The organism is Streptomyces wuyuanensis, from assembly GCF_900103455.1.
GTDB lineage: Bacteria > Actinomycetota > Actinomycetes > Streptomycetales > Streptomycetaceae > Streptomyces > Streptomyces wuyuanensis.
The window spans coordinates 110814-166594 of the sequence record NZ_FNHI01000008.1; the positions used below are offsets into that span (position 1 = coordinate 110814).

At 72.1% G+C, this 55781-nt stretch carries 52 protein-coding genes and 1 pseudogene (2 of these 53 cut by a window edge); 21 read left to right on the forward strand and 32 right to left on the reverse strand.

What is annotated here, in order from left to right; genetic code table 11:
• From BLT82_RS13915 to BLT82_RS13925, 3 genes are all read right to left on the reverse strand, one after another.
• Window positions 1-37 carry the 5' portion of a 6-phosphofructokinase gene (locus tag BLT82_RS13915; RefSeq protein ID WP_093654485.1) on the reverse strand. The gene continues 989 nt to the left of window position 1, outside the view, so the window shows 37 of its 1026 coding nt (coding positions 1-37); it begins with the start codon at window positions 35-37; its stop codon lies off the left edge, out of view.
• Between the two features lie 169 nt (window positions 38-206).
• Complete coding sequence (locus tag BLT82_RS13920) at window positions 207-935, reverse strand: type 1 glutamine amidotransferase (protein WP_093654487.1); 729 nt, start codon at window positions 933-935, stop codon at window positions 207-209.
• 27 nt (window positions 936-962) lie between these two features.
• Complete coding sequence (locus tag BLT82_RS13925; RefSeq protein WP_093654489.1) at window positions 963-2210, reverse strand: Mur ligase family protein; 1248 nt, start codon at window positions 2208-2210, stop codon at window positions 963-965.
• Window positions 2211-2336: 126 nt separating this feature from the next.
• Here BLT82_RS13925 and def point away from each other — a divergent pair, with 126 nt between their 5' ends.
• Window positions 2337-2879, forward strand: a complete 543-nt coding sequence (def, locus tag BLT82_RS13930) for a peptide deformylase (RefSeq protein ID WP_093654491.1) — start codon at window positions 2337-2339, stop codon at window positions 2877-2879.
• A 50-nt stretch (window positions 2880-2929) separates the two neighbouring features.
• Here the strand turns inward: def and BLT82_RS13935 are convergent, their stop codons facing one another.
• Window positions 2930-3580 (reverse strand): TetR/AcrR family transcriptional regulator, encoded by a 651-nt coding sequence (locus BLT82_RS13935; protein ID WP_093654493.1) that lies wholly within the window; start codon window positions 3578-3580, stop codon window positions 2930-2932.
• A gap of 160 nt (window positions 3581-3740) precedes the next feature.
• On the opposite strand from BLT82_RS13935, the gene BLT82_RS13940 reads away from it, so the two are divergent.
• Entirely contained in the window at window positions 3741-4970 is a 1230-nt protein-coding gene (locus BLT82_RS13940; RefSeq protein ID WP_093654496.1) for an acyl-CoA dehydrogenase family protein, read from the forward strand.
• Between the two features lie 70 nt (window positions 4971-5040).
• Here BLT82_RS13940 and BLT82_RS13945 read toward each other — a convergent pair whose 3' ends face one another.
• Window positions 5041-5529: a glutathione peroxidase gene (locus BLT82_RS13945; RefSeq protein ID WP_093654498.1), complete on the reverse strand. Its 489-nt coding sequence runs from the start codon at window positions 5527-5529 to the stop codon at window positions 5041-5043.
• 92 nt (window positions 5530-5621) lie between these two features.
• Between BLT82_RS13945 and BLT82_RS13950 the strand changes: the two genes are divergently transcribed.
• Window positions 5622-6029, forward strand: coding sequence for an LppU/SCO3897 family protein (locus BLT82_RS13950; RefSeq protein WP_093654501.1), 408 nt, complete (start codon window positions 5622-5624; stop codon window positions 6027-6029).
• Window positions 6030-6080: 51 nt separating this feature from the next.
• Here the strand turns inward: BLT82_RS13950 and BLT82_RS13955 are convergent, their stop codons facing one another.
• Together BLT82_RS13955 and BLT82_RS13960 are read right to left on the reverse strand one after the other, a co-directional pair.
• Window positions 6081-6998 carry an acyl-CoA thioesterase gene (locus tag BLT82_RS13955; RefSeq protein WP_093654503.1) on the reverse strand — a complete coding sequence of 306 codons (918 nt, stop codon included), beginning with the start codon at window positions 6996-6998 and terminating at the stop codon, window positions 6081-6083.
• A 14-nt stretch (window positions 6999-7012) separates the two neighbouring features.
• Window positions 7013-9526: a DEAD/DEAH box helicase gene (locus BLT82_RS13960; protein ID WP_093654505.1), complete on the reverse strand. Its 2514-nt coding sequence runs from the start codon at window positions 9524-9526 to the stop codon at window positions 7013-7015.
• Between the two features lie 121 nt (window positions 9527-9647).
• Here BLT82_RS13960 and BLT82_RS13965 point away from each other — a divergent pair, with 121 nt between their 5' ends.
• Window positions 9648-10439 (forward strand): metal-dependent hydrolase, encoded by a 792-nt coding sequence (locus BLT82_RS13965; RefSeq protein WP_093654507.1) that lies wholly within the window; start codon window positions 9648-9650, stop codon window positions 10437-10439.
• Between the two features lie 181 nt (window positions 10440-10620).
• Window positions 10621-11274: a TMEM175 family protein gene (locus tag BLT82_RS13970; protein ID WP_244291959.1), complete on the forward strand. Its 654-nt coding sequence runs from the start codon at window positions 10621-10623 to the stop codon at window positions 11272-11274.
• 28 nt (window positions 11275-11302) lie between these two features.
• Here BLT82_RS13970 and BLT82_RS13975 read toward each other — a convergent pair whose 3' ends face one another.
• The 3 genes from BLT82_RS13975 to BLT82_RS13985 form a co-directional block, all read right to left on the reverse strand.
• Window positions 11303-13084 carry an ABC transporter ATP-binding protein gene (locus tag BLT82_RS13975; RefSeq protein ID WP_093654510.1) on the reverse strand — a complete coding sequence of 594 codons (1782 nt, stop codon included), beginning with the start codon at window positions 13082-13084 and terminating at the stop codon, window positions 11303-11305.
• Entirely contained in the window at window positions 13081-14943 is a 1863-nt protein-coding gene (locus tag BLT82_RS13980) for an ABC transporter ATP-binding protein (RefSeq protein ID WP_093654512.1), read from the reverse strand. Before BLT82_RS13980 ends, BLT82_RS13975 begins: the two co-directional genes overlap by 4 nt.
• A gap of 455 nt (window positions 14944-15398) precedes the next feature.
• On the reverse strand, window positions 15399-16847 hold the full coding sequence (locus BLT82_RS13985; protein ID WP_093654514.1) for a Gfo/Idh/MocA family protein: 1449 nt from the start codon (window positions 16845-16847) through the stop codon (window positions 15399-15401).
• Between the two features lie 187 nt (window positions 16848-17034).
• Here BLT82_RS13985 and BLT82_RS13990 point away from each other — a divergent pair, with 187 nt between their 5' ends.
• Window positions 17035-17493, forward strand: coding sequence for a GNAT family N-acetyltransferase (locus BLT82_RS13990; RefSeq protein WP_093654516.1), 459 nt, complete (start codon window positions 17035-17037; stop codon window positions 17491-17493).
• A gap of 90 nt (window positions 17494-17583) precedes the next feature.
• Here the strand turns inward: BLT82_RS13990 and BLT82_RS13995 are convergent, their stop codons facing one another.
• Window positions 17584-18039, reverse strand: a complete 456-nt coding sequence (locus BLT82_RS13995) for a MarR family winged helix-turn-helix transcriptional regulator (RefSeq protein ID WP_093654518.1) — start codon at window positions 18037-18039, stop codon at window positions 17584-17586.
• A 95-nt stretch (window positions 18040-18134) separates the two neighbouring features.
• Between BLT82_RS13995 and BLT82_RS14000 the strand changes: the two genes are divergently transcribed.
• Both BLT82_RS14000 and mltG read left to right on the forward strand, forming a co-directional pair.
• On the forward strand, window positions 18135-19955 hold the full coding sequence (locus BLT82_RS14000) for an ABC transporter ATP-binding protein (RefSeq protein ID WP_093654520.1): 1821 nt from the start codon (window positions 18135-18137) through the stop codon (window positions 19953-19955).
• Between the two features lie 129 nt (window positions 19956-20084).
• Window positions 20085-20963, forward strand: a complete 879-nt coding sequence (gene mltG, locus BLT82_RS14005; protein WP_093654522.1) for an endolytic transglycosylase MltG — start codon at window positions 20085-20087, stop codon at window positions 20961-20963.
• 355 nt (window positions 20964-21318) lie between these two features.
• On the opposite strand, the gene BLT82_RS14010 is transcribed toward mltG, so the two are convergent.
• A complete protein-coding gene (locus tag BLT82_RS14010; protein ID WP_244291971.1) occupies window positions 21319-22461 on the reverse strand; it encodes an NAD(P)-binding domain-containing protein in 1143 nt (380 codons plus the stop codon).
• A pseudogene (locus BLT82_RS14015) lies at window positions 22456-23561 on the reverse strand (aldehyde dehydrogenase family protein); the annotation flags it as partial. The pseudogene BLT82_RS14015 and the gene BLT82_RS14010, both read right to left, overlap by 6 nt.
• 286 nt (window positions 23562-23847) lie before the next feature.
• Here BLT82_RS14015 and BLT82_RS14020 point away from each other — a divergent pair.
• Window positions 23848-24270 carry a YjbQ family protein gene (locus BLT82_RS14020; protein ID WP_093654524.1) on the forward strand — a complete coding sequence of 141 codons (423 nt, stop codon included), beginning with the start codon at window positions 23848-23850 and terminating at the stop codon, window positions 24268-24270.
• A 638-nt stretch (window positions 24271-24908) separates the two neighbouring features.
• Window positions 24909-26207 (forward strand): hypothetical protein, encoded by a 1299-nt coding sequence (locus tag BLT82_RS14030; protein WP_093654526.1) that lies wholly within the window; start codon window positions 24909-24911, stop codon window positions 26205-26207.
• Window positions 26208-26410: 203 nt separating this feature from the next.
• Here the strand turns inward: BLT82_RS14030 and BLT82_RS14035 are convergent, their stop codons facing one another.
• Both BLT82_RS14035 and BLT82_RS14040 read right to left on the reverse strand, forming a co-directional pair.
• Window positions 26411-27103 (reverse strand): HAD family hydrolase, encoded by a 693-nt coding sequence (locus BLT82_RS14035; protein ID WP_093654528.1) that lies wholly within the window; start codon window positions 27101-27103, stop codon window positions 26411-26413.
• A gap of 35 nt (window positions 27104-27138) precedes the next feature.
• Window positions 27139-27621: an Lrp/AsnC family transcriptional regulator gene (locus tag BLT82_RS14040; RefSeq protein WP_093654759.1), complete on the reverse strand. Its 483-nt coding sequence runs from the start codon at window positions 27619-27621 to the stop codon at window positions 27139-27141.
• Window positions 27622-27778: 157 nt separating this feature from the next.
• Between BLT82_RS14040 and BLT82_RS14045 the strand changes: the two genes are divergently transcribed.
• Entirely contained in the window at window positions 27779-30064 is a 2286-nt protein-coding gene (locus tag BLT82_RS14045) for an ATP-binding cassette domain-containing protein (RefSeq protein WP_093654530.1), read from the forward strand.
• A 136-nt stretch (window positions 30065-30200) separates the two neighbouring features.
• Here the strand turns inward: BLT82_RS14045 and BLT82_RS14050 are convergent, their stop codons facing one another.
• Together BLT82_RS14050 and BLT82_RS14055 are read right to left on the reverse strand one after the other, a co-directional pair.
• Complete coding sequence (locus BLT82_RS14050) at window positions 30201-30569, reverse strand: low affinity iron permease family protein (RefSeq protein WP_093654532.1); 369 nt, start codon at window positions 30567-30569, stop codon at window positions 30201-30203.
• Complete coding sequence (locus tag BLT82_RS14055; protein WP_093654761.1) at window positions 30566-31324, reverse strand: UdgX family uracil-DNA binding protein; 759 nt, start codon at window positions 31322-31324, stop codon at window positions 30566-30568. The genes BLT82_RS14050 and BLT82_RS14055 overlap by 4 nt, the downstream gene beginning before the upstream one ends.
• Window positions 31325-31928: 604 nt before the next feature.
• Here BLT82_RS14055 and BLT82_RS14060 point away from each other — a divergent pair.
• The 3 genes from BLT82_RS14060 (at window position 31929) to BLT82_RS14070 (ending at window position 36259) form a co-directional block, all read left to right on the forward strand.
• Window positions 31929-33446 carry an FUSC family protein gene (locus BLT82_RS14060; RefSeq protein WP_093654534.1) on the forward strand — a complete coding sequence of 506 codons (1518 nt, stop codon included), beginning with the start codon at window positions 31929-31931 and terminating at the stop codon, window positions 33444-33446.
• 511 nt (window positions 33447-33957) lie between these two features.
• Window positions 33958-35121, forward strand: coding sequence for a nitric oxide synthase oxygenase (locus tag BLT82_RS14065; RefSeq protein ID WP_093654536.1), 1164 nt, complete (start codon window positions 33958-33960; stop codon window positions 35119-35121).
• Between the two features lie 82 nt (window positions 35122-35203).
• On the forward strand, window positions 35204-36259 hold the full coding sequence (locus tag BLT82_RS14070; RefSeq protein ID WP_093654538.1) for a lactonase family protein: 1056 nt from the start codon (window positions 35204-35206) through the stop codon (window positions 36257-36259).
• 338 nt (window positions 36260-36597) lie between these two features.
• On the opposite strand, the gene BLT82_RS14075 is transcribed toward BLT82_RS14070, so the two are convergent.
• The 6 genes from BLT82_RS14075 to BLT82_RS14100 form a co-directional block, all read right to left on the reverse strand.
• Window positions 36598-37518 carry a sirohydrochlorin chelatase gene (locus BLT82_RS14075; protein WP_093654540.1) on the reverse strand — a complete coding sequence of 307 codons (921 nt, stop codon included), beginning with the start codon at window positions 37516-37518 and terminating at the stop codon, window positions 36598-36600.
• 88 nt (window positions 37519-37606) lie between these two features.
• Window positions 37607-38623 carry an N-acetylglucosamine kinase gene (locus BLT82_RS14080; RefSeq protein ID WP_093654542.1) on the reverse strand — a complete coding sequence of 339 codons (1017 nt, stop codon included), beginning with the start codon at window positions 38621-38623 and terminating at the stop codon, window positions 37607-37609.
• On the reverse strand, window positions 38620-39297 hold the full coding sequence (locus BLT82_RS14085; protein ID WP_093654763.1) for a uracil-DNA glycosylase: 678 nt from the start codon (window positions 39295-39297) through the stop codon (window positions 38620-38622). Before BLT82_RS14085 ends, BLT82_RS14080 begins: the two co-directional genes overlap by 4 nt.
• Before the next feature lie 34 nt (window positions 39298-39331).
• Window positions 39332-40420, reverse strand: coding sequence for a WD40/YVTN/BNR-like repeat-containing protein (locus BLT82_RS14090; protein WP_093654544.1), 1089 nt, complete (start codon window positions 40418-40420; stop codon window positions 39332-39334).
• Window positions 40421-40622: 202 nt separating this feature from the next.
• Window positions 40623-41702, reverse strand: a complete 1080-nt coding sequence (locus BLT82_RS14095; protein ID WP_093654546.1) for an NADH:flavin oxidoreductase/NADH oxidase — start codon at window positions 41700-41702, stop codon at window positions 40623-40625.
• Between the two features lie 126 nt (window positions 41703-41828).
• Complete coding sequence (locus BLT82_RS14100; protein ID WP_093654548.1) at window positions 41829-42332, reverse strand: MarR family winged helix-turn-helix transcriptional regulator; 504 nt, start codon at window positions 42330-42332, stop codon at window positions 41829-41831.
• A gap of 118 nt (window positions 42333-42450) precedes the next feature.
• Between BLT82_RS14100 and BLT82_RS14105 the strand changes: the two genes are divergently transcribed.
• Together BLT82_RS14105 and BLT82_RS14110 are read left to right on the forward strand one after the other, a co-directional pair.
• A complete protein-coding gene (locus BLT82_RS14105; RefSeq protein ID WP_093654765.1) occupies window positions 42451-42864 on the forward strand; it encodes an organic hydroperoxide resistance protein in 414 nt (137 codons plus the stop codon).
• A 117-nt stretch (window positions 42865-42981) separates the two neighbouring features.
• Window positions 42982-43362, forward strand: a complete 381-nt coding sequence (locus BLT82_RS14110) for an ArsR/SmtB family transcription factor (protein ID WP_208867892.1) — start codon at window positions 42982-42984, stop codon at window positions 43360-43362.
• A gap of 172 nt (window positions 43363-43534) precedes the next feature.
• Here BLT82_RS14110 and BLT82_RS14115 read toward each other — a convergent pair whose 3' ends face one another.
• Together BLT82_RS14115 and BLT82_RS14120 are read right to left on the reverse strand one after the other, a co-directional pair.
• Window positions 43535-44905, reverse strand: coding sequence for an FAD-dependent oxidoreductase (locus BLT82_RS14115; RefSeq protein WP_093654552.1), 1371 nt, complete (start codon window positions 44903-44905; stop codon window positions 43535-43537).
• A gap of 61 nt (window positions 44906-44966) precedes the next feature.
• Entirely contained in the window at window positions 44967-45596 is a 630-nt protein-coding gene (locus BLT82_RS14120; protein WP_093654554.1) for a DUF305 domain-containing protein, read from the reverse strand.
• A gap of 101 nt (window positions 45597-45697) precedes the next feature.
• On the opposite strand from BLT82_RS14120, the gene BLT82_RS14125 reads away from it, so the two are divergent.
• Complete coding sequence (locus tag BLT82_RS14125) at window positions 45698-47209, forward strand: LVIVD repeat-containing protein (RefSeq protein ID WP_093654556.1); 1512 nt, start codon at window positions 45698-45700, stop codon at window positions 47207-47209.
• Window positions 47210-47286: 77 nt separating this feature from the next.
• Here BLT82_RS14125 and BLT82_RS14130 read toward each other — a convergent pair whose 3' ends face one another.
• The 6 genes from BLT82_RS14130 to BLT82_RS14155 all read right to left on the reverse strand — a co-directional run bounded on the left by BLT82_RS14130 (window position 47287) and on the right by BLT82_RS14155 (window position 51790).
• On the reverse strand, window positions 47287-47943 hold the full coding sequence (locus tag BLT82_RS14130; RefSeq protein ID WP_093654558.1) for a TetR/AcrR family transcriptional regulator: 657 nt from the start codon (window positions 47941-47943) through the stop codon (window positions 47287-47289).
• A gap of 251 nt (window positions 47944-48194) precedes the next feature.
• Window positions 48195-48893 carry an HAD family hydrolase gene (locus BLT82_RS14135; protein ID WP_093654560.1) on the reverse strand — a complete coding sequence of 233 codons (699 nt, stop codon included), beginning with the start codon at window positions 48891-48893 and terminating at the stop codon, window positions 48195-48197.
• An 18-nt stretch (window positions 48894-48911) separates the two neighbouring features.
• A complete protein-coding gene (locus BLT82_RS14140; protein WP_093654562.1) occupies window positions 48912-49613 on the reverse strand; it encodes a phosphatase PAP2 family protein in 702 nt (233 codons plus the stop codon).
• A 33-nt stretch (window positions 49614-49646) separates the two neighbouring features.
• Window positions 49647-50582, reverse strand: a complete 936-nt coding sequence (locus tag BLT82_RS14145) for a M56 family metallopeptidase (RefSeq protein ID WP_093654564.1) — start codon at window positions 50580-50582, stop codon at window positions 49647-49649.
• A gap of 84 nt (window positions 50583-50666) precedes the next feature.
• Window positions 50667-51236 carry a DUF5134 domain-containing protein gene (locus tag BLT82_RS14150; RefSeq protein WP_093654566.1) on the reverse strand — a complete coding sequence of 190 codons (570 nt, stop codon included), beginning with the start codon at window positions 51234-51236 and terminating at the stop codon, window positions 50667-50669.
• Window positions 51237-51403: 167 nt separating this feature from the next.
• On the reverse strand, window positions 51404-51790 hold the full coding sequence (locus BLT82_RS14155) for a VOC family protein (RefSeq protein WP_093654568.1): 387 nt from the start codon (window positions 51788-51790) through the stop codon (window positions 51404-51406).
• 116 nt (window positions 51791-51906) lie between these two features.
• Between BLT82_RS14155 and BLT82_RS14160 the strand changes: the two genes are divergently transcribed.
• Window positions 51907-52461 (forward strand): GNAT family N-acetyltransferase, encoded by a 555-nt coding sequence (locus BLT82_RS14160; protein ID WP_093654570.1) that lies wholly within the window; start codon window positions 51907-51909, stop codon window positions 52459-52461.
• Between the two features lie 21 nt (window positions 52462-52482).
• On the opposite strand, the gene BLT82_RS14165 is transcribed toward BLT82_RS14160, so the two are convergent.
• On the reverse strand, window positions 52483-53166 hold the full coding sequence (locus tag BLT82_RS14165; protein ID WP_093654572.1) for a glycerophosphodiester phosphodiesterase: 684 nt from the start codon (window positions 53164-53166) through the stop codon (window positions 52483-52485).
• 417 nt (window positions 53167-53583) lie between these two features.
• Here BLT82_RS14165 and BLT82_RS14170 point away from each other — a divergent pair, with 417 nt between their 5' ends.
• The 3 genes in view from BLT82_RS14170 to BLT82_RS14180 are tightly spaced (at most 26 nt apart) and all read left to right on the forward strand, a layout consistent with a single transcriptional unit that may run on beyond the window.
• Entirely contained in the window at window positions 53584-54978 is a 1395-nt protein-coding gene (locus BLT82_RS14170) for a DUF6421 family protein (protein WP_093654574.1), read from the forward strand.
• A gap of 26 nt (window positions 54979-55004) precedes the next feature.
• On the forward strand, window positions 55005-55760 hold the full coding sequence (locus tag BLT82_RS14175; RefSeq protein WP_093654576.1) for an SDR family NAD(P)-dependent oxidoreductase: 756 nt from the start codon (window positions 55005-55007) through the stop codon (window positions 55758-55760).
• Window positions 55757-55781 carry the 5' portion of a threonine aldolase family protein gene (locus tag BLT82_RS14180; RefSeq protein WP_093654578.1) on the forward strand. The gene runs 1046 nt beyond the window's last position, so 25 of the gene's 1071 nt are visible here — the first part of the coding sequence; its start codon is at window positions 55757-55759; the stop codon falls past the right edge of the window. The genes BLT82_RS14175 and BLT82_RS14180 overlap by 4 nt, the downstream gene beginning before the upstream one ends.

Here is a 55781-nt window from a genome sequence, read left to right on the forward strand (position 1 = left end):
GGCAATCGCCGCCGGAGGTGAGGACGCCAATGCGCATAGCCCGAGAACCTTTACAACGTGGGCCGACTCCCGGACCACGTCGTCCGGTTGGATCCCTGCCACCCTACCGGCGCAGGGTGGCGGGAGCCGAACCGGTCGTCCGCACAGTGGACACTGTAGGTTCGTACGATCCGGGCTGCCGTACGAACGGCGTGCTCAGCGGCCCGTCAGGCGGGCTGGGTGGCGGCTGCGATGCGCTCCGCGCGCAGCGCCTCGTACCACCGGTCGTCGGTGGGCGGCAGCGCGTTCACGTCGAGTGCCAGCTTCAGCAGCAGGTCCGCGATCTGCGGATTGCGGGCCATGACGGGTCCGTGCATGTACGTGCCGAAGACGGTGTCGTTGTACGCGCCCTCGGTGCCGTCGCCGGTGCCGTTGCCCTTGCCGAAAACGGTCCGGGCGAACGGACGGGCGGTCGGGCCGAGGTGGGTGATGCCCTGGTGGTTCTCGAAGCCCGTGAGCTGGGGCAGGCCCAGCCGCGGGTCGATGTCCGCCAGTACGTCCCCGACGCAGCGCTCGCCCTCGCCGCGGGTCGAGACCACGTCGAGCAGGCCGAGGCCCGGCTCGCGCTCTCCCAGGTCGTTGATGAACTCGTGGCCCAGGATCTGGTAGCCGGCGCAGACGGAGAAGATGATCGCGCCGTTGGCGGCGGCCCGGGAGAGCCCGCCGTCGCGCCGCAGCCGCTCGGCCGCCAGGCGCTGCGGCCGGTCCTCGCCGCCGCCGATGAGATAGATGTCGCCGGACGTCGGCACCGGCTGGTCGCTGCGGACGTCGACGCGGGTGACACCCAAACCGCGCTGGCGCGCGCGGCGCTCCACGACCAGGGCGTTGCCCTGGTCACCGTACGTGCTGAGCAGGTCCGGGTAGACCCACACCAGGCGCAGGCTGCTGTCGCTCATGCTCGTAATCCTCTGCGGTCAGTGGGGTCAGTTGCCGACGCGGCGGCGGACGTCCTGGAAGGCGGTGTAGTTGGCGATCAGCTCGATCCGCCCGGGCGGGGAGAGCCGCACGGCCTCGTCCACGTCCTCGGCGACACGGAAGTCCAGCCCCGCGACCTCCAGCCGCACGGCGAGGTCCAGCTTGCGGTCGCCGATCACGACGATGGGGTGGCCGGCGAGCCGGGTGTAGTCGACGTCCCACAGCCAGGAGGTGTCCGTGCCGTCGGCGCCGCGTGCGTTGACGGACAGGATCACCGGGGTGGGCGGCGGGTCGATCAGGGAGAACGTCTCCAGCCAGCCGGCCGGGTTCTTCGCCAGCAGCAGCCGCAGATCACGGCCCTGGAAGGACACGACGTCGTACCGGCCGGCCACGGCCTGCACCTGGTACATGCGCTCCAGGGCAACCTGCGGCGGCACGCCGAAGACCGCGGCGACCGCGGCGGAGGTGGCGGCGTTGGCCTTGTTGGCGCGGCCCGGCAGCTGGAGGTGGATCGGCCAGGCGGACCCGTGCGGGTCGAGGACGTGGTCACCGCTGAGGGCCCAGCTCACGGCCGGCCGGCGGAACCCGCACTCGCCGCAGAACCAGTCGTCACCGGGCCGCTGCATCACACCGCCGCAGGCGGGGCAGGACCAGGCGTCGTCCTTCCACTCCTGGCCGGCGGCGACCCAGACGACGTTGGGGGAGGAGGACGCGGCCCAGACGATCAGGGGGTCGTCGGCGTTGGCGACGACGACGGCCTTGGTACCGGACAGGCCCTCGCGCCACTTCTCGGCCAGCATCCGGGTCTCGGCCGCGCGGTCCAGCTGGTCGCGGGAGAGGTTCAGCAGGGCGATGGCCTTGGGGGTGGTGTCGCGGGCGACCCCGGCGAGGTACTTCTCGTCGACCTCGATGACGCCGTAGCGGGCGTCCGAGCCGCCGGCCAGCGCGGAGGTGATGCCGGCCGGCATGTTCGCGCCCAGGGCGTTCGACACGACCGGGCCGGCCGCGCGCAGGGCCTCGGCGATCAGCCGGGTGGTGGTGGTCTTGCCGTTCGTCGCCGACACCAGGATCACGTCCAGGTGCTGCGCCAGCCTGCTCAGCAGATCGGGGTCGAGTTTGAGGGCAACCCGGCCGCCGATCACCGATCCGCTGCCGCGTCCCGCTGCGCGCGACACCGCCGCTGCGGCCTTTCCGGCCGTCACGGCGAGCTTGGCACGCGGCGACAGCGACTCTGCGTTGCCAGGGTGTCCTGCCATCGTCCTTGATCCTCCTTGCGTCGGTCGGGGCTCAGCCTATCGACCTCCGGACGGCGGCCCGAACTGCGGCTCCGTCACGAAACCCGGAGGTCACCGGCGCGAGGTGCGGAACGTACCCTTACGGCCATGCGAAACCGTCCGATCCCCGGCAGTTCCGGCCTGGTACGGGCCATGAGCCTGTTCGGCGATCCGGTGCTCCACGCGCCCTGCGAGCCCGTCACCGACTTCGGCCCGTCCCTGACACGGCTGATCGAGGACATGTACGCCACCATGTACGCCGCGAAGGGGGTGGGTCTCGCCGCCAACCAGATCGGTGTGCCGCTGCGGGTCTTCGTGTACGACTGCCCCGACGACGAGGACGTCCGCCGGCTCGGGCACGTGGTCAACCCGCGGCTCGTCCTCGCCGACGGCATCGAGATGCGCGGCCCGGAGGGCTGTCTGTCCCTGCCGGGCATCGAGGCGGGCACACCGCGGTACGACCACGCGGTGGTCGAGGGTGTGACGAGCGACGGCGACCCGGTGCGGGTGGACGGGACGGGCTTCTTCGCCCGGTGCCTGCAGCACGAGTGCGACCACCTGGAGGGCGGCGTCTACCTGGACCGGCTCACCGGCCTGCGCCGCGCCCGCGCCCTGCGCGCGGTCCGCCGGGCGCCGTGGGGCCGGCGGTAGCGAGCGCTGCCGGGCGGTGCGGCCGGGGCGGAACCCGCCGGCCCGTCGGGTCAGAAGCCCGGACTGCCCGGGCGGTCCTCGGCGACGGAGAGGCCGCCCCACAGCAGGTCCGCGAGACTGCGCACCAACTGCGCCCGGGAGCAGGGGCGTTCGCCGAGCCACCAGTCGCCCGCGCCGTGCATCATGCCGACGATGCCATGGGCCCAGATCCTGGCCAGCTCGCCCCCGCCGGGGCCGAGGTCGACGCGCTCGGCGATCACCTTGCCCAGCTCCTCGCCGAGTCTGCGCAGCAGCGGCGCGGTGTGCCGGCCGACGTCGAAGCCCTGCTCCGACTGGTGGGAGTCCTCCGCGGGGTGCATCAGGAACCGGTAGACCTGGGGCCGGGCCTCGATCGCCGCCAGATAGGTGTCGAGGGTGTGCTCGACGCGCTCCCGCCGGTCGGAGCTGGCGTCGATCGCCGCGCGCAGAGCGGCCAGCAGGCCGTCGGTGTGACGCTTGGCGAGCGCTCGGTAGAGCCCGCTCTTGTCGCCGAAGTGCCGGTAGAGGATCGGCTTGGTGATCCCGGCCTCGGCGGCGATCGCGTTCATGGATGCCTGCGGGCCGTCCCGGAGTACCACGCGGTCGGCGGCTTCGAGCAGCTCGCGACGCCGCTGGTCGGCCGACCGCTGCTGGTCGCCCTGGTGAGTGGTGGTGGTCTCCATGGTCTCTCCCCGCCCGTGCTGAATCCTGAGGCCTGCGAAACGTAACACTCCGCAGGGCCCGCCCGCCGACCGCACCGATGGCGGTTGACAGCCTCTACGCACCGGTAACAGACTGCGGTTACCGGTAGTAACATGCGTGCGGAGCACATCAGGAGGGGACATGACCGAGTTCGCGCTCGATCTCAACGACGACCAGAAGCAGGTCCGCGACTGGCTGCACGGCTTCGCCAAGGACGTGATCCGCCCGGCCGCCGCGGAGTGGGACGAGCGTGAGGAGACCCCCTGGCCGGTCATCCAGGAGGCCGCCAAGGTCGGCATCTACTCGCTCGACTTCTACGCCCAGCAGTTCTTCGACCCCACCGGGCTCGGCATCCCGATGGCCATGGAGGAGCTCTTCTGGGGCGATGCCGGTATCGCCCTCTCCATCGTCGGCACGGGCCTCGCCGCCGTCGGCGTCCTCGCCAACGGCACCGAGGAGCAGATCGGCACCTGGATCCCGCAGATGTACGGCGACGTCGACGACGTGAAGGTCGCCGCGTTCTGCTCCTCCGAGCCCGACGCCGGCTCCGACGTCGGCGCGATGCGGACCCGAGCCGTCTACGACGAGGCCAAGGGCGAGTGGGTGCTCAACGGCACCAAGACCTGGGCGACCAACGGCGGAATAGCCAACGTCCACGTCGTCGTCGCCGTCGTCGACCCCGACCTCGGCACCAAGGGCCACGCCTCCTTCATCGTGCCGCCGAACACCCCCGGCCTCTCCCAGGGGCAGAAGTTCAAGAAGCACGGCATCCGCGCCTCGCACACCGCCGAGGTGGTGCTGGAGAACGTCCGCGTCCCCGGTTCCTGCCTGCTCGGCGGCAAGGAGAAGCTGGACGAGCGGCTCGCCCGCACCCGGGAGCGGGCCCGGGCGGGCGGCGGGGAGCGCGTGAAGAACGCCGCCATGGCCACGTTCGAGGCCTCCCGCCCGGCCGTCGGCGCGATGGCGGTCGGCACCGCACGGGCCGCCTACGACTACGCCCTCGAATACGCCAAGGAGCGCACGCAGTTCGGCCGCCCGATCATCGACAACCAGGGTGTCGCCTTCCAGTTGGCGGACATGCGCACCCAGATCGACGCCGCCCGGCTGCTGGTGTGGCGCGCCTCCTGGATGGCGGTGAGCGGCAAGCCGTTCACCGCGGCCGAGGGCTCGATGTCCAAGCTCTTCGCCAGCGAAGTGGCCAAGAAGGTGACCGCCCAGGCCGTCCAGATCCTCGGCGGCAACGGCTTCACCCGTGAGTACCCCGTCGAGCGCATGCACCGCGACGCCGCCATCTACACGATCTTCGAGGGCACGAGCGAGATCCAGCGCCTGGTGATCGCCCGAACCCTCTCCGGCATGCCCATCCGCTGACGCGCGGGCTCCCACGCGCCGATGGGGCGCCGCCCGGTCACCGGGTGGCGCCCCATCGCCGTACGGGGCGTCAGGCCGCGAGCTGCGCCTCGATCGCGGTGACGACCTCCGCTGCCTCCGGCTCCACCCGCGGCCGGAAGCGGGCCACCACGTCGCCCTGCGGCGACACCAGGAACTTCTCGAAGTTCCACTGCACGTCGCCGGCCTCCCCTTCGGCATCCGCGAAACGGGTCAACTCGGTGTAGAGCGGGTGCCGCTCCTCGCCGTTCACGTCCGTCTTCTCCAGCAGCGGGAACGTCACACCGTACGTCGCCGAGCAGAACGTGGCGATCTCCTCGGCGCTGCCCGGTTCCTGGCCCAGGAACTGGTTGCACGGCACCCCGAGCACCGTGAAACCGCGGTCCGCGTACGTCTTCTGCAGCCGCTCCAGCCCGGCGTACTGGGGCGTGAGACCGCAGCGGGACGCCACGTTCACCACGAGCACGGCCTTTCCGCGATGGTCGGCCAGGGACGTCTCCTCGCCGGACAGAGTGCGCAGAGGGATGTCATAAACGGACATCAAGGACTCCTTCCTACCTCATCTTTATGTGTTTCTTATTCTTCGTGTAGCGTGCGCGCGTTCGATCTCCAGCTACCCGAGGAAGACCGCAGATGAGCGCATCCACGCCCTCCGCCGCCCCGCAGGAACCGCAGTTCCCGGAGGGCCAGCCCATACCCGGCGCCGCACCCGCGCCCGCACCCGCCAAGAAGAGCAAGCTCAAGAAGTTCTTCGGCGTGGTCGCGCTCATTGTCGTCGCCGTCGTGGTGAAGCTCGGCATCGGCTACGTCTTCGACTCTCCGGTCCGTGCCGAGGCGGGCGACTGCGTCAAGGTCACCGGCGAGGAGAACAACCCGGAGGTCGAGACCAAGGGCTGCGACGACAAGGACGCCAACTACAAGGTGGTCAAGGTCGTCGAGAACACCTTCGACGTCAACGCCTGCACCGTCGGCGAGGCCGCCCTCGCCCAGAAGTGGGACGCCGACAAGTTCGTCCTCTGCCTGGACCCCTTGAAGAAGTGACCCGCACGGGGAAGCGACCCCGTACGGGCCGGTGAGGCCGGCAGGGTGCGCTCAGCCGCCCAGCCGGCGGAACAACCCCTCCTGCACGACCGAGACGAGCAGCCGGCCCTCCCGGTCGTAGATCCGGCCGCGCGCCAGTCCCCGGCCGCCCGTGGCGACCGGGGACTCCTGGTCGTAGAGGAACCATTCGTCCGCGCGGAACGGCCGGTGGAACCACATCGCGTGGTCCAGCGAGGCCATGTCGAAGCCACGCGGGCCCCAGAGCGGCTCGACCGGGATGCGCACGGCGTCCAGCAAGGTCATGTCCGAGGCGTACGTCAGCGCGCACGTGTGCACCAGCGGGTCGTCCCCCAGCGGCCCGACCGCCCGCATCCACACCGCGCTGCGCGGATCGGCCTCCTTGACCTCCTCCTCGGTCCAGCGCAGCCGGTCGACGTAGCGGATGTCGAAGGGCTGGCGCCGCGCCATCCGCTCCAGCGCCTCCGGCAGCGCGCCCAGGTGCTCGCGGATCTCCTCGCTGACGTTCGGCAGGGTCTCGGGCGGTGGGAAGTCCAGCCGCGGCGGCAGCTGGTGCTCGAAACCGGCCTCCTCGGGCTGGTGGAAGGACGCGGTCAGATTGAAGATCGTCCGTCCCCGCTGGATCGCCGTGACCCTGCGGGTCGTGAACGACCGGCCGTCCCGGACGCGTTCCACCTGGTAGACGATCGGGATGCCCGGAATGCCCGGGCGCAGGAAGTAGGCGTGCAGCGAGTGGACCGGGCGGGCGCCGTCCGTCGTCCTGCCCGCCGCGACCAGAGCCTGGCCCGCGACCTGGCCCCCGAAGACCCGCTGCAGCGACTCGTTCGGGCTCGGCCCGCGGAAGATGTCGACCTCGATCCGCTCCAGGTCGAGCAGGTCGACGAGCCGTTCGACGGGTCCGGCCGTGGCGCCGGCGGTCTCCTCGGGGCCGTTCCCGGCGAGGTGGGTCATGTCTGCTCCCGTCATCACAGGCGGCCGACGGACGTGACGCGCACGACGGCCCGGCCCTCCTCGTCGGAGGCCGCCAGGTCGACCTCGGCGCTGATGCCCCAGTCGTGGTCGTCGTTCGGGTCGGCGAACGTCTGCCGGACCCGCCAGAGACCGTGACCCGGGTCCTCCTCGATGGCCAGCAGCTTCGGCCCGCGCGCGTCCGGACCGGTGCCGAGGTCGTCGTACTCGTCCCAGTACCCGTCCATCGCCTCGCCCCAGGCGTCCTCGTCCCAGCCCGACTCCGCGTCCAGCCGGCCCAGTTCGTCGACGCGGTCGAGCGCGGCCAGCTCCACCCGGCGGAACATCGCGTTGCGGACCAGCACCCGGAAGGCACGGGCGTTCGCCGTGACCGGCTTGACGTGGTCGGCCTTCTCCTGGGCCTCCTCCGCGGTCTCCACCTCGGGATTGGCCAGCTGCTCCCACTCGTCGAGGAGGCTGGAGTCGACCTGGCGGACCATCTCGCCGAGCCAGGCGATCAGATCCTGCAGGTCCTCGGTCTTCAGATCGTCCGGGACGGTGTGGTCCAGCGCCTTGTAGGCGCTCGCGAGATAGCGCAGCACGATGCCCTCGGTGCGGGCCAGCTCGTAGAAGGAGGTGAACTCCGTGAAGGACAGCGCCCGTTCGTACATGTCCCGGATGACCGACTTCGGCGAGACCGGGTGGTCACCGACCCACGGGTGCGACTTCCGGTAGGTGTCGTACGCGTGCCACAGCAGCTCCTCCAGCGGCTTCGGGTACGAGATCTCCTGGAGCCGCTCCATCCGCTCCTCGTACTCGACGCCGTCCGCCTTCATCACGGCGACCGCCTCGCCCCGCGCCTTGTTCTCCTGGGCGCCCAGGATCTGCCGCGGGTCGTCGAGCGTCGACTCGACGACGGACACCATGTCCAGCGCGTACGACGGCGATTCGGGGTCCAGCAGGTCGAACGCCGCGAGCGCGAACGTGGACAGCGCCTGGTTGAGCGCGAAGTCCTGCTGGAAGTCCACGGTCAGGCGGACGATACGGCCCTGGGCGTCGGGGGTGTCGAGGCGCTCGACGATCCCTCCGTCGAGGAGCGAGCGGTAGATGGCGATGGCCCGGCGGATGTGCCGGAGCTGCTGCTTGCGCGGCTCGTGGTTGTCCTCGAGCAGCTTGCGCATCGCCACGAAGGCGTTGCCCGGGCGGGCGATCACCGACAGCAGCATGGCGTGGGTGACCTTGAACCGGGAGGTGAGCGGCTCGGGGTCGGAGGCGATCAGTTTCTCGAAGGAGTTCTGCGTCCAGCCGACGAAGCCCTCGGGGGCCTTCTTGCGGACGACCTTGCGCTTCTTCTTCGGGTCGTCGCCCGCCTTGGCGAGGGCCTTCTCGTTCTCGACGACGTGGTCGGGCGCCTGGGCGACGACGAAGCCGGCGGTGTCGAAGCCCGCCCGGCCCGCACGGCCCGCGATCTGGTGGAACTCCCGGGAGCGGAGCGTACGCACCCGGCTGCCGTCGTACTTGGTGAGGGCGGTGAACAGCACCGTGCGGATGGGGACGTTGACGCCCACGCCCAGGGTGTCCGTACCGCAGATCACCTTCAGCAGGCCGGCCTGCGCCAGCTTCTCCACCAGGCGGCGGTACTTGGGCAGCATGCCCGCGTGGTGGACGCCGATGCCGTGGCGGACGTAGCGGGAGAGGTTCCGCCCGAACTTGGTGGTGAAGCGGAAGTTGCCGATCAACTCGGCGATGCGGTCCTTCTCCTCGCGCGTGCACATGTTGATGCTCATCAGCGACTGCGCCCGCTCGACCGCCTGCGCCTGCGTGAAGTGCACGATGTACACCGGCGCCTGCTTGGTCTCCAGGAGCTCGGTCAGCGTCTCGGTGATGGGGGTCGTGCGGTACTCGTAGGAGAGCGGGACGGGGCGGGTCGCCGAGCGCACGACGGCGGTCTCACGGCCGGTGCGGCGGGTGAGGTCCTCCTCGAACATCGACACGTCGCCGAGCGTCGCCGACATCAGCACGAACTGGGCCTGCGGGAGTTCGAGGAGAGGGATCTGCCAGGCCCAGCCGCGGTCCGGCTCCGCGTAGAAGTGGAACTCGTCCATCACGACCTGGCCGATGTCGGCCTCCTTGCCGTCCCGCAGCGCGATCGACGCCAGCACCTCGGCGGTGCAGCAGATGACCGGGGCGTCCGCGTTCACGGACGCGTCGCCGGTGAGCATGCCGACGTTCTCCGTGCCGAAGAGCTTGCAGAGGTCGAAGAACTTCTCCGACACCAGGGCCTTGATCGGCGCCGTGTAGAACGTGACCTCGTCGCGGGCGAGGGCCGCGAAGTGCGCACCTGCCGCGACCAGGCTCTTCCCGGAGCCCGTCGGTGTGGAGAGGATCACGTTGGCCCCGGAGACCACCTCGATCAGCGCCTCCTCCTGGGCCGGGTAGAGGGAGATGCCCCGGCCCTCGGCCCAGGTGGCGAAGGCTTCGAAGAGGGCATCGGGGTCGGCGTCCGGCGGCAGCTGATCGATAAGGGTCACCCCACCATCTTGCCTGGCCCCCGGCCGTGATCGGGAACCGGCCGCCGGGAGGAAGATCGCTGCCGGTAGCCTGTCCCCTCAACTGGGCACGAGCACAACAGCAGATGGGGCGGGAACGAGCATGATGGGACCGGCGCACTCCCTGTCCGGGGCGGCGGCCTGGCTGGGGGTCGGGGCGGCGGCGGCCGCGCTGGATCATCCGATGCCGTGGCCCGTCCTCGTCGTCGGCGCGCTGATCTGCGCGGGCGCGGCACTCGCGCCGGACCTCGACCACAAGGCGGCGACGATCTCCCGCGCCTTCGGGCCGTTCTCACGCGGCCTGTGCGAAGTGGTCGACAAGCTCTCGTACGCGGTCTACAAGGCGACGAAGAAGCCGGGGGACAAGCGCAGGACAGGCGGTCACCGCACGCTCACCCACACCTGGCTCTGGGCCGTGCTGATCGGCGGCGGCACCTCGGCGCTGGCGATGACCGGAGGGCGCTGGGCGGTCCTCGCGATCCTCTTCGTGCATCTGGTGCTCGCCGTCGAGGGACTGCTGTGGCGGGCCGCGCGGGTGTCCAGCGACGTGCTGGTGTGGCTGCTGGGCGCGACCAGCGCCTGGATCCTCGCCGGCGTCCTGGACAAGCCGGGCAGCGGAGCGGACTGGCTCTTCACCGGACCGGGTCAGGAGTACCTGTGGCTGGGGCTGCCCGTCGTCCTCGGCGCCCTCGTGCACGACGTCGGCGACGCCCTGACGGTCTCGGGCTGCCCTATCCTGTGGCCCATACCGGTCGGCAACAAGCGCTGGTACGCGCTCGGGCCGCCCAGGGCGATGCGCTTCCGGGCCGGCAGCTGGGTGGAGCTGAAGGTCCTGATGCCGGCGTTCATGCTGCTCGGGGGCGTGGGCGGCGCGGCGGCACTGAACTTCATCTGACGCGGTCGCCGGGCCGCGCGGGCCCGGCACGGTCAGCCGATGCCCCGGCACGGCAGGGGCGCCGACGCCTCTCGAACGGACGTGCGCCCCCTCCTCGGGCTCCCTGCGGCGCGGTCCCGGCGTCCGGCGTTCGGCCCAGCAGCGGGTGCCGCCCGCGGTGACCGCCGGTAGCGTCCCCGCCGTGAGCACACCGACGAGCGAGGGGGAGGACGAGAGCCCCGGCGCGATCATCGGGCCCGATCGGCTGCTCGCCTTCGGAGACGCGGTCTTCGCCATCGCGATCACCCTGCTCGCCCTCGACATCACCGTGCCGGGCGACCTGGAGAACGGCGACCTGGGCCGGGCGCTCCACCGGGCTCTCTCCGACATCGGCGCGTACCTGCTGAGCTTCGTCGTCATCGGGGTGCTGTGGCTGAGCCAGCACGCCCTGTTCCACCGCGTCGCCCGACTCGACTCCTGCCTGCTGTACCTCTATCTCGCGCTGCTCGCCGTGATCGCCGCACTGCCCTTCCCGACGCGGCTGATCAGCGAGTACGCGGACACCGCGGCGGCGACCGCCGTGTACGCCGGCTCCATCGCCGCCGCCTCGGCCCTGATCACCGCCATGACGCTGCGGCTGGTGGTCCGGCCGGAACTGGCCACACCGGGCGCGGCGCCCCGCCGGCTGCGCCTCGCCGTGTACGAGGGCCTGGTCATGGTGGCCGTCTTCGCGGCCTCCGTGCCCCTGGCCTTCGTCTCCCCGAGGGCCGCCCAGTACTGGTGGCTGGCCGCCGTCCCGGCGCGCGCCTGGCTCTCCCGGCGGATCCGGACGGCCCCGCCCGCGGGCCGACCGTAACCGCCGACCGCCGGGCCGGGACGCCGGCTCACCCGTGCCAGGACCGCCACAGCGCCGCGTACGCCCCGTCCGCCGCCACCAGGTCGTCGTGGCTGCCCAGCTCGCTGATCCGGCCGTTCTCGACGACCGCGATCACGTCCGCGTCGTGCGCGGTGTGCAGACGGTGCGCGATGGCCACGACCGTACGGCCGTCCAGGACCCTGGCAAGTGAGCGCTCCAGACGGCGGGCCGCCCGGGGATCCAGCAGCGATGTCGCCTCGTCCAGCACCAGCGTGTGAGGGTCCGCGAGGACGAGACGGGCGAGGGCGATCTGCTGGGCCTGGGCCGGGGTCAGCGCCAGGCCGCCCGAGCCCACCTCCGTGTCGAGCCCGTCGTCCAGGGCCCGCGCCCAGGCGTCCGCGTCGACCGCCCCGAGCGCGGCCCACAGCTCCGCGTCCTCCGCGGCAGACCGGGCCAGCCGGAGGTTGTCGCGCAGCGAGCCGACGAAGACGTGGTGCTCCTGGTTGACCAGCGCCACGTGCTCCCTGACCCGCTCAGCCGGCATCCGGGAGAGCTCGGCGGTGCCGAGCGTCACCCGGCCGGTGCGCGGGGCGTAGATCCCCGCGAGCAGCCGGCCCAGCGTCGACTTGCCCGCGCCCGACGGGCCGACCAGCGCGAGCCGGGTGCCGGGAGGCACATCCATCGACACGCGGTGGAGCACGTCCACGCCCTCGCGATAGCCGAAGCGCACCTCCTCCGCGCGGACCGTGCGGCCCTCGGGCCGCTCCCCGCCGTCCCCCGCGCCGGGCTCGATCTCCCGCACCCCCACGAGCCGGGCCAGCGAGACCTGCGCGACCTGGAGCTCGTCGTACCAACGCAGGATCAGGTTCACCGGGTCGACCATCATCTGGGCGATCAGCGCACTCGTCGTCAGCTGGCCGATGCCGATCCAGCCCTTCAGGACGAACACGCCCCCGACCATCAGCACCGACCCGAGCACGGTCACATGGGTGAGGTTGACGACCGGGAACAGCACCGAACGCAGCCACAGGGTGTACCGCTCCCAGGCGGTCCACTCCTTGATCCGCCGGTCCGACAGGGCCACCCGCCGGGCCGCGAGGCGGTGGGCCTCCACGGTCCGCCCGGCGTCGACCGTCTCCGCCAGCACGGCGGCCACGGCCGCGTACCCCGCGGCCTCGGAGCGGTAGGCGGCGGGCGCCCGCCGGAAGTACCAGCGGCAGCCGATCACCAGCACCGGCACCGCCACCAGCACGGCCGGCGCCAGCGGCGGAGCGGTCGCGGTGAGCCCGGCGAGCAGCAGCACCACCCAGAACACACCGATCGTCAGTTCCGGCACGGCCTCGCGCATCGCGTTCGCCAGCCGGTCGATGTCCGTGGTGATCCGGGAGAGCAGATCACCCGTGCCGGCCCGTTCCAGCACTCCCGGCGGCAGCCGCACCGACCGTACGAGGAAGTCCTCCCGCAGATCAGCCAGCATCCGCTCGCCGAGCATCGCGCCGCGCAGCCGCACCAGCCGTACGAACACGGCCTGGACCAGGAGCGCCACGGCGAACAGGGCGGCCGTGCGGCCGAGGTGGAGCTCGCGCTCGCCGTTCGCCAGCCTCTCGACGAGTGAGCCGAGCAGCCACGGGCCGGCCATGGAGGCCACGACCGCCACCGTGTTGACGCCGATGAGCACTCCGAAGGCCCGGCGGTGCCGGCCCATCAGCTCCCGAACGTAGGCACGCACGGTCGCCGAGGTGCCCACGGGCAGGGTGGCCGCCGTCCTGGGGGCCGCCGGATCGTACTCCGGCGGCGCCACGCCGATCATGCCGTCTCCTCGATGTCGATGTCGATGCCGGTACCGACGCCCGCGGTCCGTGCCGCCTCCGCGGCGCCGGGACCGCCGTCCTCCCCCTTCCGGGCGACGTGCCCGTTCGGAGCCGCACTCCCGTCCTCCGGCTCACGGGTCACCACCGCCCGGTACCGCGGTTCGTCGCGCAGCAGGTCGCGGTGCGTTCCCACGGCCTCCACCGCCCCCTCGTGGACCAGGACGACCCGGTCGGCCCGGTCGAGCAGCAGAGGCGAGGACGTGAACACCACGGTCGTCCGGCCCTCCCGCAGCGTCCGTACGCCGTTCGCGATCCGTGCCTCCGTGTGCGAGTCCACGGCGGAGGTCGGCTCGTCGAGCACCAGCACGTCCGGGTCCGCCACCAGCGACCGGGCCAGCGCCAGCCGTTGGCGCTGCCCGCCGGAGAGCGACCGGCCGCGTTCGGTGATGGGCGCCGTCGCCGGGTCCTCGTCCAGGGACGCCTGGGCGAGCGCGCCGAGGACGTCGCCGCACTCGGCCGCGGCCAGTGCCGCCTCCGCCGACACCGCGCGGGAGGCCGGCACGTTCAGCAGTTCGGCGAGCGTGCCGGACAGCAGTACCGGGTCCTTGTCCTGCACCAGGACCTTCGTCCTGGCCGTCTCCAGCGGGAGTTCGTCGAGCGCCACGCCGCCGAGCAGCACGGACGGCAGCCCCTCCGGTTCGGGCGGATGGCCGCCCAGGCGTTCGGCGAGCCGCCCCGCCGCGTCCGGATCGCCGCACACCACGGCGGTCAGCCGGCCGTCCGGGGCGAGCAGCCCGGTGGCCGGGTCGTAGAGATCGCCCGCGGCGGGGACCGTGCCCGCGACCCCGGGGGCGCCGCCGGTCGCCCGCTCCAGGGCCAGCACCCGCGCCGCCCGCCGCGCCGATGGGCGGGAGAAGGAGTACGCCATCGCGATCTCCTCGAAGTGCCGCAGCGGGTAGGTCAGCAGCATCACCGCGCTGTAGACGGTGACGAGTTCACCGACGTCGATCCGGCCGTCGCCGACCAGCCCGATGCCGTACCAGACCACGGCGATCAGCAGCAGGCCCGGCAGCAGCACCTGGAGCGCCGTGATCAGCGACCACATCCGGGCGCTGCGGACCGCGGCGCGGCGCACCTCCTGCGAGGCGCGGCGGTAGCGGTCGAGGAACAGGTCCTCGCCCCCGATGCCGCGCAGCACGCGCAGGCCCGCGACGGTGTCGGAGGCGAGTTCGGTGGCTCTGCCCGCCTTCTCGCGCTGGACGTCGGCCAGCCGGGTCGCGCGGGGCAGCAGCGGCAGCACACCGAGCGCCATGACCGGGACGCCCAGGGCGACGAGGACGCCGAGCGCGGGCTGGTAGAACAACAGCGCCACGCAGACGAGGACGATCGTGAGGGCAGCGGCGAGAAACCGCGAGACGGCCTCCACGAACCAGCCGATCTTCTCGACGTCGCTCGTGGAGACCGCGACGACCTCGCCGGCGGCGACCCGCCGGGTGAGCGTGGAGCCGAGCTCGGCGGTTCTGCGCGCGAGCAGTTGCTGGGTGCGCGCCGCCGCGGTGATCCAGTTGGTGACGGCCGTGCGGTGCAGCATGGTGTCGCCCGCGGCGATGCACACGCCCGCCAGCGCGATCAGCCCGCCCGCGAACGCGAGAGCGGTGCCGGAGCGCTCCACGACGGACTGGACGGCGATGCCCACGCCGTAGGGGAGGGCCATCACGGAGGAGAAGTGCAGCAGTCCCCAGACCAGTGACGCGAACTGGCCGCCGAGCTGACGCCGCCCGAGCCAGACGAGAAATCTGAGACCCGACCTGACATCAGGTGTGCCGGGATCGGGGAAGGGGAGATCGCGAATCTGCATGACATCCCAGATCGTTCGGAATGAGCGGCTCGGACGTGCAAGGTTCACTCTCCGCGGTCGCACGGGGCAACCGATTTTCGGGGCGACACCGGCAATCCGGCCAAGATCGCCCGAAGCCTCCCGCTTCCGGGCGCATCTCCGGGGTACGTCCGCCGACGAGGCGGGCGGAGTGCGGCGCGGCGCTCGTGCCCGGGCGGCCCACCGTCGTTGCGCATGCGGGACGGTTCTGGAGCCGGCCGCATCGTGGGGGAGTGCCGGCCGGAAGGATGGCGGGCTCCGGATGTTCCGGATGCCGTCCGCGCCTTCGTCGGTTTCTGCGGACGGGCAGGGAGCTGCGCGGCGGGCGCGGCGGGCCGGGAGAAGCGCGCCCAAGGCAGTACCGGGCGGGGAGCCGGGCCGGCGTGACCCGCCGCGGGACCCGGGCGGTGCGGCCGGGTCCCACGGCACGCGGCCGGCTAACCGGGCCGTTCCGAGTCCACCCCGGAGCGGGCCTTGCGCCACTCGCCCCGGGTGAAGTCCGGGAACTCCTGCGGGGCACCGTTCGCCTTCACCGACAGATGGCTCAGCGGAACCGGAGCCGTCCACGTCGCCGCGTCGTACACGTCGAAGTCGGGCGCCAGACCCAGCAGCATGCACTGCATCAGCCGGAACACCATGATGTAGTCCATGCCTCCGTGGCCGCCGGGCGGGTTGCTGTGCTCCTTCCAGAGCCAGTGGTCCCAGTCGGCGTAGGAGGCGAAGTCCCCCCACTGGTGGTTCTTGTGGTCGGGCTCCACATAGATCCGTGCCGGGTAGTCCTCGAACACCCCCTTGGTGCCGCCCAGGCTGTTGATCCGGCTGTAGGGATGCGGCGTCGAGACGTCGTGCTCGAGCCGTATCACCCGTCCCTTCGCCGTTCGCACCATGCTGATGGTGCGGTCGCTCTCGATGTACGTCTCCTTCCAGCTGGCGTCGCCCGGAGGCACGTGCGCCTCCCGGTACTCGGCGAGCCCCAGCGCGGGAGTGCCGAAGCTGCTGATGCTGACGGGCCGGTCGCCCCGGTTGACGTCCATGTAGTTGGCCACCGGGCCGAAGCCGTGGTTGGGGTAGAGGTCCCCGCGCAACCGGGTGTGCCACAGCCGCCGCCAGGGACCCTCGTAGTACGTCGGCGAGAACATCAGCTCCCGCAGATCGTGGTTGTAGGCGCCGGCTCCGTGCAGCAGCTCCCCGAACAGCCCGGCGTGCGCCATCCGCAGCACCCGCATCTCGTTCCGCCCGTAACAGCAGTTCTCCAGCTGTACGCAGTGGCGCCTCGTGCGCTCCGACAGATCGACCAGCGTCCACAGTTCGTCGAGACGCATCGCGACGGGGCACTCCACACCGACGTGCTTGCCGTTCAGCAGCGCCGACCTCGCCATCGCGAAGTGCAGCTCCCAGGGTGTCGCGACGTAGACGAAGTCGATGTCGCCGCGCTCGCAGAGCTTCTCGTAGTCGTGCTCGCCCTTGGCGTAGACGGCGGGTGCGGGCTGTCCGGCGCCGACCACCTTCGCCGCGGCGGCCTCCGCCTTGTCCTTCACCGGGTCGCAGACCGCGACGACACGGACGCCGGGCACGGCCAGATACAGCTCGATCATCGAGGCGCCGCGATTGCCCAGGCCGATGATCCCCACCCGGACGGTGCTCCGCCGTTCGAACGGAACTCCCGCCATCGTGCGGCCTTTGCGGGTGGGAGCGGCGGTCCGCGACACCGTCTCCGCCGCGCCCGCGCCCGCGCTCTCCGCCGCCGAAGCCGTCCCGCTGCCGGCGGCACCGAGCGCCAGACCGGCCCCGGCGACTCCGGCGGTCGTCCTGAGAACGGAACGGCGGCTCACCGAGCCGCCGTCGCCGTCCCCGGTGCCCTGGTTCCCGGGTGCTGCGTCGTTCATCGAACCTCCTGTAGCCGGTGCACATGGCTGGTTCATGAATTCCGGTAAGGACCCTGGCCGTTGGGACTCCTGAGAGGCAAGAGCAGCAGTTGGACTCTTGTTGCCGGGCTCATGGACTCTTGTCGCTGCCGGCGACCGTCCCGGCAGGCCATTCCGGTGACGGCACGAACTCCTTAGGCTGGCGATCATGGCGGACTGGGAGATCCGGCCGGCTTCGGTCGGGGACATCGAGGCGGTCGCCGAGTTGCGGGCCGCGGTGCTGCGGGCCGATCTGGAGCGGCTCGGGCGGTACGACGAGCGGCGGGTGCGACAGCGGCTGAGGGGCGGGTTCGCCCCCGCGCACACCTGGGTGATCGAGGTGGGCGGCGCGTTCGCCGGCTGTGTGTCGCTGCGGCCGGCGGCGGACGCCCACTGGCTGGAGCACTTCTACCTGCTCCCGCGTCTGCAGGGCCGCGGCATCGGTGCGGCCCTGCTGCGGAGGCTGCTGGAGGGGTGCGATCGCGACGGCCTCCGGGTCCGGCTGAACGTGCTCCAGGGCAGTGCGGCCCGGCGGCTGTACGAGCGGCACGGATTCACGCTCGAGGCCGAGGATCCGGTGGACGTGTTCATGGTGCGCGAGCCGGCCCCGGCCGTGCGCGGCGCATGAGCGGAGGGCGGGCGGGCTCGGCCGCCGGATCGGGCACGACTTGAGGTGTCGGGCGTGAGGTGTCGGGTGTGACGTGTCGGACGTGACGGCCTAGCAGGCCGGGCCCGCGCCTCCGTCGGTCAGCGCCGAGAGCAGCCCGCCCAGAGCCTCGCGCTGCTCGGCGGTCAGGGGCGCCAGGATGTCCTCGGCCGCCGCGCGCCGGGCGCCGCGCAGTTCGCGCAGGGTGGTGCGTCCGAGGTCGGTGAGCTCCACCCGCACCACTCGGCGGTTCGTCGGATCGGGAACCCGGCGGACGCGGCCACCCGCCTCCAGCCCGTCGACCAGCGTGGTGACCGCGCGCGGCACCACCTCCAGGCGGTCGGCCAGATCGGCCATGCGCGGGGCACCGTCGTACTGGGCGACCACCCGCAGCAGCCGGGCCTGGGCGGGCGTGATGCCGACCGGCTGCAGATGCTGCCTCTGGATGCGCTGCAGTCGGCGCGTCAGCCGCAGCAGCTGCTCGGCGAGGACGCCGTCCGCGTCGGGAACGGGGCTTGGGGTGGTCATGCACGGACGATATCAGGACCATGTTCATGGTGAGTATAGGTAATAATGAGCTATGCTCTTCGAGCCGACCGGTCCCCGACCCGCGGAAGGAGCCCATGCGCACCCACGACGGTCCGTCCTGGACACCTCCCGACCGCCCGCTGGACCCCACGCTGCCCGCCCAGCCCGCCCAGGTGCGGCGCATCCTCCGGCTCTTCCGGCCCTACCGGGCGAAGCTCGCCGTCGTGGGTCTGCTCGTCGGAGCGGCGTCGCTCGTGTCGGTGGCCTCGCCGTTCCTGCTGCGCGAGATCCTCGACACCGCGATCCCGCAGGGCCGCACCGGCCTGCTGTCGCTTCTCGCCCTCGGGATGATCCTCGCTGCCGTGACGACGAGCGTCTTCGGCGTGCTGCAGACCCTGATCTCGACCACGGTCGGCCAGCGGGTGATGCACGACCTCCGAACCGGCGTCTACGCCCAGCTGCAGCGCATGCCGCTCGCGTTCTTCACCCGGACGCGGACCGGTGAGGTCCAGTCCCGCATCGCCAACGACATCGGCGGCATGCAGGCGACGGTCACGTCCACGGCCACCTCCCTGGTCTCCAACCTGACGGCAGTCGTGGCCACGATCGTCGCCATGCTTGCGCTCGACTGGCGGCTCACGGTCGTCTCCCTCGTACTGCTGCCGGTGTTCGTGTGGATCAGCCGCAGGGTCGGCCGCGAGCGCAAGGCCATCACCACCCAGCGGCAGAAACAGATGGCGGCCATGGCCGCGACGGTCACCGAGTCGCTGTCGGTCAGCGGCATTCTCCTCGGCCGCACCATGGGCCGGGCCGACTCGCTCACCCGGTCCTTCGCCGACGAGTCGGAGCGCCTCGTCGATCTGGAGGTCCGCTCCAGCATGGCCGGGCGGTGGCGGATGGCCGTCATCGCCATCGTCATGGCGGCGATGCCCGCTTTCCTGTACTGGGCCGCGGGTCTCACCCTCCAGTCCGGCGGGTCCACGATCTCGATCGGCACCCTCGTCGCCTTCGTCTCGCTGCAGCAGGGACTTTTCCGTCCCGCCGTGAGCCTGCTGTCGACGGGCGTCCAGATCCAGACGTCACTCGCCCTGTTCCAGCGGATCTTCGAGTATCTGGACCTCCGGGTCGACATCACCGAGCCGGAGGACCCGGTCCGGCTGGACAAGGTCGCCGGGGAAGTGCGGTTCGAGAAGGTGGGCTTCGCCTACGACAGCAGAAGCGGCCTGACGCTCGACGGCATCGGGATCACAGTGCCGGCCGGCGGGAGCCTCGCCGTGGTCGGGCCCACCGGTTCCGGGAAGTCCACCCTCAGCTATCTGGTGCCCCGGCTCTACGACGTCACGGAAGGCAGGGTCACCCTCGACGGCGTCGACGTCCGCGACCTCGACTTCGACACCCTCTCCCGGGCCGTGGGCGTCGTCTCCCAGGAGACGTACCTGTTCCACGCGTCCGTCGCCGACAACCTGCGCTTCGCCAAGCCGGACGCCACGGACGCCGAGATCGAGGCGGCGGCACGCGCGGCGCAGATCCACGACCACATCGCCTCGCTGCCCGACGGCTACGACACGCTCGTGGGGGAGCGGGGATACCGATTCTCCGGCGGTGAGAAGCAGCGGCTCGCCATCGCCCGCACGATCCTGCGCGATCCGCCGGTGCTCATCCTGGACGAGGCCACGAGCGCTCTCGACACCCGCACGGAGCACGCCGTGCAGCAGGCCATCGACGCGCTCTCCGCCGGACGTACGACGATCACCATCGCCCACCGGCTCTCGACCGTGCGCGACGCCGACCAGATCGTCGTCCTCGACGGCGGGCGGATCGCCGAGCGCGGGACGCACGAGGAGCTGATCGAGCGGAACGGGCGATATGCCGCCCTGCTGCGCAGGGACGCCCAACTGGCACCGGCCGTTTCCTGAACGGTCTCCTGAGCAGCCGGTCGTGCGGCGCGCCCTCCGTCATCCGTACGTCGGCGCGGAGACCGGTTTGCCGAAGGGCTGACGGCGCGGGTTCCGTTATGTCTGGTTTGAGCGGGTTAGCGTGCCCGTATGAAGAGGGAGTTCCCGAAGGCCCGGCGTCGTCGCCGCATGCTCCGTCTGACGCGCCGTGGCCGACTCCTGCTGTTCGCGGGCGTGGTCGGCCTCATCGGCGCGGCGACGGCCGTCGTCCTGACACTGCTGCCCCAGCCGAAGAAGAAGCCCACCGCGCCACAGGCGCGGCCGAAGACCCTGCTCATCCCGGAAGGGTGGCGGTCCTCGCAGATCTACGCCGCGGTGGACAAGGCGCTCGGAGTCCGAGCCGGCACCACCCGCCGGACGGCCACCGCCGCGGACTCGCGGCTGCGGCTGCCGGCGGACGCCCGCGGCAATCCCGAGGGCTACCTCTTCCCGGCGACCTATCCCGTGGGCCCCAAGTCGACCCCGGGCAGCCTGCTCAGCTTCATGGTGAACACCGCGGGCCATCGCTTCGGCACCTCGTCCCTCAACGACGAGGCGCGACGCCACGGCATGACGCTCCATCAGACGGTGATCCTCGCCAGCATCGTCCAGGCGGAGGCGGACACGGCCGAGGACATGGCGCGGGTGGCGCGCGTCGTGCACAACCGGATCGCCCGGAACATGCCGCTCCAGATGGACTCCACACTCAACTACGCGCTGAACCGCTCGACCCTGGACACCACCCGGCAGGACACCGGTCTGCAGAGCCCCTACAACACCTATGTGCACCGGGGTCTGCCGCCGACACCGATCGGGAACCCGGGCGAGGCCGCGATGAAGGCGGCCGTCCGGCCGGCGAAGGGCGACTGGCTGTACTTCGTCACCGTCAAGCCCGGGGACACTCGCTTCACCGCCGACTACGAGGAACACAACCGGCACGTCGCCGAGTTCAACAAGATCCGCGCCGGCGCGGGCGCCACCTCAGGGTGACCGACGGGCGGTCCCGCCGCCGCGGAGCGAGTCCGCACGGGCGACGGGCGGGGCGGGCGAGGGCCAGCAGCGCCGCCGCGGGGACAAAAGCCGGGCGACGGGGAGCCGCGGGATGGGCCGCACCGCCGGCCACGACCGGGACCTGAGGCACCGGGACCTGAGGCACCGGGATCTGAGTCACCGGGATCTGAGTCACCGGGATCTGACGCACACCGAAGCCTCGGCCGGGCAGGCGGAACACTCCGCCGGCCCCGGGGGCGCTTCGGCGGCCTCGAGGCCGCGAGCCGTCTCGGCCCGGGGGTGTCCAAGCCCGCGGGGCCGTCTCGGCCGTGGGTGTACCAAGCCCGCGGGGGTCTCACACGGGGACGGCGGCGAGATCGCCGGTCGGCTCTTCCGGCGGCCGCGGGGCGTCGGACCGGCCGGCCGGCGGAACCCGGTCCAGAAGGCGCTGGATCTCGTTGACCGCGGCCCGTCCGGCCCGGTTGGCGCCGATCGTCGAGGCCGACGGTCCGTAGCCGACGAGATGGACGCGCTCGTCCCGCACCGCGCGGGTGCCCTCCACCGCGATGCCGCCGCCCGGTTCGCGCAGCCTCAGAGGGGCGAGGTGGTCGATCGCCGCACGGAAACCGGTGGCCCAGAGGATCACGTCCGCCTCGACCGTGCGGCCGTCGTCCCACGCCACCCCCTCCGGGGTGATCCTGTCGAACATCGGCAGCCGGTCGAGGACTCCCTGCTCGCGGGCCCGTCGTATCGCGTCGTTCATCGGCAGGCCCGTCACCGACACCACACTCTGCGGCGGAAGGCCCTTCCGGACCCGCTCCTCCACCAGGGCGACGGCCGCGCGCCCCTGCACCTCGCCGAACGGGCCCTCGCGGAACACCGGTGGCCGCCGGGTCACCCAGGTGGTCCCCGCCGCCACCTCTGCGATCTCCATCAGATGCTGGGTCCCCGACGCCCCGCCGCCGACCACGACCACCCGCTGTCCGGCGAACGCCTCGGGCCCCGGGTACTGGGCCGTGTGCAGCTGCCTCCCTCGGAAGGTCTCCTGGCCCGGGTAGCGCGGCCAGAACGGCCGGTCCCAGGTGCCGGTGGCATTGACGAGCGCCCGTGCGGCGTACACGCCCTCCGACGTCTCCACCCGCAGCCGGCCGCTCTCGCCCTCGCGCACCGCGAGGACATGGACGGGCCGGTGCACCCGCAGCCCGAAGGCGTCCTCGTACCGGGTGAAGTACTCGCCGATGACCTCGGAGGACGGTCGGCCGTCGTCGGCGCCGGTCAGCTCCATGCCCGGCAGTGCGTGCATGCCGTGCACCTTGCCGTACGTCAGCGAGGGCCACCGGAACTGCCAGGCACCGCCGGGGCTCGGGGCATGGTCGAGGACCACGAAGTCGACATCGGGACGCAGTCCCACCCGCCGCAGGTGGTACGCGGCGGACAGCCCCGCCTGCCCGGCTCCGATGACGACCACGTCCGTGTCCCGGCCCGCAAAATCGTTCACGGTTCTACTAACAGGGGAGGTGTCGTGGATCTTCCCGCCGCTGCCGGAACTCGCCCGGCCCGTCCGCGGGACCGGCCCACGACGGTTGCGGGGCCGCTCAGAGGAAACCGACGCATTGGCGATCCGGCAGTCCGAGCCGTCGGCGGCGAGGAACCGATCGGCCTCCCGCTGGTCCCGAGTGAAGGTCGAGGACGACAGCCTCTGGGGGAAGCCGTTGTGCAGTTCGATCGCCTCCTCGAGCGCCCGGTACGTCATCGCGTACAGGATCGGCGCGAACGTCTCCTCGCGGACGACTGCGGTCCGCGCCGGCATCCCCATCCCCGCAGGGCGCACATGCGCGGCTGCCGGCGCCTGCTCCCCGCAACAGGCGGTCGCCCCAGGTCAGCAGGTTTTCGCCGTCCGCCTGCGCCGCCTCCAGAGCCTTCGCCACGGCGTCCAGGGCCCGCTCCGAGATCAGCGGTCCGACCAGGGTGTCCTCCCGGAACGGATCGCCGACCGGCAGCGAGGCGCAGGCGCGGACGATCCTTCCGTGAGCGCGTCGGCGATCTCCGTGCACGATCAGCCGCCGCAGGCTCGTGCAGCGCTGCCCCGCCGTGCCGGCCGCCGAGAAGACGATGCCGCGCACGGCGAGGTCGAGGCCGGCGGCCGGGGTGAGGACAGCCCCGTTGTTTCCGCCGAGTTCCAGAAGGCAGCGGCCGAAGCGGGCGGCGACCCGGGAGCCGACCTCCCGCCTCGTGCCGCCGATCCGGTGGCGGGGACCAGTGCCACCCGCGGATCCCTGGGGACCGGCCGCCCACCGCACCCACGGCCGCCGAGCAGCAGCCGGTGGAACCCGTCGGGCGCTCCGCTGTCCCCGGCCGCCCGGCGGAGCAGGGCGTCGCAGGCCAAGGCGGTGAGCGGGGTCAGCTCGGCGGGCTTCCACACCACGGAGTCGCCGCACACGAGAGCGATCGCCGTGTTCCAGGACCAGACCGCGACGGGGAAGTTGAAGGCGGAGACGACACCGACGGCACCCAGGGGGTGCCTGCTCTCGGACAGCGGGTGGCCGTGTTGTTCCGAGGCCGCGTCCGCCCGTACAACTGGCGCGAGAGACCGGCCGCGGCGCCGTGACGACGGCGGGCACGTGAGGGGACCGGTCACCGTGGCGACAGGTGGTACCGGGCGTGCTCCGGCGGGCGCTGGAAGGCTCGCCGCAGGGGTGCGGCTGGAGTGCTGAAGAGGCGTCAGCAGCCGCGGCGACACGCGGCGGAGGCCACCCGCAGCGGGTCGATGTGGCCGCGCGTGGTGAGCAGGGCTGTACGCAACACGCGACCCCCTCCACGGCCGGTCAACGGTGTCTCGCCACGCGGACGCGCGATCTTGCGGGCCGGGCGGGAGGATGGGGGTATGCCCCAAGCCTTCACCACCCGCGTCCTCGATCTCACCACCGGTACGGCGGAGGTCGTGACCGACCTGACCAGCCTGTGCGAGAAGTTCCTCGCGGAGACCGCCGGCGGCCGCGACGGCCTGCTCAACGTGTTCGTGCCCCATGCCACCGCGGGCATCGCGCTGATCGAGACCGGCGCGGGCAGCGACAACGACCTGCTGTCCGCGCTGCACGTGCTGCTTCCCGCGGACGACCGCTACCAGCACCGGCACGGCAGCCCGGGCCACGGCCGGGACCACGTCCTGCCCGCGCTGGTGCCGCCCCACGCCACGCTGCCGGTCGTCGGAGGGATGCTGGAACTCGGGACCTGGCAGTCGGTCTGTCTGGTGGACACCAACAAGGACAACCCGCACCGGCAGGTCCGGCTGAGCTTCCTGGGCTGATCAAGATCGCCCTGGGCGCGGCCGCGGGATCCCCGTATGGGCCGCGGCCGATCGAGACGTGGCCTCACCTGGTGAGACAGAAAGCCTGTCGGCTATGCGTTGGTCCACCCGGCCGCGTTGGAGTACGACTCGTAGCTGTGCCGAGTGCTGCGGTTCCATTCCTCGCCGGTGAGATGCTCGTGCGCGTTATCGGGTACATGGATCAGCACCTCGGCCCACACGAGGTCGTCGACGAACGGTATGAAACGTTCCGGGGCTCGAAGTGCGTTCTCGTTCTCCCCACGCCGTGCCGCAACGACGGCAGCCCGGGTGTACAGGAAGGCATCGCCCGAAGCCCGTCGCCGTACTCCTTGCGGTCCAGCCTGTACAGAGCCCAGGAGAGCTGCTCGGCGAGGCCGCCCACGTCGGTCACAGGACCGTTCGCCAGGCGTGCCGTCAGGGCAGCGGCGAGCTGATCACCCTCAGGGTCGGGGGTTGATGGGCGCACTCTTCGATGAGCTGCCAGAAGACGTCTTCGTTCATGCCGAAGAGCATGGTGGAAGGGGACGTCGCCCGTAGCTGAATGAACGAGGTTCGAGGTTCATGCGGTTCCTGTCGGACGTCAGCCATAGGCTGTTGCCGGAATTCAAGGGGGGACGATGACTGACGACCGCATGGCAAACGTGCCGGTGTGGACGCTGGCGACCGGAGACGTCCGAGTGCCCGCATTGACCGGGGACGAGCCGATGACGGCTGAGCGCTTGGCTGAACTGCGCGGCGTTCTGGCAGTCCTGGCCGACGAGCCGATCGCCACACTCGAGGTACATCCGCTGCCCGACGAGCTCGACCGGAGCCGAGGCATAGCGCTCGACGTCGCGAGTCCCTTGGCACAGCACCTGTCGCAGCTCATCACGCAATCGGCGCGAAGTTCCTCCACGGCGACCGCTGCCGGAGAAGGCCTGTATCGCATGGTGGTTCCGGCGAAGGTCGCCGCCCAGTTCGGGCAGGGCATCGTTCGCCCGATGGCGTCGAAGGCAGCGTCGGGTGGCATCCACGGTGCACTCGTGAACTCGACGGGCATCGCCGCCCAGGCGACGTTCGTGCCAGTCGGCAAGGCGGCAGCAGCGGGCGCAGCCGGTGGAGCCGGTGCGACGGCCGGCGTCGCGGTCGCCGGCAGCGCGGCTCTCACCGTGGCCGCACCGCTCGTGCTCATGGCCGTCGCGGTGGGGGTGAGCGCGAACGTCGACCACAAGCGCCAGCAGGCCATCGAGCACATCACGGAACTGCTGGAACAGCTGAAGGAACAGAAGCTCGAGGACGAGCACAGTGAACTCGACGGCTGCCGCGATGCCATCGACAAAGCCACTGCCATTCTGCTCGACCAGGGAAAGCCCGGTGTCTCGCTGGGACTGGACTCGGCAGTTCATGCCATCAACACGGCGCTGGGCGCCGCTGACCGCCGTCTTGCCCAATGGCAGAGTGCCCTGGACAAACTGCCCGAAGGCGAGGCCGTCGAGCTCGGCACGCTGACCAAATCTTTCCCGGGCGTCGACGATCACGGCGGTACGTTCCGTACCCACCTCGAACTCGCCGCCTTGGCCATTGCGCTGAAGCGGCGGGTCGTCGTCCTGCAGGCCGTCGAGCATGCCCAGAGCGACCCCGGCAACCTGTTCCAGAACTTCGCCCGCGCACTCAAGCGCGACCAGCAGCGCCTCGACGAACTGGAGTCGAGCATCGCTGGCGTCCTGGTACGCCTGTCGGCGCTGGAGCTGGCACGCCCGAACGGATTGCGGCCCGTCTTCACGAATGGTGAAGTCGACCGCCTGATGCGCGCGGCACACCGGATTCACAGGCTGAGTGACGGCGTCACGGTCAACAGCGGCACGACAGACGTGGCGATTGAGATCGCCCGCAACACGGACGGCTCGGTGGTCGTGTTCCCGGCGCTGCCCGCGTAGGCGCAGCCCCGCACCACTCACTTCGCGAGTAGTGCGGGGCTGTCGTCCGAAACCTCTAACACGGCTACGGCGCGTCCCTCGTCCGCTGTCCGTTCATCCGGGCGCGGGCGCGGGCGCGGGCGTGGGTGCGGGCGCCGGTAACGGCGTGCAGGCGCGCAGCCAGGCGTCGCCTGCCGCGGCGCCGCCGAGGTGGCGACGCTACGTCATACGGCCGGGGCCGTTCGCTCCATCCAGCCGTACGCCGCCTGCGCCGTGAACTCCGCCTGACCGCCCGGGAAGATCAGCCCCGCGGTGCGGAACGCCTCGTCCGTGGCGGTCTCCGGCACATAGGGGACCGCGATGCAGCGCATACCGGCGGCGTGTGCCGCCGCCGCCCCGGGCGGGGCGTCCTCCACCACCACGCAGTGGGCGGGGTCCGTGCCCAGCCTGCGCGCCGCCTCCAGGAACACGTCCGGCCGCGGCTTGCCGTGCGCGACCTCCTCGGCGGAGACGAGGGTGGTGAGGAACGCGTCCAGGCCGGTGCCGGCGAGCACCGCCTCGATCGCCGCACGGGAGGAACCGGACGCCACCGCCATCGGCACGCCCGCCGCGTCGAGCATCTCGACGAACTTCCGCATCTCCGGGTAGACCTCGGTACCGGCGCGGGCGAGCTCCAGATAGGCGCGGTTCTTCCCGGCCAGCAGATCCTCGACGGGCGTCCCGAGCCCGTACTCCTCGCTGAGCCGCTCGAGGGTCTCGCGGGTGCCGATCCCGATGAAGCGGGTGTGGTGCTCCCAGGTGAAGTCCGTGACGCCGTACCCGGCGAGAACGCGTCGGCCCGCTTCGTAGTAGTTGGGCTCGCTGTCCACGAGTGTTCCGTCGAGATCGAAAATGACCGAAGGGTGCGCAGTGCTCATGCACCCAGGATGCCAACCGGTCACCCGGGCCGAGGTCAGCGCGCCGTGCGGGTGCCCCGGCCCACCGACTCCACGAGCGGCAGCATCCGGTGCGGCACGCGTTCGCGCAGCGCCATCTCCGTCCGTGTGCGGACGACGCCGGGAAGGTTGATCAGTCGCTGGATCACATCCTCCAGATGACCGTTGTCCCTGGCGACCACCCTGGTCAGCAGGTCTCCGCCGCCCGTGATGGAGAACGCCTCGACGATCTCGGGCACCGCGGCCAGCGCGTCGCCCACCTCGTCCAGATGCCCCTGCGTGACCTCGATGTGGACGAACGCCAGGACCGGATGGCCGAGCGCGGCGGGGGACAGTACCGGGCCCGTGCCCGTGATCACGCCGTCGCGTTCCATCCGGTCGATCCGGGCCTGGAGGGTGCCCCGCGCAATGCCGAGGACGCGTGCGTACTCCCGCACGCTGGTGCGCGGCTGCTCGATCATCAGTCGCAGGATCCGGGTGTCGAGTTCGTCCACCGCCATGGCCATCGGCCTCCCAGCAGCCCGTCGTTCCCTTCGTGACTGTACCAATGGCTCAGTCATACGGCATGGATCCGGCCATACATCGGTTCCCCGGCCACCGGGACCGCGCGATGTGAAAGCGTGGCACCGCCGCCCGGAACATCCCGAAGGGAAACGCATGCCCGCTGACCACGCCCCCCAGGAGTCGACCACGGCGGACGGCCACACGGTGATCCAGGTCCGCGGGGCCCGGGAGAACAACCTGCGGAACGTCGACCTCGACCTTCCCAAGCGCCGGCTCAGCGTCTTCACCGGTGTCTCCGGCTCGGGCAAGTCGAGCCTCGTCTTCGGCACCATCGCCGCCGAGTCGCAGCGCCTGATCAACGAGACCTACACGGCCTTCATCCAGTCCTTCATGCCGAGCCTGGGCCGCCCGGACGTCGACGGTCTGCACAATCTGAGCGCGGCGATCGTCGTCGACCAGGAGCGCATGGGCGCCAACTCCCGTTCCACGGTGGGCACGGCCACCGACGCGTACACGATGCTGCGGATCGTCTTCAGCCGGCTCGGCACCCCGCACATCGGCACTTCGGGCGCCTTCAGCTTCAATCTGCCCGAAGGCATGTGCCCGAACTGCGAAGGGCTCGGCCAGGTCTCGGACATCGACGTGGACCAGCTGGTCGACCGGACCAAGTCGCTCAACGAGGGCGCGATCCGCGTACCGGGCTACGCGGTGGACTCCTGGCCCTGGTCGGTCATGGCGGCCTCCGGCTTCTACGCCCCGGACAAGAAGCTCGACGACTTCACCGAGCAGGAGTGGGCTGACCTCCTCCGGAGGACCGCCGTGAAGGTCAAGGTCGGCTCCAACAACCTCACCTACGAAGGCCTCATCACCAAGATCCAGCGCACCTGGCTGGTCAAGGACCGGGAAGGCCTGCAGCCTCACATCCGAGCGTTCGTCGACCGGGCCGTGGTCTTCACGGATTGCGCGGAGTGCGGCGGCACGCGGCTGTCCCGGGCCGCCCTGTCCTCGAAGATCGCCGGGGTGAACATCGCCGACTGCTCCTCCATGCAGATCAGCGACCTCGCCGCATTCGTGCGGACCGTCGACGATCCGTCCGTCGGACCGCTGCTGGACAGTCTGCGACACCTCCTGGAGTCCCTGGTGGAGATCGGTCTCGGGTATCTGAGCCTCGACCGGGCCGCCTCCACGCTCTCCGGCGGCGAGGCCCAGCGCGTGAAGATGGTGCGGCATCTCGGATCCAGCATCACCGACGTGACCTACGTCTTCGACGAGCCGACCGTCGGCCTCCACCCGCACGACATCCAGCGCATGAACGGCCTGCTGCTGCGGCTGCGGGACAAGGGCAACACGGTGCTCGTGGTCGAGCACAAGCCCGAGGTGATCGCGATCGCCGACCATGTGGTGGACCTGGGGCCCGGCGCAGGCGAAGCGGGCGGCGAGATCTGCTACACCGGCGACGTGGCGGGGCTGGTCGCCTCCGGCACCCTCACCGGGCGGCACTTCGGGCACCGGGTGCGGCTGCGCGAGACCGTACGCGAGCCGCGGGGACAGCTCTCCATCAAGGGGGCAGACCTGCACAATCTCCAGGACGTCAGCGTGGACGTGCCCCTCGGCGTGCTCACCGTCGTCACCGGGGTCGCCGGCTCCGGCAAGAGCTCGCTGATCCACGGATATTTGGCCGGGCGCGAGGGAGTGGTCGTCGCCGACCAGACTCCGATCCGCGGCTCGCGGCGCTCCAATCCCGCGACGTACACGGGGCTGCTCAACCCGATCCGCACCGCATTCGCCAAGGCCAACGGGGTCAAGCCCGCCCTCTTCAGCGCCAATTCGGAGGGGGCCTGCCCGAAGTGCAACGGGCTCGGGCTGGTCTACACCGACCTCGCGATGATGGCCGGGGTCGCGTCGGTGTGCGAGGAGTGCGAGGGCAGGCGTTTCACCACGGAAGTGCTCACGTACCGGCTGAACGGCAAGAACATCAGCGAGGTGCTCGGGATGTCCGTCTCCGAGGCGCACGCGTTCTTCCCCTCCGGGCAGGCGCACACGATCCTCGGGCGGCTCGACGACGTCGGACTGGGCTACCTCCGGCTCGGCCAGCCGCTGAACACCCTCTCGGGCGGTGAGCGCCAGCGGCTCAAGCTGGCCATCCACATGGCGGAGAAGTCCTCCACCTACGTTCTGGACGAGCCCTCTTCCGGCCTGCACATGGCCGACGTCGACAAGCTCCTGGAGCTGCTGGACCGGCTGGTCGACGAGGGCAACTCGGTCGTCGTGATCGAGCACCACCAGGCCGTCATGGCGCACGCCGACTGGCTGATCGACCTCGGCCCGGGCGGCGGCCACGACGGTGGACGCGTGGTCTTCACCGGTACCCCCGCCGATCTCGTCGCTACGGGCGACACCCTCACGGCGGAGCACCTGCGGAAGTACGTGGGCGGCTGACACGGGCGGGGCGGGGGCCCCGTGCCACCGCCCCGCTCCTTCCGCGCCTCACTGCTTCCCCGCCCCGCTCCCAGCGCGGCCGCGCCCGTCCGGCGCCCCTCCCCGGGCGGCTCGGTCCGTCCGCCCCGGGGTTTCCTCAGGTCTCCTCCTCCAACCGGATGGCGGCCTTGAGGTCCTCGTGCGCCTTGCCGGGTTCGCCCTGCTGGGCTTCGAGGAGCGCGGCGGCGATGGCGTCCAGCTTCCGCTGGAGGGCCCGCTCGCTGCGGAGCTCCGAGTTCTTCAGCAGTGCCAGGAGCAGCAGGGTGACGGCCGTCATGCACTCACCGGCGAAGATCTTCCAGGTCAGGGAGACATCCGCGAAGTGCACCGCCACCACTCCGGCGACCAGCAGCAGACAGAACCCGAAGAAGACCGGTGAGCTGGTGAGGTGCGAGGCCTTCTCCGCCATCCGGTCGAACCTGCCCGGTGTGGGCCCGCCGCGATCGGCGGGATGCTCCATCGTCATCGGCCACCGCCTCCTTCCGGGCCGCCCAGGACGTCGGCCACCACCCTCAGATCGGCCACCAGCCCGTCGTACGCCCTCTCCCGGTCGTCCGCACGCAGCACGGCCGAGGGATGGATCGTCGCCACCAGGCCCCGGACGTCCGGGACGCTCCCGCCGTCCCGGACGGTGTCCGGCCACGGCAGGAGTGCGCCGCGCTGCTCGGTGACCCGGAAGGACGAGCCGAGCAGCGCCTTCCCCGCGGAGGCGCCGAGCGCCACCACGACCTCCGGCGACACGAGCCGCAGTTCCTCCATCAACCACGGTCTGCACGCCGTGATCTCCCGCAGGTTCGGAGCCTTGTGGATCCGTCGCTTGCGGCCCTCGGGAACGGTGAACTTGAAGTGCTTGACCGCGTTGGTCACGTACGCCTGCGCCGGGTCGAGTCCGGCGTCGGCGAGCGCGCGGGTCAGGACCTTCCCTGCGGGGCCGACGAACGGCCGGCCCTGCCGGTCCTCCTGGTCGCCCGGCTGCTCACCGAGCAGAAGGACGGCAGCGCCGGCGTCCCCCTCGCCGAACACCGTCCGGGTCGCGTCCCGGTACAGCGGGCATCCGCGGCACCGGGCGGCGGCCTTCCACAGCCCGGGCAGCCGCGCACGCCGGCCGGGGAGGAACGGCGTGGCATCGTAGCCGCCCTCGCCCGGACCGCCCGGACCGCCCGGTCCGTTTCCCGCCTCCGCCTCCTGCCGTCCGCCCGCTCCACCCGTGGCTCCGGCCATGGACTCACGCATCCCTTCGTCCCCCTGGCGTCCCGTAGCCGCCGGGACGTTCCACGGACCGCTCGGCGCCGGGCCCGGGATGGGGGGTACCGCCGGGCGCCCGTCGGCTCCGTTCACCGTGCGCATGCCCGCGCGGTGACCGCAATCGGCTGCGGTACGGCCGGCGCCGGCAAGCGCGTCCGTCGCCGCACGTCCGACGGCGGGCTGGCTCCCGCCTTGCCGCGATACCGCCGGGCATGCCTGACGACGCGATACGGAGGAATCCGCGGCGGACGGAGCCGGAACGGGCCGTCTCCGGCGCGATGCCCATCAGCCGCGGCGGCCATCACGGGCGGACACGGAAGGCCCCGAGGCGACGCGGTGCGGAGGCGGCAGCCCCCGGCCTCGGGAGCCCGGCGCCGCCCGATGGCGCACCCGGATGGCCCCGGACTGGTCCGTTGGCCCGCTGATCCGGTCGCCGTGCCGTCCCGTACCGGGCCAATGGCCCACCGGATCAACGTCGACTTGAGCCAGTGGGGCACGGGATGGTCCCATATGCAGGTCGATGGCGCTGCGGACTCCGCGGCGCCTTTTTCATGCCGGTACGTCGAAGGGACGGGCAGAAGTGCTGAAGAGGGTGTTCGTGGCTCCGGACCCGGGGCTGCTGCGGCTGCGCAGCGCCACGCGGGCCGTCCTCGGCATCGGGCTGGCCGTGGCCGTGTGCGCACTGACGGGACACACGCTCACCGCGGTCATCACCGGCGGGCTCGCCGCGCTCCTGGCCCTCTTCACGGTCACCGACCCGCGGATCCGGGACCAGGCCGTCACCACCGCCCTGCTGCTCGCGGTGGGCCTTCCGGTGCTCGCCCTGGCGGCCGGCCTGCACGCGACCCCGGGCGCGCGCGACGTGGCCTTCGTGGCCGTCGCCGGCGCCGCGGTGTACGCGCGGCGCTGGGGACCGCGCGGGCACGCCCTCGGGGTCTTCGCGTTCATGACCTTCTTCGTTACGCAGTTCCTGCGCACGGTGCCCGCGCAGATCCCGGAGCTCTACTCCTCCGTCGTCCTGGCCGTCCTCGCCGCCTCCGCCGTCCGTTTCGGTGCCTGGTGCTTCGAGCGCCGTCTGTCACCTCCCCCGGCGCCCGCGCTGCCGGCGGGAACTGGGCTGGCCCGGACCACCACCCGGCAGGCCGTCCAGGTGACCGTCGCCGGGGCGTTCGCTCTCGCCGCCGGGCAGCTGCTCTCGGACGAGCGCTGGTACTGGGCCGTCGGCGCCGCCTGGTGGATCTTCGTGAACACCAACGCGCGGGGAGAGACGCTCGTCAGGGGCTTCCGCAGGGTCCTCGGCACCGTCCTCGGCATCGCCGTGGGCCTCGTGGTCGCCGTGCCCGTCCAGGGCGCGCTGCTGCCGACGGCCGTCCTGACCTTGGCGTGCGTCTTCGGAATCTTCTACAGCGCCCCCGTCTCGTACAGCTGGATGATGTTCGCGGTGACCGTGCTGGTCTCGCTGCTTTACGGTCTGCTCGGAGCCCTGGGGCCCGCCCTGCTCGCGCTGCGCCTCGCCGAGACAGCGGTCGGCGCCCTCGCCGCGGCGCTGGCGGTGGCGTTCGTGCTGCCCGTCACGACCCATGCGGCGACCAACGCGTGGATCCGGCTGACCGTGCGCTGCGTGCACGACTGCACCACCGTCGCGATGCGCAGGCTCGCGGGGGACGAGACCGCCGACCCGGTGCCGCACGCCGCCGAGCTGGAGCAACTGCTCGCCCGGGTGCGGATGTCGCTGGCGCCCCTGGTCCACCCGTTCAGCCCGCTGCGCGCCCGCAAGGCCCGGGCCCGTCAGGTCCTCGTCCTGCTGGACGACTGCGCCCGTGAGGTACGGGGGCTGGCCGCCGTCGCGGCGGACCCGTACGCCTCCCACGACGCCCGGCTGGCGGCCGCCTGCTGGCGGGTCGAAGCCGCGGTGCACGCGCTGGAGTCCGACGCCGAGCCGGGCCACGCGCCGGCCCCCGCCGGGGGCGAGGCGGCTGCGCACCACCATCCGGGCGTCGAGGCGGCGCTCACGCATCTCCACGGCCTGGAGCGGGCCCTCGCGGGACTCGCGGCGCCGCTGCGCACCTCCCCGCGGGCGCCGCTCGCCACCGTCTGAACGCCCGCACAACGCCCGAACGCCCGAACGCCCGCACGGCTGGCCGATCGGACCGCAGCGCGCCGCACGGTCCATTGGCCGGATCACGCCCCGGTGCGCCCGCCTGCCACGGGCCCCGCGTCGCCCGAGCGCTCCCGCGGCCGCGCCGGGCGGCTGCCGCCACGCGCCGGGCCCGCGGCGGGACGAGGGCCGGCCTGCACGTACCGGCGTGCGTTCGGACACCCGTGCCCACGCGCGAACCTCCGTGCGCCGGGCGGCGGCTCCCAACTGGGCACGTGCATCTGGCATTTACAGGGTGGATCAGGCCAGGTTCGGGGTAGATCGGGCGGCATCCACATCGCCTTCACACACCGGGGTGCGCACCATGCGGAAGTTCCTTCGCAGAGCCGCCGTCCGCAAGTCCCGCCCGTCGGATCCCCAGCCGGCCGGAGCGCAGCTCATCCGGGCGGAGCCCGTTCCTCCGCCCGGGCAGTGCCCGGTCGGCCGCTCCGGGCCCGCCGAAGCAGTACCGGTGCGGCCCGCACCGGCCGCCGACCTCGCACGACTCCGGCAGGAAGCGGAGGAGTTCCTGCGGCTCTACCACTCGGAGGAGCGCGGGGCCGGCGACCCGGCGAAACGGATAGCCGCCGTGCACGCCGAGATTGACGCTACCGGCACATACCGTCACACCGCAGACGAACTTGCCCACGGGGCGCGCGTCGCCTGGCGCAACAGCAACCGCTGCATCGGCCGCCTCTACTGGCGCTCCCTGCGCGTCCGGGACCGCCGTGACGTGCGCGACGCCGACACCATTGCCGCCGAGGCCGTCGCCCACCTCCGCGAGGCGACCAACGGCGGCCGGATCCGGCCCGTCATCACGGTCTTCGCGCCCGAGGCCCCCGGCCGGCCCGGCCCGCGCATCTGGAACGAACAACTGGTGCGGTACGCGGGCTACGCCGACGGCGCCGGCCGGGTCACCGGCGATCCGCGCAACGCCGGGCTCACCGCGTACGCGACGGGCCTGGGCTGGCCGGGCGGTCCCGGTACGCAGTTCGACGTACTGCCGCTGGTGGTCCAGGGCAGCGACGACAAGCCCCGCTGGTTCGAACTCCCGGACGACGCCGTGCACGAAGTGCCCCTGCGCCACCCCGATGACGACTGGTTCGCCGCCCTCGGGCTGCGCTGGCACGCGGTACCCGCCATCTCCAACATGTGCCTGGAGATCGGCGGCATCTGCTACCCGGCGGCCCCGTTCAACGGCTGGTACATGGGCACCGAGATCGGTGCCCGCAACCTCGCCGACACCGACCGCTACGACCTGCTGCCGGTCGTGGCCGCGCGACTCGGCCTCGACACCTCCACCGACCGCACCCTCTGGAAGGACCGCGCGCTGGTCGAACTCAACCGGGCCGTCCTGCACTCCTTCGACACCGCCGGCGTGACCATCACCGACCACCACACGGAGTCGCGCCGGTTCCTCGCCCACCTGGAGCAGGAGGCGGGGCGGGGCCGCCGGGTGGGAGCCGACTGGTCCTGGATCGTGCCGCCGATCTCCGGGGCCGCGACCGGCGTCTTCCACCGGACGTACGACACGGTGCAGGCTCGGCCCGTGTTCGCGCACCACCCGGAGGCGCTCGCCCGGGCGCGCGGCGAGGAGCCGGCGCCCGAGCCGGCACGCGCGACCGACCTGGTCTAGACCGCCTGCTACCGTCGGCCGGGCAGGGCACAGGGACCGGCCGGCGGTGGCGCCGGACGGCGCAGCGGCAGGGGAGGCGCCAATGGAGCACAGGAACGCGGTACGGGCGTTCATCGGGTCGTTCACCTCGGCGGGCGGCCGCGGGATCGTCACGGCCGGCGTGGACCCGGCGACCGGGGTACTCACGGAGGTGTCGGCGACGGACGCCGTGACCGACCCGTCGTACCTCGCGATCGGTACGACGGACGGCGGACCCGTGCTCTACGCGGTCTCCGAGACGGAGGAAGGGGCGGTCGCCGCCTTCGACATCGGCGGTGAAGGGCCGCCCCGCCTGCTCGGTGCGCCGGTCCCGGTGAACGGGTCCGGACCGACCCATCTGTCCCTCGCCCCGGGCCTGCTCCTCACCGCCAACTACGGTTCCGGCAGCGTCAGCAGCGTCCCCGTGGGTCCCGGCGGACGCCCCGGCCCCGTCCTCGGCGTCCTGCGGCACGAGGGGCGGGGTCCGCATCCGGAGCGGCAGGGCGAACCCCACGCCCACCAGGTGCTCCCCGACCCCTCCGGGCGGTGGGTGCTCACGGTGGACCTCGGCACGGACTCGGTCAGGGTGTGCGCGCTGGATCCGGCGGGCGGGGCGGCACCGGCCCTGCACTCCGAGACCGCGCTGGCGCCGGGCACGGGACCGCGTCATCTCGCCTTTCACCCCGCCGGGGAGCATGTCTACGTACTGGGCGAGCTGCGACCCACCCTCACCGCGTGCCGCTGGGACGCCGGCCGGGGCGTCCTGGAACCGCTCGGCGAGGCGTCCGTCCTCCCCGACGGGCACGACCTGCCCAGTTTCGCCTCCGCTCTCGCCGTGTCCCGCGACGGCCGGTTCCTGTGGGCGGCCAACCGGGGCCACGACTCCATCGCCGTGCTCCGGCTCGGCGCCGGCGGGGAGAAGGCCGAGCACGTCACGACCGTGCCGTGCGGCGGCCACTGGCCGCGTGATCTGGCGCTCGGCCCCACCGGCACCCGGCTGTACGCGGCCAACGAGCGTTCCGGGGACGTCACCTGGTTCGACATCGACGCCGTGACCGGCGTGCCGCAGCGGGCGGGGTCGCTCGCCGTGCCTGCGGCGACCTGCGTGGTCTTCGCCTGAGACACCGCTGCCGTCCGCGGGAGGTCGGGGATGCCTCTGTACGTACGAGGCCCGGTACGTACGAGGCCGCGGCGCCGCGCAGGCGTCTGCCCTGTGGTCATGAGGCCAACTCCGCTGCGACGCCCTGGCGTCGCGCAGGCGGGTGCCCCGCGGTCGCGAGGCGCCTCTGCCGCGATGCCGTGCCCTCACGACGTCGGTGAGGGGACCGCGCCCGGTGGAGGCGCCCTGCGTACCGGGGTCCCTGCCCGGCCAGTGGGTGGCAACACGCAGACTCCGGGCGCACGAAGGGCCCGCGCCGTCCGGCGTGGGCCCTTCCGTCCGTGCGGGGCGGCGACCGGTCAGAGCGACTGGGCGCCCTGCGGCTGGGGCGTGATGCCCAGCACGGTCGTGTACTGCGACAGCACCAGCTTGCCGATCGCGGGGTAGGCGCCCAGCGGCTCCGCGGCGGAGCAGCCCGCCTCCGCGGCGGCGGCCGCGAGCAGACCGTTGGGCACTTCCGGACCGACCAGGTAGGGGGCCAGCGCGAGCTGGGCGGAACCGGAGGTACGCAGCTCCTCGGCCGTAGCCGCGATGGCGCCCTCCTGGTCCAGGGCGGCCGCCATGACCGGCACGGCGAGCCGCGCGGCCAGCAGCATCCCGGTGATGCCGGCGGCCTGGACGGCCTCGTCGCCACCGACCGTGGCGAGGACGATGCCGTCGGCCGCGGTGGCGACGGTGAACAGCCGGGCCCGGTCCGCGCGGGCCAGGCCCGCCTCGGAGAGCCTCACGTGCAGGGCCTCGGCGAGCAGCGGGTGCGGGCCGAGGACGTCCGTCAGCTCCGCGGTCGCGCGGCTGTCCATGACGGCCTGGCGGATCCGGCGGATCAGCGCGCTGTCCGGGCCGGCGAGCAGCGGCACCACGACGGAGGCCGGGCCCGCGGGCTCGGCGACCTCACGGCCGGCCGCCTTCGCCAGCTCGTAGCGCTCCGTGCGCAGGGCGGCGGAACGGGTCAGCACGCTCCCCAGCGTGGGGTACTCGGCGTCGTCACCGTCGAGGTAACCGATCGCGGCCTCGAGGCCGGGCAGTTCGGAACGGGCGATGCTGACGACTTCCTCGGCGAGGCTGCGTATCGCGGACGAGGGGGTGCCGGGAACGGCGAGGACGAGGGTCGGCGCGCCCTCGGGTGCCACCACGGGCTCGGGGCGGCGGTGGCGCCCGGGCTGGCGGGGTCGCGGCATTCGTACTGGCAGGCCGGATGCGGGCCCAGTGGGGGAGCTCATGGCGCCGCATGCTACTGGTTTCGTCGTCGTGCCTGCTCAGGGAGGGGTCGGTCGAGTGCCGTCTGTCCGTGTTTACCCGATGAGTTCGTTAACGGCTTCCTGTCCGGGTCTGATCGGTAAGGGTGGTTGTGAGGACGAGCAGCCGGGGATCCTGCGGCAGCCTCAGTGTGCCGCCGGCGAGTGCGGCCGCGACGGTCAGCGAACCGGCCAGCGGATCGCCCGCCGCGGATACCGCACGGGCGAAGGGGAGTTGCCGGGCGAGGGCCTCCCGAAGGGGCACGAGGAGCGGATCGCCCATGCCGAACAGCCCGCCGGTGAGCGCGACTCGGCAGTCACCGGCCGACGGGGGAGGGCAGACGGCTGCGGCCGAGGCCGCGATGTGCTCCGCCGCCTCGGAGAGGATGTGCGCGGCGACCGGGTCGTCCGCGGCGCAGCGGGCGACCTCGGGGGCGAACGAGGCCAGCACGGCCGGACGGTCGGTACGCGGATACAGCAGTCCCGGCAGCCCCGGCGCCGGGCCGAAGACGTCCTCCAGCCGTGCCAGCAGCGCCGGGGAGCCTCCCTTGCGCCCGTCATGGGCCCGCAGCGCCGCCTCCAGACCGGCCCGGCCGATCCAGGCTCCAGAGCCGCAGTCGCCGAGCAGATGACCCCAGCCGTCGGCGCGGCGCCAGCTCGTGAGGTCCGTACCGGTCGCGATCATGCCCGTGCCGGCGGCGACGACCGCGCCCGGGCGCTGGCCGAGCGCGCCCGCGTAGGCGGTGACGGCGTCGGCGGCGAGCGCGACCTCGCGTACGCCCAGCTCGCGCGAGAGCTCACCGGGCAGCACGGCCCGCAGCTCGTCACCGAGCGTCGCCATTCCCGCGGCCCCGATCGCGAGGGCGACGGGCGCCTCCGCCCCGGCACGCCGCAGGAGTTCCCGTGCCATCGGCAGCAACTGCTCCAGCAGATGGGCCGCTTCGATCCCGGCGGCACCCGTGCGGACCGGCTCCCGGGACGCGGCGGTCAGCGCGGCCGAGGTGTCGGCGGCCGGGGCGAGGGCGACGCGCAGACCCGAACCCCCTGAGTCGGCCCCCAGGACCCAGCCGCCCGCGCCGCCTCCGGTCATGGCAGCCGCCAGTCCACCGGCTGCGCTCCCTGGCGGACGAGCAGATCGTTGACCCTGCTGAACGGCCGTGAGCCGAAGAAGCCGCGGTCGGCCGACATGGGCGAGGGGTGGGACGACTCGATCGCAGGGAGGTCGCCGAGCAGCGGTCGCAGATTGCGGGCGTCACGCCCCCACAGCACGGACACGAGCGGTTTGCCGCGGGCGGCGAGGGCGCGGATGGCCTGCTCGGTCACCTCTTCCCAGCCCTTGCCCCGATGGGCCGCGGGCTTGCGGGGCGCCGTGGTCAGCGCCCTGTTGAGCAGCAGCACGCCCTGCCGGGTCCACGGCGTCAGATCGCCGTTCGACGGCCGGGGCAGCCCGAGGTCCGTGTGCATCTCCCGGAAGATGTTCTCCAGACTGGCCGGTACCGGCCGCACTTCGGGTGCCACGGAGAAACTCAGCCCCACGGCGTGACCGGGTGTCGGATAGGGGTCCTGGCCGACGATCAGGACGCGCACCTCGTCGAACGGCTGCTGGAAGGCGCGCAGCACATGCGCGCCCGCCGGCAGGTACGTCCGCCCCGCGGCGATCTCCGCGCGGAGGAAGTCGCCCATCGCGGCGATGCGTTCGGCCACGGGATCCAGGGCGTCCGCCCACCCCGCATCGACGATTTCTTTCAACGGTCGTGCTGCCACGAAGCGCACTCTACTGGCCGCGCCGGAGGCCTCCTCAACCGACCGTGGCGGCCCGGACACAGAGCACGTCCGGCAGATGGGAGGCGAGTTGCTGCCAGCTGTCGCCGTCGTCCGCGCTCGCGTACAGCTCGCCGTTCCGGTTGCCGAAGTAGAGCCCGGCCGGGTCGGCCCCGTCGGTGCACATCGCGTCGCGCAGCACCGTGCCGTAGTGGTCGCCCTCGGGCAGCCCGCGCGAGAGCGGTTCCCACGTCCCGCCCGCGTCGGTGGTCCGGTAGACCCTGCACCGGTGCTCCGCCGGTACCCGGTCGGCGTCGGCGTTGATCGGGAAGACGTAGGCGACGCCGGGGCGGTGCGGATGGGCGACGACGGCGAAGCCGAAGTCCGACGGCAGGCCCGCTCCGATGTCCGTCCACTTGGCGCCCGCGTCGTCGCTCCGGTACACCCCCCAGTGGTTCTGGAGGTAGAGCCGGTCGGGATCGCCGGCGTCCTGGGCGATCTTGTGGACGCACTGGCCGAACTCCGGGTTCGGGTCGGGCAGGAAGACCGCCGACACGCCGTCGTTGGACGGGTTCCAGGCGGCGCCCCCGTCCTGGCTGCGGAAGACACCCGCGGTGGAGACGGCGACGGTCACCCGGGCGGCGTCCCTGGCGTCCGTGACCACGGTGTGCACGGCCTCACCCCCGCCGCCCGGCACCCACTTCGAGCGGGTGGGGTGGTCCCAGAGCGGCCGGACGAGCTCGAACGTCTCCCCGGCGTCCTCCGAGCGGAACAGCGCGGCCGGCTCCGTGCCCGCGTAGACGACGTCGGGGGCCTCGGGACCGGCTGGGTGGAGCTGCCAGACCCGCTCCAGGCTGGCTCCGGTGTCCTTGGGGAACTTCACCGCGGGCTTGGCCGGTTCCGTCCAGGTCGAGCCCAGGTCGTCGGAGTGGAACACGGACGGACCCCAGTGCGCGCTGTCCCCGCCGACCAGCAGTCGTGGCACGGCGCCGCGGCGGGTGTCGATCCCGATCGAGTACACGGCCTGGGCGTTGAAGTGGGGGCCGTCGAACTCCCACCGCCCGGCTCTCCTGGTCCCCAGGAAGAGCCCCTTGCGCGTGCCTACTGCCAGCAGAACGTCGGTCATCGCCGACACCTCCAGGACGCCGTTGTCGCGGACAGGGGCCAGTCTGCACCCACCCACCGACAGCGGCCCACGGAGCGCCCCTTCCCGCAGGTCGGCCCGGCCGTGCCCGGTCCCGGAGCGCTCCCGCCCCGCCGCCCCGACACGTCCCGCGCCCGGCCCGGGCGTGCTCCGCGCCCGGGCCGTTCACGACCCGGGCACGGGCTCAGACCGAGCGGTGGTACTGCTCGGGGATCCGGACGGTCCCGCCGAGTTCGTGTGCGGCCCGACGGGCCCAGGAGGGGCTGCGCAGCAGTTCGCGGCCGAGGAGCACGGCGTCGGCCTCGCCGTTAGCGAGGACCTTCTCGGCCTGTTCCGGGTCGGTGATCAGTCCGACGGCCGCCACCGGCAGCTCCGTCTCGTTCCTGACCCGGGCGGCGAACGGCACCTGGTAGCCCGGTCCGACCGGGATGCGCACGCGCGCGGCGTTGCCGCCGGAGGAGACGTCGAGCAGGTCCACGCCGTGCTCCTTCAGCAGGGAGGCGAAGCGGACGGTCTCGTCGGCGGTCCAGCCGTTCTCCTCGAGCCAGTCGGTCGCGGAGATCCGGAAGAACAGCGGCAGTTCCTGCGGCCACACCGCGCGAACGGCGTCGACGACCTCCAGCGCGAACCGGGTGCGGTTCTCGAAGGAGCCGCCGTACTCGTCGGTGCGGCGGTTGCTGTGCGGGGAGAGGAACTCGCCGATCAGATAGCCGTGCGCGCCGTGCACCTCGACGACCTCGAAGCCCGCTTCCAGCGCCCGGCGCGCGGCGTCCGCGAACTGTCCCGGGAGCGCCGCGATCTGGTCGGCGGTCAGCTCATCGGGCACGGGGTGGCCGTCGTCGAACGGGACCGGGCTCGGCGCGACCGGCTGCCAGCCGTCGGCGTCGGGGCCCACCGGCCCACCGCCCTTCCACGGGCGGCCCGTGGAGGCCTTGCGCCCGGCGTGGGCGATCTGGATGCCGGGCACGGCGCCCTGATCCTTGAGGAACCGGGTGATCCTGCGGAAGGCGTCGGTCTGGGTGTCGTTCCAGATGCCGAGGTCGTACGGGCTGATCCGGCCCTCGGGGGCGATCGCGGTCGCCTCGACCAGGATCAGGCCGGTGCCTCCGGCGGCCCGGGCGGCGTAGTGGGCGAAGTGCCAGTCGGTCGGGACACCCGCGTCCGGTCCGGTGGCCTCGGCGCTGTACTGGCACATCGGTGCCATCCACACGCGGTTCGGGATCGTCACGGACCGCAGGGTGTACGGCTCGAACAGTGCGCTCACGGCGGGCTCCTTCTCACGGCGGGCGTAGATGCCGCTCGTACGATAGCCATCGTAGTACGGTAATTGTCAAACTACGATGTCTCTCGTACAAGGCGTGCCCGTGTCCGTGTGGTCCCGTCCGGCGCGTCAGTCTTCGGGGTCCGCGCAACTGCCGAGCGGGTCGAGGTCCAGGTCGGCGCCGTCGAGCTTGGCCGTCAGCATCGACAGACGCTCCTGGAGGTCGCCGATCTCCTCCAGGGAGAGCCCGGTGGCCGCCGCGATCCTGCGCGGGACGAGGGCGGCCCGCTCCCGCAGGGCGGTGCCCGCCGCCGTCGGGTGCACGGTGACCGAGCGCTCGTCCTCGGCGCTGCGCCGGCGCTCCACGAAGCCGAGCGCCTCCAGGCGCTTCAGCAACGGCGAGAGGGTGCCGGAGTCCAGCCGGAGGCGGGCGCCGATCGTCTTCACCGAGAGGTCGCCGTGCTCCCAGAGCACCAGCATCACCAGGTACTGGGGGTAGGTGAGGCCGAGGTCCTTCAGGATTGCCCGGTAGACGCCGTTGAAGGCCCGCGAGGCCGCGTGCAGCGAAAAGCAGATCTGCCGGTCCAGCCGGAGGATCTCCGCGTCGGGCGCGGCGTCCGGTGTCGTCGTCATGGGTCCAGCGTACCTGTCTCGCGAGCTATTGAGTTGTGCACAATTTAATTGTGTGCTCTAGTAGTACCTGTCCGGCCCGCCCCACGGGTCCGGCCCCAACGACCGAGGGATGGTTTCCATGAACGCGCTGTACACCGCTGTCGCCACCGCGAACGGCCGCGACGGACGCGCCGTCAGCTCCGACGGCCGGCTGGACCTGCCGCTCGCCGCGCCCGCCGCCCTGGGCGGCAGTGGCGAGGGCACCAACCCGGAGCAGCTGTTCGCGGCGGGATACGCGGCCTGCTTCGCCAGCGCGCTCGGTCTCGTCGGCCGCCAGGCGAAGGTCGACACCGGTGACATCTCGGTGACCGCCGAGGTGGGCATCGGCAAGGACGAGGACGGCGGCTTCGGCCTGGCCGTGGTCCTGCGCGTCGAGCTGCCCGCGGCGCTGGAGGGCGAGACCGGCGAGCTCCTCGTCAAGCAGGCGCACCAGGTCTGTCCGTACTCCAAGGCCACCCGCGGCAACATCGACGTCGAGCTGGTCGTCGAGTAGCCCGCCGTACGCGGAGGGCTGCCGCCGTGGTGCCCGGCCCGGCCGGGCACCACGGCGGCAGCCCCCGCTCTTCCGCGGCGCGCACGCCCCGCCTCGAACTACGACGAATTTCGTACAATGGGGGCCCCGAATCGAAGTGGAGTCCCCGTGACCACCGCCGCCAGCCCTCGCGAGCTCGCCCACCCCACGCGCGACGAGATCCGGCTCGAGGGCGTGCTGCACGCGCTCTCCGACCCGGTGCGGCTGCGGGTGGTGCGTGAGCTGGCGACCGCCGAGTCCGAGCTCTCCTGTTCGTACTTCGATCTGCCCGTGACCAAGTCCACGTCGACCCACCACTTCCGCGTGCTGCGCGAGAGCGGGGTGATCCGGCAGGTCTACCGGGGCACGGCGAAGATGAACGGGGTGCGCCGCGACGATCTGGACGAGCTGTTTCCCGGCCTGCTCGACAGCGTCCTGACCGCCGCCGCCGGCGAGGCGGCCCGCCACGGCGCCGGCTGACCACATGCCGAGGCGGCCCGCCACGGCGCCGGCCGACCACGCGCGCCCGCACCGGCCGCCGTGTCGACCACCACCCGTGCCTGAAACGCGCACCCGGGTCCGACCGAGCATCCGTGCCCGCCCGGCCCTGCACGCCCCGAACGGTCCGGCCGCCGCGCCGGGGGAGTCGCCGCTACGCCGCCGGGAGTTGCGGAGCCATGCCTACGCCGGCTGCGCCCAGCAGCCCCGCCCAATCGGCGATCTTCACCGAGCGGCGCCCCAGCGACCGGCCCAGCGCGTCCTCGGCCTCCTCGATCGCCAGCCAGCCCGGCCACTCCACGGGGCACAGCCCCGAATCCCGCAGCACGTCCAGCGGTTCGTCCGGGAGCGGACGGGCCGCCAGCGCGGGTGCGTCCGCGAGGATCGAGGCCACCGTCTCCTTGGCGCAGGGCCTGTTCGTACCGATCACCCCGGTGGGGCCCCGCTTGATCCAGCCCGCCACGTACTCGCCCGCGGACGGCGAGCCGTTCCGCAGCACCCGGCCGGCCAGGTGCGGCACCGTGCCCCGCGCGGCGTCGAACGGCAGCCCCTCCAGGGGAACTCCGCGATAGCCGACCGCCCGCAGCACCAGCTGCGCCTCGATCTCCTCGTACGTGCCCGTGCCGTGCACGCCGCCCGCGTCGTCCGGCGCGGTCCGCTCGAAGCGCACCGCGGCGACCCGCCCGTTCTCGGCGAGCAGCTCCACCGGGCGCAGGAAGAAGCGCAGCCGGATGCTCCGCGCCCGGGCGGAGTCCTCGCCGGCCTCCGCCCAGCCGCGCACCACGTCGACGTTGCGCCGGCCGACCGCCGGCAGTCCCGAGGGATCGGCGTACCCCGGGTCCAAGGCGAGATCGGCCGGCTCGACGCCGACCGAGGCGTCCGGCAGAGTGCCCAGCTCGCGCAGTTCCTTCGTGGTGAACTTCGCCCGGGACGGGCCGCGTCTGCCCACCATGTGCACCTCCCGCACCCGGCTGCCGGCCAGGGCGCCGAGCGCCTCGTGCGGCACGTCGGTCGGCCGCAGCTCCGCCGCGCCGCGCGCGAGGATCCGGGTGACGTCCACGGCGACGTTGCCCACCCCGATGACGACCGCCGACCGGGCGCCGAGGGTGAATCCGCTGCCCGCGGCGTCCGGGTGGGCGCTGTACCAGGACACGAAGTCGGTGGCCGAGAAGCTGCCCGGGAGATCCTCGCCGGGCAGCCCCAGCCTGCGGTCCTTCGCGGCGCCGACGCAGTAGACGACCGCGTGGTAGAGCCGCAGCAGACGCGCCGGCGTCAGTCCGTGCGCGCCCACCTCGACGTTGCCGACGAATCCGATCCGCTCGTCCTCCAGGACCGCCCGCAGGGTGTTCTGCAGTGACTTGATCTTCTCGTGGTCGGGCGCGACTCCGTACCGCACCAGCCCGTAGGGGCACGGGAGCCGGTCCAGGACGTCCACGCGGACGTCCGGCACGAGGGACTGCTGGACGAGGGCCTGAGCGGTGTACACCCCGCTCGGCCCGGATCCGACGACGGCGACTCGAAGCACGGCTGCGCTCCTTCCCGCAGGGTGCTTCCAGCATTGCACCGGGGAGGCCGCCCGGTAAGTCTCACATCGTGCGCATACGGTTGATCTCCGCCGTCTGCTGCGCGATCACGTCGTTGGCCATTTCCTCCACCTGGACGTTGTTCCCCTCGGACAGCACGGTGGCCCCCATCGTCAACGCGCCCTGGTGGTGAGTGATCATCAGCTTGAGGAACAGCTCGTCGAAGGCCTTGCCCTTGGCGGCGCGCAGCTGCGCCAGCTGCTCCTCGGTCGCCATGCCCGGCATCGCCCCGTGGTCGTGGGCCCCGTGACCGTCCGTCGCCTTGGAGTGCTGCTTCAGCCAGCCCTGCATCGCCCCGATCTCCGGCTGCTGCGCGGCCTTGATGCGGTCGGCGAGGCGCTTCACCGGGGTGCCGCCGGCCCGGTCGGGCACGAGGGCCGTCATCTCCAGCGCCTGGGTGTGATGGACGATCATCATCTGGACGTACGAGACGTCGGCGGCGTTCGGGCTGTCGTCCGGCAGTTCCCTGGCGGCCTCCTCGGGCGAGAGCGTGCGGGCGGGCTCGCCGGGCTTCCCCGGGGCCACGACCGCCGTGCCGCGAGACCCCTCGGCCTTCGGGGTGCCCGAGCCGGACCCCGACTCGCAGGCGCCCAGGGCGAGTACGGCCGCGACGACGGCCGCCACGACTTTCATTACGTCTCTGTTGCCATCTGTTGATATGGGCATGCTGAGGACGATACTGCCGGGGTCAGTGCATGGTTCAACTACGGAATGGAACTAGGGGAGGAAAAACGGTGACCCCGTTGCACACCACCCGCGTGCGGCGCAGACGTCTGGGCGTGGCGGCAGCCGCGGCAGGCCTGCTGGCCACTCTGCTGGCGGCCGGACCCGCGGCCGCCACACCGGACCCCGGAGACGTCCCGGCCGAGAGGAAGGTCTCGTCCGAACAGGCGGCAGCCGCCAAGGCCCTGACGAACAGTGGCGAGATACCCGCCGTGGACGAGGTCGTCCACAGCGACAACATCCGGCATCTCGCCAACATCCCGAAGGACGCCCTCCCGGGCACCAACTCCGACCTCGCCTTCCAGGGGAAGTACGCGTTCGCCGGAAACTACGACGGCTTCCGCATCTTCGACATCAGCAACCCGCGCGCCCCCAGGACCGTCTCCCAGGTCCTGTGCCCCGGCTCCCAGAACGACATCTCGGTCTCCGGGGACCTGCTCTTCCTCTCCACCGACTCCTCGCGCAGCGACAACTCCTGTGCCAGCACCAGCCAGCCGGCAACGGAGAAGTCCTCGTGGGAAGGCGTCAAGGTCTTCGACATCAGCGACAAGCGCAACCCGAAGTACGTCGCAGCCGTCGAGACCGCGTGCGGCTCGCACACCCACACCCTCGTGCCCGAGCGGCGCGACGTGTACGTGTACGTGTCGTCGTACTCGCCGAACGCGACGTTCCCGGACTGCCAGCCGCCGCACGACGGGATCTCCGTCATCAAGGTGCCGCGCAACGCCCCGGAGAAGTCCGCTGTCGTCGGATTCCCGGTGCTGTTCCCGGGCGAGGGCCCGGACGGCGGCGGCAACCCCGGCTCACCCACCAACCCGGGCGTCTCCAAGACGACCGGCTGCCACGACATCACCGTGCTGCCGTCGAAGGACCTCGCGGCCGGTGCGTGCATGGGTGACGGCATCCTGTTCGACATCCGCAACCCCGAGCGCCCGAAGGTCATCGACCGGGTCCAGGACAACGTCAACTTCGCCTTCTGGCACTCGGCGACGTTCAACCAGGACGCCGACAAGGTGGTCTTCACCGATGAGCTCGGCGGCGGCGTGGGCGCGACCTGCAACGCGGAGATCGGCCCGAAGCGCGGAGCCGACGGCATCTACGACATCGTGGGCAAGGGCGACAGGCGCAAGCTCGTCTTCCGCAGCTACTTCAAGATCGACCGCCACCAGGCCGCCACCGAGAACTGCGTGGCGCACAACGGTTCGCTGATCCCGGTCAAGGGCCGCGACATCATGGTCCAGGCCTGGTACCAGGGCGGCGTGTCGGTGTGGGAGTTCACGGACTCCGCCAGGCCGAGGGAGATCGCCTACTTCGAGCGCGGCCCGCTGACCACCGACACCATCACCACGGGCGGTTCGTGGTCGGCGTACTACTACAACGGCTACATCTACTCGAACGACATCGCCAAGGGCTTCGACGTGCTGAAGCTCGAGGACCGTCGTACCGACGCGGCCAAGCGCGTCCGGATGCACGAGCTCAACGTGCAGACCCAGCCGGACTACTTCGACCGCCACCACCACTGATCCGTGCCGTCGCGGTGCCGCCCCGGCGGGCGGCACCGCTCCTTCCGGGGCGGTCGTCCCGCCCTCCGGGCCGGCCGCTACCGCGCCACCCCGGTGGCGGAGAGGTCCGGACCCTCGTGCGACGTCCCGCCGGGCGGCTCCCCGCCCGGCGGGAAGCCGAGCTCCCAGGCCAGCCCGTACCGCTGGAAGAGCTCCGCCCGCAGCCGCGTGCGCGGCATCGGCGCGCCGGGCAGCGCCACCGCGAAGACCGCGCCCATCAGCAGGGCGCGCAGCAGCGGGTAGTCGGCGTCGACGTCCGGCGACCCGTAGCGCTCCACCGTGTCGCGGAGCAGGAAGGCGAGCCGCTGCTGCTCGGGGCACTGGACGAACCCCTCTGCCTGCAGGATGCCCGCCATGTGCGCGCGCATCAGCACCGGCCGGTCCACCGCGAGCCCCAGGATCGCGTCGGCCGCCCGGGCCAGCCGCTCCCGCCCGTCGGCGGTGCGCGGCTCGCGCTCCAGCGCCTCCTCCAGCGTGAGGTGCATCAGCCGGTGCACGGCCGACTGGAACAGCTGGCGCTTGCCGGGGAAGTAGTACGAGACCAGTCCGCGGGCCGACCCCGCCCGGTCGGCGATGTCCCCCAGCGTCGTCGCCTCGTAGCCGCGCTCCCCGACGAGTTCCACGGTCGCCTGGAGCAGGCGCTCCCGGGAACGCCGACGGAGCTCTTCATTGACCGATGCGCTCCGCGGGGACATGCTTAACTCCTGCGTTGACTGGCTCGGAGCCAATATACTCAGCGCGACCCGTTGCGAGGCGCTCGTATGCCTGGTCAGCGGGGTTGACCGGACGGACCGGGCGACGCGGGGGATCGCCCGGTCCGATCCGTTCCGCCATGGATTCGCGCGGATCACCCGAGCAGGGATTTCCGGCCTTTGTCTCTATTGTCCGATTTCGCGGCCTCGATTCCCACGCTTCTCGGCCGACACTTCACCCATGTCGTTCCGGATCACGAGCCCACGAGTCCGAGTACCGGACGCAGGCCCTCGGGACGCTCGTCCACCGGCAGGTGATCGACGAAGTGCACGGCGCAGCCAAGCAGCGCCGCCCCGCCGTCCGCCCGCCGGTCGTCGCCGACCATCAGGACGTTTCGCGGGTCCTCCCCCAGGGCCTCGCAGCCCGCGCGGAACAGCCGTTCGTCCGGCTTCTGCACCCCGTGGCGGTAGGACAGCACGTACGCGTCCACGAAGCCGTCCAGGCCGTGCGCCCGGAACACCGGCCGCGGGTCCCAGCCGATGTTGCTGACCACCGCGACGCCCGTACCGAGCCGCCGTAGCTCGCCGAGCACCTCCGCCGCGTCCGGGTACGGGCGCCACGCCGACGGCGTCTTGTGCCGCTCGTAGAGGGCGTCGTACAGCCTGGGGTCGGGGAGCTCCACGCGGCGGGCGAGGCCCACGTAGGCGTCCCGGTGCCGCTGGGCGTCCCGGTCTCGGGTCCACCGCAGCTCGGCCAGGGCCTCGGGGATCAGCTCCGGCGTGGAGCCGCCGGGCAGAGCGCCGGCCGCGTCCAGCTCGCGCGCGTACCGTTCGAACGCGTCCTCGCCGACCGAGATCCCGGTCTCGTCGAGGGCGGCCCGCAGCCAGGACGCGACGGATTCGATCCGGAAGAGCGTTCCCGAGAAGTCGAAGAGCACGCCTTTGATCGCCATGCGGCGATCCTCCCGGCCTCAGGGCCCCCGGTTCAAGGCCAGCCGTTCGTACGAGCCGGCCGTGACGGCCACCAGGCAGATCCCGAGCAGCCAGCCGGCCAGGACGTCCGTCAGCCAGTGCACCCCCAGATACAGCCGGGTGAAGCCCACACCCAGCACCGAGACCACCGCCAGCAGGGCAGCCGTCCGCCGGAGACCCGGCCCGGTCCCGGACCGTGCCAGCAGCCAGAGGAGCAGCCCGCAGGTGACGGCGGCCGTCATCGCGTGACCGGACGGGAAGGCGGCGTAGTGGGCGGTGTCCACGGGCTCCGCCCAGACCGGGCGCTGCCGTCCCACCAGGGCCTTGAGCATCTGCTGCACCGCCGCGCCCACCAGGCTCGCCGCCGCGATCCACAGGGCGAGCAGCCGCTCGCCGCGCCACAGCAGGGCCAGGACCACCGCGGTGACCAGGGCGCGCATCGTCCACGGGTCCCACACCCAGTCGCTGAGGATCCGGTTCGCACGGGTGAATCCCGGCTCCGCCAGCGCGGACTCGTGCAGCTCGACCGCGACCGTACGGTCGAGCGACACCAGAGGCGACCAGCCCACGGCCACCGTCACCAGCAGCAGCACGGCGACCACGGCGGTCAGCGAGGCGGTACGCGCCCCGGGGACCGGAGGGGGTGGCTCCGGGGCGGGGGACCGCGGGACGGGGGTGGAGGTGGGGGTGGGGGGACGCATGAGAAGAATCCTGCCCCCGATCCGCCCCGCTAGTTACCTCAAAGCACTCAGACCCGGCACGAATGCCACCAGCAGCGGTACGACGGGCACCAGGACGGCGGCGGCGGTCAGCCGCAGCCGCCTGCCCGCGGTGAGCCGCGGCACCGGGGCCAGCAGCCGGTTCACCCGCTGGTGCAGTTGGGCGTCGGGGGCCGGGCAGGGACCGAAGACTCCGCGGTGTTCGTTCAGTTCGACCAGCGCGAGGGCGATCGTGAGCCGGCCGAAACGGCGCGAGGCGACGTCGTCCGCCGCAAGCTCCACCAGCCGGTGCATCTCGTCGCGGAACGCGGCGAACACCGGGACCTGGGGAAAGCCGTTGGCGAGTGCCGCCGAGCAGTGCAGCAGCCAGTCGTGGCGAGCCTTGGCGTGACCCTGCTCATGGGCCAGCACCGCGTCGAGTTGACGGCCCTTCAGGCGCCGCAGGGCGGCCGTGGTGATGACCAGCTGGGGCGCGGCGCCCGGCAGCCACCATGCGTCGGGCCGCTCGCCCTCCAGCACCACCAGCGGATCGTCGCCCGGGTCCTCACCCGGCAACAGGGGAGCGCGCACCAGGAGTTCGGCCCTGCGCCGCTTGCGTCGCGCGTGCGCCCGGTGGATCTCCCGGGTGAGCATCGCACCGGTCCACAGCGCTCCGCACGCCAGCACGACGGCCAGCACCGCGGACCAGGGACCGCCCGCGCCCAGGGCGTACGCCTCGACGACCGCGCTCGGCGCGGGCGCGAAGACCGGGGCCCGCACCGCCTGCCAGGCGGCGGCCGCACTGATGGTCATGGAGAGCCCGAAGCTCAGCAGCACCGCCGCGACCACGCACTGCCACACCCACAGCGCCACCACCGGCTCGCGCTCCGGCCAGTCGGCCCGCGACATCAGCCGCGGTGCGACGACGGCGGCCAGTGCGCCGAGCGACAGCAGCGCGAGGGAGACCATCATGGGCCCCAGACTATGAGCGCGGTGCTACTCACAGGTATGGCTTCACACGGCAAGTGATGTACGACACGGTCCGCCCCCGCACGCTCAGACGGTGAGGAGCATGGCGACCATCGCGACGCCCATCGAGACGCGGCACGCCAGGGCGATCTCGGGGCGCGCCCCCCAGGCCGGAGCAGGGCCGCCCGCGGGCGCCGGCAGGGGCACCAGCCGGGCACCCGTGCGCAGGACGAACGCCGTGAAGTACACGAGCAGCGCCCCCGTCACCAGCGGCACTCCGCCGGTACCCGACTGTCCGCCGTGCTCCCCGTGTCCGCCGGCCGGAAGCGGCGACATGGTCAGCGCCATGTACACCATGGCCAGCGAGCCGACCAGATGGTGCAGATGGTGGGCGCCGGCGGGGGAGGCCCGTGTGGCCCACAGGGCCCGCAGGCCCACCGCCCCGAACAGGGCGGCGTACGGCAGCCACGCCCACGACGGCGGTGCCACGACGGCGGCCGGCACAGCCATCGCGGCCATCCCGAACCCCATCACCGCCTCGCCGGCCGCCGCGCTGCGCGCCTCGCCCGCGCAGCTGCGCATCCGCACGACGCAGTACGCGCCGGACACCGCGCACAGTGCCACGAGCAGCCAGCCCGGCGTCGCCGGTCCGTGCACCGCACACCTCCCCGCTCGACGTGTCGAGCAGGGGATGCCCAGCCGCGGCACGGCGCATACGAGCGCACGGGTGTACGCGGGGCGCTCGCGGGGCCCGTGCGGCCGCGCGCGGCCTTGCGGGGCGCACCGGACGGCTCCCGTCCGCGGTGCGGGCGCTGCCGCCGGGATCAGGGCCGGTGGCGCAGCGGATGGTCCTCGGGCACCTCGACCACGGCGATCCGCACCCCGTCCGGGTCGGTCAGCCACATCTCGACGAGCCCCCAGGGTTCCCGCCGAGGCGGGCGCTCGACCGCGGCTCCGTGCGACAGCACATGGCCGTAGGCCGCCTTGGCGTCCGACACCTGGAGCCACAGCGCCGCCCCCGGACCGGGCGGGGTGTCGGAACGCCCGGAGATCTCCAGGAACCCGCCCCCCAGGAAGTAGACCGTTCCGCGGTCGGGCCCGGTGCCGAACTCGCGGTAGATCTGCAGGCCGAGAACGTCCTCGTAGAACCGCCGGGACCGCTCGGGATCGGTCGGCCGCAGCAGGATGCGGCTGCTCAGCACATGCATCATGGTCACCACGGTAGACCGCCGGCGCGTCGCGTTAAGGTCGGGCGGGCAGCGCGTCCGCAGCGCGTGCGTCCGCCGCGCCGCGACCGCCGGCGAAGAGGAGAACGGAGAACCGCCCCATGGAGACCGCCCCGCCCACGGACCCGGTGCAGCTGTCCTACCGCGACGCGACCGACGCCGACGTGCCCGCACTGGTCGAGCTGATCGAGTCGGCCTACCGCGGGGACTCCAGCCGGGCCGGCTGGACCACCGAGGCGGACATCCTGGACGGGCAGCGCACCGACCCGGAGGGCGTCCGGCAGGTGATCGGGGCGGCCGGCAGCAAGCTGCTCGTGGTGCGGCGCGACGACCGGATCGTGGCCTGCTGCCAGCTCGAACACCGCGGCGACGCGGCGTACTTCGGCATGTTCGCCGTACGCCCGGGACTCCAGGGCGGCGGACTCGGCCGGCAGGTCATCGCCGAGGCGGAGCGCCTCGTGCGGGAGACCTGGGGCGTCACGGAGATGCACATGACGGTGATCTCGGTGCGTGAGGAACTCATCGCCTGGTACGAGCGGCGCGGGTACCGCCGCACGGGACGGATGACTCCGTTCCCGTACGGCGACGAGCGCTTCGGCGTACCGCGCCGCGACGACCTGCAGTTCGAACTGCTCGTGAAGAGCCTGGACCGGTAGGCAGCCGACCGGCCGGGACCGTCAGGCCGTGAAGCGGCCGGTGCGCCTGATCTCCGGGAAGTCCGTGGTCGCGCCGTCGAGTTCGAGGGCGCGCACCAGCCGCAGGTGGTCCTGGGTGTTGACGACCCAGCCGATGACCCGGAGTCCCTCGTCGTGGGCGCGCTCCACCGTCTCCAGGGTCAGCCGGCGGATGTTCAGTGCCAGCGTGGGGGCGCCGACGGCCTGCGCGCGCTCCACGATGTCGCTGCCCCAGCGGCTCGCGATGAGGCCCGTGCGCACGCCGGGCACCAGCGCGGTGATCTCCCTGACCGCGTCGTCCTGGAACGACGTGACCTCGATCCGCTCCACGAGATCGCGTTTGACCATCACGTCAGCGAGGACCCGTGCCGCGGCCGCGTCCTTGATCTCGACCTGGAGCGGGGCGCTCACCGCGTCCAGGACCTCCTCGAAGACCGGGATGCGCTCGCCCTGACCGGCGTCCAGCTCCCGCAGCTCCGCGAGGGTCATCTCGGCGATCGGCCCGGTGCCGTCGGTCGTCCGGTCCACGTCGGCGTCGTGCATGACGACCAGCGCGCCGTCCTTGCTGAGATGGAGATCCAGTTCGATCGCGTCCATACCCGCCCGCTCCGCCCGGACGAAGGAACGCAGGGTGTTCTCCGGTTCGACACCCATGACCCCGCGATGACCGATGGTGAGGAAACTCAAGATCTTCTCGCTTCCGTCGATGTGTCGGGCTCGGGCCGTTCTTGTTTGCGGCTCCCGCACGGTGGCTCCTGCCCCGCGCGGCACGGCCGCAGCCTAGTGGCCTGCGCCACGCCCGTACCCGGTCGTGCATGAGGTCCCGGGCTTGGGGGAACGCGGCCTTCCGGCGCTGCGCCCCGCGGCGGGCTCACTCGCGCGTGGGCGAGTCCTCCGGGCCTTGACGACCCCCGGGCCGACTCCGGCCCGGGGGTGGCCCCTGCGCGGCATGCCGCAGCCATCGTCCCGAATGGCCTAGGTCACAGAAAAATCTGCGGTGACCATGGGGGTAAGGCAGGATAATTTCCCAGGGCTCCCCTTGTACGGGAGAACTGGGCACGGATACGGTGTCTTGACGCGAGGTTCTCCCGTGGAGGAAGTGACATGACGGAAATTCTTGTGCAGAACGCTGCGGTGGGCGCGGCGACGACCGCTGCGGTGGTCGAGCATCCTGCGTGGCTGACGCTCAAGGACGCCGTCGAGGAGATAAGGCCCTGGCAGTCCAAGGACGGCTCCATCGACTTCGACGCGGAGGGCGCCCCCGTGCGCGCCGCCGCCGAGTACGCGATCGAGCGGGTGACCGCCGCCGTGGAGGAGCTCTCCCCGCTGCTTCCGCACGACGCCGCGTACCACCGCGCGCTCGTCGCCGATCTGCGCAAGTGGGCCGACAGCGCCTTCGACGTGCCCGACTTCCTCGACTCGCTGCTGGCCTTCCAGCCCGCCGCCGAGCGCGTGGACGGCCTCCAGCACCTGGTGGTCTTCCCCATGTACACGCAGAACGGCAACCCGGACCGCAACCTCGAGGCCGTCGTCCTGCGGATGGTCTGGCCCGACTGGCTGGCCGAGCTGGAGGCGACCCGCTACGACAACCCGCTCTTCTGCGGGATCACCTTCGAGGACTTCACCGCCGGCTACGACACCCATTCGGCGGTGCTGTTCCCCGAGACCATAGCCGTGCGCGAGGCCCCCGAGCGGTTCAGCTGGGGCGGCATCTTCTGCGACCGCGAGGCCGCCCGCTTCCGCCGGGTGACCGAGGCCGCGGTGGACATCCTCTCCATCGACCTCCCCGAGGACGTGGCCTCGATGGTCCACGACCAGGAGCGCTGCGAGAAGGCCTTCGTCCTGTGGGACATGATCCACGACCGCACCCACAGCCACGGCGACCTGCCGTTCGACCCCTTCATGATCAAGCAGCGCCAGCCGTTCTGGATGTACGGGCTGGAGGAGCTGCGCTGCGACCTCACCGCCTTCAAGGAGGCCGTGAAGCTGGAGGCCGAGGGCAACACGCACGGCCGTGACGTCCAGTACGCGGTGCTGTTCGACCGGATGTTCCGCTTCCCCGTCTCCGGCGACCGCGTCCGCAACTACGACGGCCTCGGCGGCCAGCTGCTCTTCGCGTACCTCCACAAGCACGACGTCGTGCGCTGGACGGACAACACGCTGCGGATCGACTGGGAGCGTGCCCCGCAGGTCACCAACCAGCTCTGCGCCGAGATCGAGACGCTGTACCGCGACGGCATCGACCGCCCGAAGCTCGTCCACTGGTTCAAGGCGTACGAGCTCGTCTCCACCTACCTCGCGCCGCACCCGGGCTCCCGCTGGGCGAAGGGCCCCGACGCCTTGGACCTGAGCCAGCCGCCGCGCAAGCTCGTGGACGACGTGCTTCCCGACGAGTTTCCGCTCAGCATGTTCTTTGAGGCGCTCTCCAAGAAGCTGAAGGGCGTGATCGCCTCGACCCAGGGCATCACGGCCCGGTCCGCCGAGCGAGTCGCCGCGTGAGCTCTCGGACGGAGGAGACCAGCACCATGAATGCGAACGGCAACGGGGCCCTCGACGGTGCGGTGATCGCGGTCGCCGGAGCGGCGGGCCCGGCGGGCCGCGCCGCCCTGCTCCGCCTCGCCGAGGCGGGCGCGATCGTCGTGGCGTCGGACGCGGACACCGAGCGACTGGCCCAGGCGGTCGACGAGGCGCGGTACGCGCACGGCGGTGCGACCGTCACGGGCGACACCGTCGACCTGCTCGACCCGACCGCGACCCGCGAGTGGGCCGCCCAGACCGAGAAGGAGTTCGGCCGCGTCGACGGCCTCGTCCATCTCGTCGGCGGCTGGCGCGGCAGCGCCACCTTCGGAGAGACCGACCTGAGCGATTGGCAGCTCCTCGAGAAGCTGCTGATCCGCACGGTCCAGAACACCTCGCTCGCGTTCCACGAGGCGCTCAAGCGCAGCGACAGGGGCCGCTTCGTGCTGGTCAGCCAGTCCGGGGCGGCGAAGCCCACCGAGGGCAACGCCGCCTACGCCGCCGCCAAGGCCGCGGCGGAGGCCTGGACCCTGGCGCTCGGGGACTCGTTCAGGAAGGCTGGGGGCGAGGAGGGCCCGCGTGCCGCGGCTGCCATCCTGATCATCAAGGCGCTCGTGCACGACGCGATGCGCGCCGAGCGCCCGAACGCCAAGTTCGCGGGCTTCACGGACGTCAAGGAACTGGCCGAGGCCATTGCCGGAGTCTGGGACCGGCCCGCCCCGGAAGTGAATGGACAGCGCCTGTGGCTGACCCCCGAGCCGTGATCCCGCCGAGAACCGACGCCC

What these genes read in the sequence shown, in the direction of transcription:
- BLT82_RS14105 (WP_093654765.1), top strand. Translation starts at nt 42,451, where the DNA reads ATGAACGCGCTGTACACCGCTGTCGCCACCGCGAACGGCCGCGACGGA.
- BLT82_RS13950 (WP_093654501.1), top strand. Translation starts at nt 5,622, where the DNA reads ATGAGCGCATCCACGCCCTCCGCCGCCCCGCAGGAACCGCAGTTCCCG.
- BLT82_RS13925 (WP_093654489.1), bottom strand. Translation starts at nt 2,210, where the DNA reads ATGGCAGGACACCCTGGCAACGCAGAGTCGCTGTCGCCGCGTGCCAAG.
- BLT82_RS14080 (WP_093654542.1), bottom strand. Translation starts at nt 38,623, where the DNA reads ATGACCGGAGGCGGCGCGGGCGGCTGGGTCCTGGGGGCCGACTCAGGG.
- BLT82_RS13945 (WP_093654498.1), bottom strand. Translation starts at nt 5,529, where the DNA reads ATGTCCGTTTATGACATCCCTCTGCGCACTCTGTCCGGCGAGGAGACG.
- BLT82_RS14055 (WP_093654761.1), bottom strand. Translation starts at nt 31,324, where the DNA reads ATGGCCGGAGCCACGGGTGGAGCGGGCGGACGGCAGGAGGCGGAGGCG.
- BLT82_RS13990 (WP_093654516.1), top strand. Translation starts at nt 17,035, where the DNA reads ATGGCGGACTGGGAGATCCGGCCGGCTTCGGTCGGGGACATCGAGGCG.
- BLT82_RS14130 (WP_093654558.1), bottom strand. Translation starts at nt 47,943, where the DNA reads ATGTCCCCGCGGAGCGCATCGGTCAATGAAGAGCTCCGTCGGCGTTCC.
- BLT82_RS14100 (WP_093654548.1), bottom strand. Translation starts at nt 42,332, where the DNA reads ATGACGACGACACCGGACGCCGCGCCCGACGCGGAGATCCTCCGGCTG.
- BLT82_RS14035 (WP_093654528.1), bottom strand. Translation starts at nt 27,103, where the DNA reads ATGAGCACTGCGCACCCTTCGGTCATTTTCGATCTCGACGGAACACTC.
- BLT82_RS13940 (WP_093654496.1), top strand. Translation starts at nt 3,741, where the DNA reads ATGACCGAGTTCGCGCTCGATCTCAACGACGACCAGAAGCAGGTCCGC.
- BLT82_RS14075 (WP_093654540.1), bottom strand. Translation starts at nt 37,518, where the DNA reads ATGAGCTCCCCCACTGGGCCCGCATCCGGCCTGCCAGTACGAATGCCG.
- BLT82_RS14155 (WP_093654568.1), bottom strand. Translation starts at nt 51,790, where the DNA reads ATGATGCATGTGCTGAGCAGCCGCATCCTGCTGCGGCCGACCGATCCC.
- BLT82_RS14110 (WP_208867892.1), top strand. Translation starts at nt 42,982, where the DNA reads ATGGGGGCCCCGAATCGAAGTGGAGTCCCCGTGACCACCGCCGCCAGC.
- BLT82_RS13955 (WP_093654503.1), bottom strand. Translation starts at nt 6,998, where the DNA reads ATGACCCACCTCGCCGGGAACGGCCCCGAGGAGACCGCCGGCGCCACG.
- BLT82_RS14145 (WP_093654564.1), bottom strand. Translation starts at nt 50,582, where the DNA reads ATGATGGTCTCCCTCGCGCTGCTGTCGCTCGGCGCACTGGCCGCCGTC.
- BLT82_RS14170 (WP_093654574.1), top strand. Translation starts at nt 53,584, where the DNA reads ATGACGGAAATTCTTGTGCAGAACGCTGCGGTGGGCGCGGCGACGACC.
- def (WP_093654491.1), top strand. Translation starts at nt 2,337, where the DNA reads ATGCGAAACCGTCCGATCCCCGGCAGTTCCGGCCTGGTACGGGCCATG.
- BLT82_RS14135 (WP_093654560.1), bottom strand. Translation starts at nt 48,893, where the DNA reads ATGGCGATCAAAGGCGTGCTCTTCGACTTCTCGGGAACGCTCTTCCGG.
- BLT82_RS13920 (WP_093654487.1), bottom strand. Translation starts at nt 935, where the DNA reads ATGAGCGACAGCAGCCTGCGCCTGGTGTGGGTCTACCCGGACCTGCTC.
- BLT82_RS14090 (WP_093654544.1), bottom strand. Translation starts at nt 40,420, where the DNA reads ATGACCGACGTTCTGCTGGCAGTAGGCACGCGCAAGGGGCTCTTCCTG.
- BLT82_RS14045 (WP_093654530.1), top strand. Translation starts at nt 27,779, where the DNA reads ATGCCCGCTGACCACGCCCCCCAGGAGTCGACCACGGCGGACGGCCAC.
- BLT82_RS14030 (WP_093654526.1), top strand. Translation starts at nt 24,909, where the DNA reads ATGACTGACGACCGCATGGCAAACGTGCCGGTGTGGACGCTGGCGACC.
- BLT82_RS14070 (WP_093654538.1), top strand. Translation starts at nt 35,204, where the DNA reads ATGGAGCACAGGAACGCGGTACGGGCGTTCATCGGGTCGTTCACCTCG.
- BLT82_RS13980 (WP_093654512.1), bottom strand. Translation starts at nt 14,943, where the DNA reads ATGCAGATTCGCGATCTCCCCTTCCCCGATCCCGGCACACCTGATGTC.
- BLT82_RS13975 (WP_093654510.1), bottom strand. Translation starts at nt 13,084, where the DNA reads ATGATCGGCGTGGCGCCGCCGGAGTACGATCCGGCGGCCCCCAGGACG.
- BLT82_RS13995 (WP_093654518.1), bottom strand. Translation starts at nt 18,039, where the DNA reads ATGACCACCCCAAGCCCCGTTCCCGACGCGGACGGCGTCCTCGCCGAG.
- BLT82_RS14140 (WP_093654562.1), bottom strand. Translation starts at nt 49,613, where the DNA reads ATGCGTCCCCCCACCCCCACCTCCACCCCCGTCCCGCGGTCCCCCGCC.
- BLT82_RS14160 (WP_093654570.1), top strand. Translation starts at nt 51,907, where the DNA reads ATGGAGACCGCCCCGCCCACGGACCCGGTGCAGCTGTCCTACCGCGAC.
- BLT82_RS14020 (WP_093654524.1), top strand. Translation starts at nt 23,848, where the DNA reads ATGCCCCAAGCCTTCACCACCCGCGTCCTCGATCTCACCACCGGTACG.
- BLT82_RS13935 (WP_093654493.1), bottom strand. Translation starts at nt 3,580, where the DNA reads ATGGAGACCACCACCACTCACCAGGGCGACCAGCAGCGGTCGGCCGAC.
- BLT82_RS13985 (WP_093654514.1), bottom strand. Translation starts at nt 16,847, where the DNA reads ATGAACGACGCAGCACCCGGGAACCAGGGCACCGGGGACGGCGACGGC.
- BLT82_RS14050 (WP_093654532.1), bottom strand. Translation starts at nt 30,569, where the DNA reads ATGACGATGGAGCATCCCGCCGATCGCGGCGGGCCCACACCGGGCAGG.
- BLT82_RS14040 (WP_093654759.1), bottom strand. Translation starts at nt 27,621, where the DNA reads ATGGCGGTGGACGAACTCGACACCCGGATCCTGCGACTGATGATCGAG.
- BLT82_RS14000 (WP_093654520.1), top strand. Translation starts at nt 18,135, where the DNA reads ATGCGCACCCACGACGGTCCGTCCTGGACACCTCCCGACCGCCCGCTG.
- BLT82_RS13965 (WP_093654507.1), top strand. Translation starts at nt 9,648, where the DNA reads ATGATGGGACCGGCGCACTCCCTGTCCGGGGCGGCGGCCTGGCTGGGG.
- BLT82_RS14120 (WP_093654554.1), bottom strand. Translation starts at nt 45,596, where the DNA reads ATGAAAGTCGTGGCGGCCGTCGTCGCGGCCGTACTCGCCCTGGGCGCC.
- mltG (WP_093654522.1), top strand. Translation starts at nt 20,085, where the DNA reads ATGAAGAGGGAGTTCCCGAAGGCCCGGCGTCGTCGCCGCATGCTCCGT.
- BLT82_RS14175 (WP_093654576.1), top strand. Translation starts at nt 55,005, where the DNA reads ATGAATGCGAACGGCAACGGGGCCCTCGACGGTGCGGTGATCGCGGTC.